Raw genomic sequence first — 53,651 nt, 5'->3', positions numbered from 1 at the left:
ACGACGCCGAGAATCTTCACTGATTTTTCAGTCTCACTCGAGTTTTCCAAAGGGAGTTTTTGAAATGGACGCAGAAGCTGCAAAGCTGCTTGGTGCTGGTTTCGCCGCAATCGGTTGCGGCCTCGCCTCGATCGGCGTGGGTAGCGTTTTCGCGAAGTTCCTCGAAGGCGCGCTGCGCAATCCGGGCGCCGCTGATGCCCAGCAGGGCCGTCTCTTCATCGGCTTCGCCGGTGCCGAACTTCTCGGTCTGCTGTCGTTCGTCGTTGCCGCGCTGCTGATCTTCGCCTGATCGCGCGCCACTGATCCGGTCCGGCTGCCCGAACCCTTTGGTGAGGCGGCCGGATCACCGGATGCAAGAATTCTATCGGCCACTTCGAGACAGGGCGGACCCATGCCTCAGATCGCACAGCTAGCCGCGACTTATTCCAGCCAGATCTTCTGGATGCTGATCTTCTTCGGCTTCACGTTCTTCGTCGTTGGACGGGGAATGGTTCCCAAGGTCATGGATACGGTCGCGCAGCGCGACAAGCAGATTGCCGACGACCTCGCCGCCGCCGAGCGCTTCCGCGCATCGGCCGATGCGGAAGAGGAAGCTTGGCGCACGCGTGAGAACGCTAACCGCGCCGAGGCGCAGGCCCTTATCGCGGAAGCCCGCGCCAAGGCCGCTGCCGTCACGACCGAGCGCCTCGCGACCGCGCAGGTGGCAATCGACGCCACGCTCGCCGAAGCCGAAACCCGTATCTCGCAGGCACGCCGTTCGGCCGCCGCCGAGATCGAGGACGTCGCCGCCGACGCCGCACGCGAGATCGTCAGCCGCATTGCCGGCCTGACTCTTGACGACGGTGCGGTTCGTTCCGCCGTTAAGGAGAACCTGGTCCATGGCTGAGAACACTGAGCTGTCCACCACGGACACCGTCGTCGCCGAGGGTACGTCCCACGAAGGCGCCGAGATGGCAGGAACCCAGGCCGGCGTGGAGCATCATGCTGAACCGCTGCTGCTGGGTGTCGCCCCGCCGGTTGCGGTCGTCAGCGCCTCGATGCTGGTGCTCATCGCGATCATGCTCTGGAAAGGGCTGCCGAAGATGATCTCCGGCGGTCTCGACAGCAAGATTGCCGAGATCAAGGCGCAGCTTGCCGAAGCCACGACTCTGCGCGCCGAAGCGGAAGCGCTGCGCAAGGAATATGCCGACAAGATCGCGAGCGCCGAAAAGGACGCCGCGGCCATGCTCGACCATGCCCGTCACGAAGCGGAAACCATCGTCGCCAAGGCTCAGGCCGATACGACCGATGTCATCGCCCGCCGCGAGAAGATGGCCCAGGACAAGATCGGCGCCGTCGAACGTGCCGCCGTCACCGAACTGCGCCAGCAAGCCGCTGCCGCCGCTGCCGCGGCAGCGCGGGGCCTTATCAAGACCAACCATTCGGCGGATGCCGACAAGGCGCTGGTCGATCAGGCAATCGCCGGAATCTGATCTTTTCCGGATCGGCTGCGAAGCAAAAGGCCTCCGTGCGCTGCACGGGGGCTTTTTTGTGTCCCGCGTCCGGTCATGTCCGGCGGGAGCGTGATCGGGAGTTGACGGGCGCTGCGTTTGGGATCAGAGCGACGCCCGCGCAGCCCATGTTGCTGCGGTGTTTCAGGAAGCGAGGACATGTCAAGCGACAGTTCCAGTAGGACCGCACGCCCGGAGGTCGTCCGCTAGTTCTCGCTGGCCGTCGTCCGCCCGGGTCGTGCGGACGAAAGGTGTGATGATGGTGAACGACCTCTTCGCCGGCGTGACGGCCGGTGCCCGTCCCGCCAAGAGCGGGCTCTATATTGCCGATATCGTCGAGATGCTTCAGGCGCTGGCGCCGCAGGCCGCTGCCGCCAAGCTCGGCCGCATGGCGACGTGCGCGCCGTGGCCGTGCTTGACCGGCCCGAATTCTCGGCGGCTCCCGATGTCTTGGCCTTGCTGCCGCAGCCGCGCGCCGTCCAGCTTCTTGCGCAGATGGCGGAAGACCGGGCCGCCGACGTGCTTGCCGAAATGGACGAAGCCGTGGCTGGCCAGCTCCTCGGTGCCCTTGCTCCCGAAGTGCGCACTTCGCTGCGCAGCCTGCTGGCATGGCCGGAAGACAGCGCCGGCGGCATGATGACGACGGAGTTCGTCGCCGCACGGATTTCCGCCAGCGTGGCTGAAGTTCTCGATCTCATCCGTACGGTGGAGCGCAGCCGCGAGACGGTCTATTCGGTGTTCCTTCTCGACGAGCGGGGCCGCCTCGATGCCACGATCTCGCTGCGCCGCCTGATCGCCGCACAGCCCGATTCGCCGGCGATCGACCTTGCCCGGGACCGGGAGCCGGTAACGGTGACGCCCGGCACCGACCGCGAGGAGGTGGCTCACCTCATCCGGCGTCACGATCTTCTTGCACTGCCGGTGGTGGACGACGAGGGGCGGCCCCTCGGGATCGTCACCGTGGATGACGTGCTTGACGCGCTGGTGGCCGAGCATACCGAGGACGTCCAGAAGTTCGGCGGACTGGAGGCGTTCGACCGTCCCTATCTCGAAACCGGCTTCTTCGAGATGATCCGCAAACGCGCGGGCTGGCTCAGCGTGCTGTTCGTTTCGGAAATGCTCACCGCCAGTGCCATGCAGCATTTCGAGAACGAACTGGCCCGTGCAGTGGTGCTGACGCTGTTCATCCCGCTGATCATGAGTTCGGGCGGCAACAGCGGCAGCCAGGCGACCTCGCTCATCATCCGGGCGCTTGCGGTCGGCCAGGTGCGCCTGCGCGACTGGTGGCGCGTGGCGCTGCGCGAACTGCCGGCGGGCATGGTGCTGGGCGCCATCCTCGGTACGGTGGGCTTCGTGCGCATCGCCGCGTGGCAGGCGCTGGGCTTCTATGATTACGGCAGCCACTGGATCCTGATCGCGACCACTGTTTCGGCAGGTCTTGTAGGGATCGTGACGTTCGGTTCGCTGGCGGGCTCGATGCTGCCGTTCCTGCTCCAGAAGCTGGGCTTCGATCCGGCCAGTGCATCGGCCCCGTTCGTCGCGACGCTCGTGGATGTCACGGGGCTGGTGATCTATTTCACCATCGCGCTTGCCATTCTATCCGGTACGCTGCTCTAGGCCCGGATGATCGAATTGGCGACCCATCCCTTGTCGCCGGACACCAGACGAAAGGACGGCCCCCATGGCATTCACCGCGAAGATCCTGTTGCTCGGCTCGGGCGAACTGGGCCGCGAATTCGTGATCTCGGCCAAGCGGCTCGGCTGTCAGGTCGTGGCCTGCGACGCTTATGAGGGCGCGCCTGCCATGCAGGTGGCGGACCAGTTCGAGGTGTTCTCCATGCTCGATGGCGAGCGCTGCGTGCCGCCATCGAGAAGCACCGGCCCGATTTCATCGTCCCCGAGGTTGAGGCGATCCGCACCGAGGTGCTGGCGGAAGTGGAGGCCGAGGGTTTCTGCGTCGTGCCGTCCGCGCGCGCGACCCAGATGACGATGAACCGCGACCGTATCCGCGAAGTGGCGGCGACGGAACTCGGCCTGCGGACTTCGCGCTATCGCTATGCCGAGAACCTGGATGAGGTCATGGCCGGCGCCGCGCACACGGGTCTTCCTTGCGTCATCAAGCCGGTCATGTCGTCATCGGGCAAGGGCCAGAGCACGGTGCGCGAGGCCGCCGATCTGGAGAAGGCGTGGGACTACGCCGTGTCCAACATGCGCGGTGACCGTGCGCGCGTGATCGTGGAGGAGTTCGTCGATTTCGATTACGAGATCACCCTCCTGACCGTGCGCAGCCGCGAGGGCGTCACGTTCTGCCCGCCGATCGGCCACCGACAGGAGCGCGGCGATTACCAGGAATCCTGGCAGCCGACGCCGATGGCGCCTTCCGCCATCGCCGATGCACAGGACATGGCGCGCAAGGTCGTGGACGATCTTGGCGGTTACGGCATCTTCGGCGTGGAGTTCTTCGTGAAGGGCGAGGATGTGATCTTCTCCGAGCTCTCGCCGCGCCCGCACGATACCGGGATGGTCACGCTCATCTCGCAGAACCTTTCCGAGTTCGACCTCCACGCGCGCGCGATTCTCGGCCTGCCGATCCCGGAAATCACCCTGCATGGGCCCAGCGCCTCGGCGGTGATCCTGGCTGACCGGGTGTCCGATTCCTTCGCTTACGAAGGCCAGGCAGATGCGCTGGCGACGCCGGGCGGCCAAGTGGACCTGCGCCTTTTCGCCAAGCCCACGACGCGGCCCTATCGCCGGATGGGCGCGACGCTGGCGCTCGCCGGAGATACGGACAGCGCACGCCGGATCGCGGCGGAAGCCGCCGCGAAAGTGCGCATCGTTTACGAATAAGGGGAGGGCAGGGGAGCCGCTCCCCTGCCGCCTCAGAAGCTGTTCTTGGCTTCCCGCAGGGCCGCGAATGTAGCCACCGCGTCTCCATGTGACCCTTCCGGCGCCCAGCGCGCCTGCAGCGCCGGATCGTCCGCGCGCAGGAACGGGTTGGTGAGCAGTTCGCGGCCCAGCTTGGCCGGAACAGTGGGCAGCCCGGCCGCCCGGGCGCGGGCGATATCGTCGGCATAGGCTGCCAGCTCGGCATTGTCGGGGTCGGCGTGAAGCGCGAACCTGGCGTTCGATGCGGTATATTCGTGCGCGCAGTAGAGCATCGTGCCCGCAGGAAGCGCCTTGATCCGCTGGAGGCTCGCCCAGAACTGGGCCGGATCGCCTTCGAACATGCGCCCGCAGCCCAGCGCAAAGACCGAATCACCGACGAAAGCCATTTGCGCGCCGGGAATGTAGTAGGCGCAGTGGCCCAGCGTATGGCCGCCCACGTCGATAACCTGGGCTTTCCAGTCACCCAGCGAAACCACGTCGCCTTGCATCACCGTGCGGTCCACGCCGTCGATCCTTGCGGCATCGCCCTGCGGCGCGGTGATCGTGCAGTTGGTGACGGCCTTGATGGCCGCATTCCCGCCAGCGTGATCGGGGTGCCAGTGGGTGTTCCAGATCTGGGTGATCTGCCAGCCCCTGTGTGCGGCCTCGCGCAGATATTCGTCGGCATCCGGGGTATCGATGCAAGCGGTTTCGCCGCTCGCCGGATCGTGCAGCAGGTAGCCGTAATTGTCGCTGAGACAGGGAAACTGGTGGACTTCGAGCATGGGGTCTCTCCTCAGGGAGAGATTTAGGAGCTCAATCGGCGATCGGGAAGCCGCCTTCGCATTGCGAAGTATCGCATGTGCCGGCTGAGCCGGCGAAATCCAGGATCGAGGTGGCCGCCAACAGAAAGGCCTAGGCGATCGGTACGCCCCAACGTTCGAGGACTGTTTTCAGCAGGTCTCGTATCGCCATGCGCGGAGCCTATCACGTTCCCGCAAAAGCAAAAGCCCGCCCGGATTTCTCCGGACGGGCCTTTACTGATTCACCTCGCGGTGAAACCCGGAACGTTCTTACGAACGGTTCTTGAGGGCTTCGCCGAGGATGTCGCCGAGCGAAGCGCCCGAGTCCGACGAACCGTACTGTTCCACGGCTTCCTTCTCTTCGGCCAGCTGGCGGGCCTTGACCGAGAAGTTGGGCTTCTTGGAACGGTCGAAACCGGTGACCATGGCGTCGAGCTTCTGACCGACCTGGAAGCGGTCGGGGCGCTGCTCGTCGCGATCGCGGCCGAGGTCCGAACGCTTGATGAAGCCGGTGGCGCCATCGTCGCCAGCCTGGACTTCCAGACCGCCGTCGCGAACTTCGAGGACGGTCACGGTGGTGACCTGGCCACGACGCAGGCCGCCTTCGCCGCCGGCTGCGGCAACGCCGCCAGCTGCCGGAGCACCGCGCTCAAGCTGCTTCATGCCGAGGCTGATGCGTTCCTTCTCACGTCGACGTCGAGAACCACGGCCGAAACCTGCTCGCCCTTGCGGTGCAGAGCCAGCGCGTCTTCGCCGGAGATGCCCCAGGCGATGTCCGACATGTGAACCATGCCGTCGACGTCGCCGTCGAGACCGATGAACAGGCCGAATTCAGTGGCGTTCTTGACTTCGCCTTCAACCTGCGAACCGACGGGGTGCTTCTCGGCGAAGGCTTCCCAGGGGTTCTGCTGAGCCTGCTTGAGGCCGAGCGAGATGCGGCGCTTGTCCGAATCGACTTCGAGAACGACCACTTCGACTTCCTGCGAGGTCGAGACGATCTTGCCGGGGTGGACGTTCTTCTTGGTCCAGGACATTTCCGAAACGTGGACGAGGCCCTCGATGCCGGCTTCCAGTTCCACGAAGGCACCGTATTCGGTGATGTTCGTGACAGTGCCCGACAGCTTGGCGCCGACCGGGTACTTGACGGCTGCGCCTTCCCACGGATCGCTTTCCAGCTGCTTCATGCCGAGGCTGATGCGCTGGGTGTCCTGGTTGATGCGGATGATCTGGACCTTCACGGTGTCGCCGATGGCGATCACTTCGCTCGGGTGGTTGACGCGCTTGTAGCTCATGTCTGTGACATGGAGCAGGCCGTCGATGCCGCCGAGGTCAACGAACGCACCGTAGTCAGTGATGTTCTTGACGACGCCTTCGATGACCTGGCCTTCGCTCAGCTTGTCGATCAGCTCGCTGCGCTGTTCGGCGCGCGTTTCTTCGAGGACGGCGCGGCGCGACACGACGATGTTGCCGCGGCGACGGTCCATCTTGAGGATCTGGAAGGGCTGCGGCACGTCCATGAGCGGGGTGACGTCGCGCACCGGGCGGATGTCGACCTGCGAGCCGGGAAGGAAGGCAACGGCGCCGTCGAGGTCGACGGTGAAGCCGCCCTTGACGCGGCCGAAGATCACGCCTTCGACGCGCTTGCCTTCACCGAATTCGTTTTCGAGCTTGTCCCAGGCGGCTTCGCGGCGTGCGCGGTCGCGCGACAGCATCGCTTCACCGTCGGCGTTTTCGACGCGGTCGACGTAAACTTCGACTTCGTCACCGACCTTGAGGCCGTGGTCGTCTTCACCGCGGGCGAATTCGCGCAGGGCAACGCGGCCCTCGCTCTTCAGGCCCACGTCGATGACGGCCTTGTCGTTTTCGATGGCGGTGACGGTACCCTTGACGACGCGGCCTTCGAAGCCGTCATCGGCGACGCCGCCGAGCTGATCGTCAAGCATCTTCGCGAAATCATCGCGAGTGGGATTGGCAGAAGTAGCCATTAAAGGTCTTTCCTGTTCAACATTTTCCCGGCCAGGCGGTTGTTTCCGCCGGTCTTTCCTCCGCTTTGCCGCACCATGCAGGCGAAACGGGCCAAAAGGGCCGAACTGCCACGGTGGCCGGATGCCGGCCGTGGCGTCCTTCGAGCCGCATGGCTCTCCAGACCGGCGCCACTACGCCGTTGGCGCCGAAATGCAAGGAGAATGGGGCCGTTCAGGGAAGGACCGCAGCGGCCTTCCCGGCGATGGCCACGGCAGCGGCGATCGCCTCGTCACGGCCCAGTTCCGAGGTGTCGAGAACGACGGCGTCGTCGGCGGCGACAAGCGGTGCGTCCTTACGGTTGCGGTCGCGTTCGTCGCGGGCGGCGAGATCGGCCTCGATCTCTTCAAGGGAGACCGTGCGGCCCTGCGCCTGCATCTCCAGGAAGCGGCGCTGGGCACGGGCGGCGACGGACGCGACGACGAAGAGCTTCACCCCCGCTTCCGGCGCGATCACGGTGCCGATGTCGCGGCCGTCAAGCACGGCGCCGCCGGCCTGCGTGGCGAAGCTGCGCTGGCGTTCGAAAAGGGCCTGGCGCACGGCGGGGTGCACCGAGACGCGGCTTGCCAGCCCGCCGGTGGCTTCGGAGCGCAGTTCGGGGTCTTCGAGCAGCCTGTCGGCGAATGTGCAGGCGGCAAGCGCGGCGGCCGGGTCGTCAGGATTGCCGCCATCGAGGAAGCACTGCCGCCCCACCGCCCGATAAAGCAGCCCGGTATCGAGGTGAGGCAGCCCGAAGTGGCGGGAAAGGGCCTTGGCGATAGTGCCTTTGCCCGAGGCGGTGGGTCCGTCTACGGCGATGATCATGGCTGGCTTCATGGCCGCTGGCAGGGATCAGTGCAAGGTCGTGTCGTCCGACGGGCGCAACCGCTTGCGGCGTGACAGCAGAGCCTTCAGGAGGCCGCATCCGGCGATCACCGCCCAGAGCGATTCCATCGCGATCGAGGGCAGGTTCACGTTCACCATCAGCGAGATCAGCAGCAGCACCGCGCCGGCAAGGTTGAGCCCGTGCTGGAGGTAGCGGTTCGGCCTGTCCTCATAAGTGACGTAGGCATAGGCGAGAATGCAGCAGGCCGTTCCCAGGAAGCCGAGGACGTTGCTGAGCGTTTCCGGCAGTTCGAGGATCATGCAGGCTCCCGGCCGAATGGCGGAAGGCGGCGTCGCGCCGCCTCCTTTAGCCAAATGCGCTTATCCGGCGAGCGTTGCCAGAAGTTCCTCGAAATTGGGGAAGCTGGTGGCGATCGGGCGGGTGTCGTCGACTTCGACGCCGTCCCGGCTGCCGAGGCCCGCGATCGCCATGGACATGGCGATGCGATGGTCGAGATGCGTCGTGACCCGGGCATCGCCCGTGGTGCCGGGCAGGGGCGCGCCGCCGGTGCCGGTGATGACGAGGCCGTCCTCGCGCTCCTCGATCCCGGCGCCAGCCAGCGTGAGCGCGGCGGCCATGGCGGAGAGCCGGTCCGATTCCTTCACGCGCAGTTCGTCGAGTCCGCTCGTCACGGTAACACCCTCGGCCAGCGCGGCCGCTACGAAGAGGACCGGGAACTCGTCGATCATGGCGGGGGCGACGGCGGGATCCACTTCGATACCCTTGAGGGCCGAGTGCTTCACCAGCAGGTCCGCGACCGGTTCGCCGCCCACTTCGCGCTCGTCCAGGAATTCGATCTGGCCACCCATCTGGCGCAGCACTTCGACAAGGCCGGCGCGGGTGGGGTTGAGGCCGACGTTCTCGATCACGATCTCGCTGCCCGGCGTCACCAGTGCGGCGACGATGAAGAACGCCGCGGACGAAGGGTCGCCCGGAACGTCGATGACCTGCGGCTTGAGTTCGGCCTCGCCCTTGAGCGTGATGATGCGGGTGCCGTCGGCCTCCACCGTCACGGTGAGGTCGGCGCCGAAGCCCTTGAGCATGCGTTCGGAGTGGTCGCGCGTGGGGACCGGCTCGATCACGGTGGTGATTCCCGGCGTGTTGAGGCCGGCCAGCAGCACGGCGCTCTTTACCTGGGCGGAGGCGACCGGCAGGCGGTAGGTGATCGGCACGGCGGGCGAGGCGCCGCGCACGATCAGCGGCAGGCGGCCGCCTTCGCTCGCCTCGAAGCTCGCGCCCATTTCCGAGAGCGGATCGATCACGCGGCCCATGGGGCGCTTGGAGAGCGAGGCATCGCCGGTGAAGCTGACATGGATCGGGTGGCTGGCCACGAGGCCCATCAGCAGGCGGGTGGAGGTGCCGGAATTGCCCATGTCGAGCGGACCTTCAGGCTGGAGCAGGGCGCCGACGCCCACGCCGTTCACCCGCCACTCGCCTTCGCCGATGCGCTCCACGCTGGCGCCCATCGCGCGCATGGCTGCGGCGGTCGCCAGCACGTCCTCGCCTTCGAGCAGGCCGGTCACGCGGGTTTCGCCCACCGCCAGTGCGCCCAGCATGATCGAGCGGTGGCTGATCGACTTTGTCGCCCGGCACGCGGATGCGTCCTTTCAGCGGTCCTGCGGGCAGGAAACGGCGGGGGCGCATGGCGGTGGTGGTGTCGTGGCTCACGGCAAGGCTTCTTTCGAGGCTGGAAGGGGCGCAAAATCGCGGGGCTTTTGACAGCGGGTGCGGCCTATGGCAAGGCGCGCGCCCTGATGCGACCCGCGCGCTTGATCCCGCATGCTTGATTTGCGCCGGCCCTCCCATCAAGACACGGAATTCACGCCTGCGCCTTTCGGACGGGCCATTATTGAGGACATTTCATGGCAAAGCCTGAATGGGGCGCCAAGCACGGCTGCCCGAAATGCGGCACCCGCTTCTACGACCTGGGCAAGGATGACCCGGTTACCTGCATCGAGTGCGGTAATTCCTGGCAGCCGGAACCGGTTCTGAAGTCGAAGCAGCCGATTCCCTATGAGGAAATCCAGAAGAAGGAAGTCGTCGAGACCGAGGATTCGGATCTCGCCGAAGACGATCTGGACATCGACGACGACGGCGATTCGCCGGACAACGACGTCGATCTCGGCGGCGATGACGATCTCGGCATCGGCGCGGGCGACGACGACGGCGACCGGGACGAGTAAGTCTCGAACGCATCGGTTCAGGAAAGGGCGCGCAGCTTCGGCTGTCGCGCCCTTTCTCTTTATCGGGTCCGATCCGAAAAATGACAGGTCGGTGAAAATTTCCTCTTGTCAGCCCGGCGAACCCAATCTAGAGGGCGCCTCCCAAGCGGAGGCGCAAGCCGATGCAGGGGAACGGACCGAACCTCCCGGGCTGGTCCGCTGAAATGATTGGGGCCTTAGCTCAGCTGGGAGAGCGCCTGCATGGCATGCAGGAGGTCAGCGGTTCGATCCCGCTAGGCTCCACCATTTCATCATTGCAGTTTCGCGGGAACGCGACACGCTGGCTGACGAGGTTTCGTCCGCCGGCGTTTTTCGCATAACGTCCCGTCACGCCGGTCAGCGAGGTTTCGCCCACCGGCGTTTTTGGCGTTCTGGCTGGCCCGTTGGCCGGCCAACAGTGGAGTTAGGCATGTTCGACAGCCTTTCGGATCGTCTCGGTGGCGTTTTCGACAAGCTGCGCGGTCGCGGCGCGCTCAAGGAGCAGGACGTTCGCGATGCCATGCGCGAAGTGCGCATCGCGCTGCTCGAAGCCGATGTCGCGCTCCCCGTCGTGCGCCGCTTCATCGACCAGGTTACCGAAAAGGCCGTTGGCCAGTCGGTGCTGCGCTCGGTCACGCCGGGCCAGCAGGTCGTCAAGATCGTCAACGATGCCCTGATCGAGATGCTCGGCGGCGAAGAGACCGCTGAACTCGATCTCAATGCCGCGCCCCCCGTCGTCATCATGATGGTCGGCCTTCAGGGCTCGGGCAAGACCACCAGCACCGCCAAGATCGCCCGCCTCCTCCGCGAGAAGCAGGGCAAGAAGGTTCTGATGGCCTCGCTGGACGTCAACCGTCCGGCCGCGCAGGAACAGCTTCGCGTCCTTGGCGAGCAGGTCGGCGTCGCCACCCTGCCGATCATCGCCGGCCAGCAGCCGACCGAGATCGCCACCCGTGCGATGCAGTCCGCCAAGCTGCAGGCTGTCGACGTGCTGATGCTCGATACCGCGGGCCGCCTGCATGTCGACACGCAGCTCATGGACGAGATGAAGGCGGTTGCCGCCATCTCGAACCCCCGTGAAACGCTGCTCGTGGTCGACTCGCTGACGGGTCAGGACGCGGTCAACGTCGCGCAGTCGTTCTCCGGCGAAGTCGATCTTACCGGCGTCGTGCTCACCCGCATGGATGGTGATGCGCGCGGTGGTGCGGCGCTGTCGATGCGGGCCGTCACCGGCAAGCCGATCAAGTTCGCGGGCACCGGCGAGAAGATGGAGGCCCTCGAGGTCTTCCACCCGAGCCGCGTCGCCAACCGCATCCTCGGCATGGGCGACATCGTCTCCATCGTCGAGAAGGCCGCCGAAGCGGTCAAGATCGAGGACGCCGAAGCGCTGGCGAAGCGCATGGAGCAGGGGAAGTTCGACATGAACGACCTGCGCATGCAGCTTGGCCAGATGCAGAAGATGGGCGGCCTCGGCGCGCTGGCAGGCATGATGCCGGGCATGAAGAAGGCCAAGGCGGTGATGCAGGCCTCGGGCATGGACGACCGCGTGTTGCTGCGCATGGACGCGATCATCGGTTCGATGACGCAGAAGGAGCGCGCCAACCCCGCGCTGCTCAATGCCAAGCGCAAGATCCGCGTCGCCAACGGTTCGGGCACCCAGGTGCAGGATGTGAACAAGATCCTGAAGATGCACCAGGAAATGTCCAAGGCCATGAAGCAGATCAAGAAGATGGGCGGCCTCAAGGGGCTGGCCGCGATGTTCGGAAAGGGCGGCCTCGATGCCGCCATGCCGGGCCTTGGCGGCCAGGGCCTCGGTCCCGGCGCGGCGGGCCTTCCCGGCCTCGGCGCCGGTGGTCCCGATCTCGGCAAGTTTCTGAAAAAGTAATTTTTGAAGATTTGAAGGAAAGGTAGAGCAATGTCCGTTTCGATCCGTCTGTCGCGCGGTGGCGCGAAGAAGCGTCCTTACTACAAGATCGTCGTCTCCAACTCGCGCGCTCCGCGCGACGGCAAGTATCTTGAGCAGGTCGGCACCTACAACCCGGTCCTCGCCAAGGAAGACGAGAACCGCGTGCGTCTGGTCGAAGACCGCGTTCGCTACTGGCTCGGCGTTGGCGCACAGCCGACCGACCGCGTTGCCCGCCTGCTCGACAAGGCCGGCATCAAGGAACGCGCCGCCACCGTGAACCCGAACAAGGCTGAGCCGGGCAAGAAGGCCAAGGACCGCGCCGAGGAAAAGGCCGAGAAGCTGCGCGAAGCTGAAGAAGCCGCTGCTGCCGCAGCTGCTGCTCCGGCCGAGGAAGCTCCGGCTGAAGCAGCTGCTGAGGAATCGACCGAAGCCTAAGCTTCAGGTTCGAATCCACAATGGCTGGTCAAGACCGCCCCGTCACGCTTGCTGCCGTTACCGGCGCGCACGGCGTGACGGGCGAGGTTCGCCTCAAGCTGTTCGGTGAAGGCGTGGCCGCGCTCAAGCGCTACCGCGCCTTCAACGATTCCACCCTGACGCTCGCCAAGCTGCGCGACGACGGCAAGGGCGGCGCGATCGCTCGCTTCGAGGAAGTGACCGACCGCAACGCCGCCGAAAAGCTGCGCGGTACCGCGCTCACCGTTCCGCGCTCGCAAATGCCGGAACTGGGCGAGGGCGAGTATTACCACGCCGACCTGCTCGGCCTGCGCGCCGTTTCGAACGCGGGCGAGGAGCTTGGCATCTGCATCGCGATCGACAACTTCGGTGCCGGCGATGTGATCGAGATCGAGCGTCCGGTGGGCGAGGGCGAAGATGGTGCCAAAAGCGCCAGAAGCCGCCGCTTCATGGTGCCGATGAACGAAACCGCCGTTCCCGAATGGGATCATGAGCGGATCGTGATTGCCGCCGCCTTCGCGGATGAGTGATATCCTCGTGGGGCTGGCGGCGATAACGATCATCGCCAATCTGCCCTGCGTTGTGCTCCTGCTGCTTCTACGCCGGATAGCCCCGCGCATGCATGGCCTGCTGCGCGGGGCTGTTGCCGTTCTGGCGGGTGCGGTCGTGGTAGCCGGGGCCATGGCTCTTCTGGGCGAACCGGAGGCTTTCCAGGCCGGCGTGCTTCATGCTTTCGCGTCGCTGCTTCCGGCACTTTTCATCGGAAGCGGCGTCTGCTTGCCCGCCACCCTCTATCTGGCGCGTCGCTGGCGTCATGAGGGCGCGGCGCATCTTCCCGCCATTTTCGACTAGCGGTCAGGGCGCGGGCTGTTCGGCCTGACCGGCTTGTGTCGTCGGCGCGGCGCTGCCGAGCGCGAAACTGCCCGCGACAGTGGCGCCCAGCATGCCGATAAGCACAAAGGCGATAAGCCCGGCTTTTGGCATGGGCCGTCCGCTCATCCCCACTGCCACTCTTGCAAGGCCATCGTTCACATCGTTCGAAAAGCGGGTGTGACACTGGTTCCACTGCCGCATGAAGTGTTCGTCCTGCATGGCATGCATCCTTGTTGCGAAGGCCGTGAGATGAACCTGCCGGAGCAGGAGCGCCAACAAGACGATTGGCATGGAGTATAAGGCAGGCTTATGATCTACGCATGGACCGCCTTCCGCCCCTGACCGCTATCCGTGCCTTCGAAGCGGCGGGCCGGCACGAGAACTTCTCGCGCGCGGCCGAAGAACTGGGCATGACCCAGGCCGCCATCAGCTATCAGATCCGCCAGCTGGAGGACCGGGTCGGCCGCGCGCTTTTCGTGCGCGGCAAGGGCCGGGTCCGGCTTTCGGAGGCGGGGCTTCGCCTGCTTCCCGCGATAAGTGCGGCCTTTGGCGGCATGGCGGAAGCCTTCGCGGCCATCCGCGAGGAAGATCACGAAGTCCTGTCCATAACCTCGCTCACCTCGATCGGCGGGGCCTGGCTGGGCGCGCGGATCGGGCGGTTCCAGTTGCGCCATCCCGATATCGCGGTGCGATTGTCGCTGTCGAACGATGTGATCGACCTTTCCGCGTCCTCGTTCGATGTCGCGATTCGGGCAGGGAAGGGCAACTGGCCGGGAATGCGCTCGGAATTCCTGTTCCGGCAGCACCTGGCGCCGATGTGTTCGCCCGCCTTCCTCGAAATGCACGCCATCCGCAGGCCTGAAGACCTGCTCAGGGTCGAGCGCCTGACCCCTGACGATCCCTGGTGGTCTGCCTGGTTCGAAGCGGCCGGGGTGGATGCGCCGCCGCTCCAGCGCGGCGGGATGTACATGGACAACCAACTGCCCGAGGCCAGCGTGGTGATGAGCGGGTTCGGTGTGGCGCTGATGTCGCCCTTGTTCTGGCGTGCGGAAATGGCGAGCGGTCGCCTCGTCCAGCCTTTCGGGACGCTCTACATGCCGGGCAATTCGCACTGGCTGGTCCATCCGGACGGTCGTGTGGGCCTGCGCAAGATCGAGCGGCTGCGCGAATGGCTGCGGGAAGAGGTCGCCGCGGACAAGGGAAGCCTCCCGGCGGAAGTATGGGAGCCGTTCTGAGCCACTTTTCGGCCGCAGCCCCTTGTCGCGGGGGCCGATTTGGGCTTTGCCGCGCGCATGACTTTCAACGCCACCGTTCTCACCCTCTATCCCGAGATGTTCCCCGGCTCGCTCGGCCTGTCGCTGGCCGGGCGCGGGCTGGCCGAGGGCAAGTGGTCGATCGATGCGGTGCATATCCGCGATTTCGCGAAGGACAAGCACCGCACGGTTGACGATACGCCCGCCGGGGGCGGGGCGGGAATGGTGCTCAAGGTGGATATCCTGGCCGCCGCCATCGACCATGCACGTTCGATCAATCCCGATGCGCCGATCATCGCGATGACCCCGCGCGGCAAGCCGATCTCGCAGGCCCGCGTGCGCGCGCTCGCGGACGGTCCCGGTGTCATCGTCCTGTGCGGAAGGTTCGAGGGTTTCGACGAGCGGATCTTCGAAGGTCGGCAGGTCGAGGAGATGTCCGTCGGCGACGCGGTGCTTTCCGGCGGTGAACCCGCGGCAATCCTGCTGCTTGACGCTTGCATTCGCCTGCTTCCCGGCGTAATGGGCGCGGCTTCCAGCGGGACCGAGGAATCGTTCGAGGACGGTCTTCTCGAATACCCGCAATATACCCGACCCACCGAGTGGGAAGGGCGCACGATCCCTGAAGTGCTGCGATCGGGGGATCATGCGAAAATCGCTGCCTGGCGGAAACAACAGGCGGCGGAGGATACACGGTCACGCAGGCCGGACCTTTGGGAACGTCACAGGGACGTTCGGGGCCAGTCTGCCTCTGGTGCGCGGCGCAAAAACGAGGATTTGGGTTCATGAACCTGATTCAGCAGATCGAGGCCGAGGAAATTGCCAAGGCCGCCAAGGATATCCCGACCTTCCGTCCGGGCGATACCGTCCGCGTCGGCGTGAAGGTTGTCGAAGGCACCCGTACCCGCGTCCAGGCTTACGAGGGCGTGTGCATCGCGCGCTCGAACCGTGGCATGGGTTCGAACTTCACCGTTCGCAAGATGAGCTTCGGTGAAGGCGTCGAGCGCGTATTCCCGCTCTACTCGCCGAACATCGATTCGATCACCGTGGTTCGCCACGGCGTCGTGCGTCGTGCGAAGCTGTACTACCTGCGTGGTCGTACCGGCAAGCGCGCCCGCATCGCCGAGCGCCGCGTCAACGACACCAAGGCGTAAGCCCTGGTCGATTGCCCGGCCCGAAAGGGGCGGGCAGCCTGAGAGGCGGTTCGATTTCGGACCGCCTTTTTTGCGCCTTGCGGCAGGTGGGCGCAGTTGCTTTTATTGCGCCATCTACTGAGCTGATTCCATTCGACGAATCGCTCGATATCGGCTCAGGAACGGCGCGTGGCATACGCGCAGTACCGTATCGGCTCGCTCGAAAGGGGGAGCAGATGCGCTGCATTCCATAATGCTGCATTGCACAATTCAGGAATCGTCATCTGAACGGCGGAAAAACGCGATAAACTGCCACTTTTGGCTCTGTTTAGGCTTTGACACCGCGCGCAAAACCCGCTCAATTCCGTCCCCGTCCAGAGGCGAATCCGAATATTCCCGTCACATCCGATTCAACTGAAAGGTTAGGGGGTACCCATAATGAACAAGAACGATCTCATCAGCGCCGTTGCCGACTCGAGCGGTCTTACCCGTAGCGATGCCACCAAGGCTGTCGAAAGCGTGTTCGACGCCATCACCGGCGCGCTGAAGGCCGGCGACGAAGTTCGCCTGGTCGGCTTCGGCACCTTCTCGGTCGCCAAGCGCAAGGCTTCGACCGGCCGCAACCCGCGCACCGGCGAACCGATGGAAATCAAGGCTTCGGCTCAGCCGAAGTTCAAGGCCGGCAAGGGCCTCAAGGACGCTGTCAACTAAGCATCCTTGCAGCCTGCTTCGCCTCGCAGGCTGATAAGATTACGCCGCGCCAACCTTCGGGTTGCGAGCGTTTTTCGTTTGAGGTCATGTCCTTGAAGTCATGACTTTTCGTAAAGCCGGAAGGCGACCTGCCAGGCAGGCGGGCCATGGCCGGACCTTTCGGGCCCGGCCAAGCCGCGTCAGGGCTTCAGCCTGACCAGCGCTGTCGGCGCTGCCGGTGTGCGGGGATCGACCTTCCAGAACAGCGATTTGCCGCCAGGAGCGGTCACGGCCCCCTCGTCGGTATTGTTGGCGAGGATTTCGCCGTCCGTGGTCAGCGTGAAGGTGCCATCGGCCTGGGTATTGCCGTCGGCCATGTCACCGGCCTTGTCGTTGAGCGCACCGCTCATCATTGCGCCCATGGCCGACGAACCGCCTTGCGGGCCGAACGAAGGGGCATCCATGCGGACCGTGCCATCGCGGCGCAGCGAAAGCTGCACGAAATGGTTGCTCATCGCGAAGCCTTCGATGGTCGGGAAGGCGAAGTCATGGTCGAGCCGTCCGGCGATGGCGAAGTCCACGTCGAACCTGCCGTCGCCCATGTAGGTAACCTTGTTCCATCCGGTCTGCCGGCGCAGCTTCTCGGCGATTTGCTCCCCTGCCTTGGGATCGCTCGGATCGAGCCCGCCCAGCAGCATCTGGGCGGCCTGGGCGTCGCTCTTCTTCTTTTCCTTGCTGGAGCTTTCCCAGTCGGTCTTTTGCTGGGCGAGTTCTTCGTCCGTGCACGCGCGATCGTTATAGTCGTCGTCGTGGCAGGTCTCTGGCTCGAACACGGCCGGTTTGGATGACTGGAGCGGCACCATCACTATCTCGCCGGTGTAGCGGAAGGCGAAGCTGCGATCCTTGCGCAAGTCCAGGGTGGAGGTGAACTTGCCGGGCGCGAAGATGCAGGCCGCCGCAAGCAGGGCGAGGGCGGTAACGCCCAGCCCGGCGAGAAGGCGCGTCCCGGAGGACGCCGTTCGATTCGGTTCATGATGAGTGCCCTCTCGATTTCGGATTATTCGGACCGCGTGGCGACGGCATAGAGGGCGATGGCTGCCGCATTGCTGACGTTGAGGCTTTCCATGGCCTCGCTGATGGGCAGCTTGGCGATCGAATCGCAGTGCTGGACGATGTTGTGGCGCATGCCGTCCCCCTCGGCGCCGAGCACGAGCGCGACGGGGCCGGTCGGCAGGGCCTGGCCGAGTGTGGATTCTGCGGCGCCGTCAAGGCCGATGCGCCAGTACCCGGCTTCGGCGATCTCTTCGAGCGCGCGCGCAAGGTTCACCACGCGGACCCAGGGCAGGGTTTCGAGCGCACCCGAGGCGCTCTTGGCCAAGGTACCCGATTCCGGGGGCGCATGGCGGTCCTGGGTAACGATTGCGCAGGCATTGAAGGCTGCCGCGGAGCGCATGATGGCGCCGACGTTGTGCGGGTCGGTCACCTGGTCGAGCACGATCACGGGCCGCGACGGATCGCCGTCGAGCACGTCGTCGATGAAGATGTCGTCGAGCGGCGTGCATTCGAGCACGAGGCCCTGATGCGGGGCGTCCCGGGCGACGAGGCGGGCGAGGTCGGCGGGCTGTGCCCATTCCACCGGGAAGTCGGCAGGCAGTTCGCCGTCGAGCGCTTCCACGCCCTCGCGAGTCGCCCAGAGCTTGCGGTGGTTGCGATTCGGGTTCTTCAGCGCGGCTTCTACCGCGTGCCGGCCCCAGAGCCGGATCATGCCCGTGCTCGCTCGCCCGCTGCCACGGCCGTTCTTCATCCGGCCCGCGCGGCCGCGCAGCGCCTTTCCGGAGCGTCCGCCTTCGCGGTCGCCTTCTTGCCGGTCGCTACGATTGGTCATGAAAATTGTCCTTATTCGAAAAAACTATGCCGCTCCTGCCATTCCCCCCATTGACAGGCAAGGCCGGGTTCTACATAGGCGCGCTCCTCGGCAGCGAGGCTCTGACTTCAGGGCTTCAACACAACGGGTCTTTCGAGAGTTTGACCCCCGCCATAACTGGTGTGGACAGGTGGCCGAGTGGTTAAAGGCAGCAGACTGTAAATCTGCCCGTGCAAGCGTACGCTGGTTCGAATCCAGCCCTGTCCACCACCGGTTTCCTCAACAGGACATTCCCTTCGGGGTCCGGCTGACCAGGTTTTGCCTTTGCTGGCAACGCCGCTTCAAGCGTCCTGTCGCGCTTTTCGCCGAAAACTATCCCCCGCCGTCTTTCCGACAATCCCGTTGAATGGGAACATGGCTCGCTTCCCGGCATTGCGGGAGCGGTGGACACTGACTAGAGGATGGTGATGCCCGGAGAAATTCTTGATAATCAGGGACGCGGCGAAGCGTCCTGGAACTGGCCCTCCATCCACGGCGAGGGTCGCAAGTTCGGCGCCATCGCCGCAGCTATCGCGCTGTTCGGATGGATCGTTTTCGGTCCGTGGGTGGGATGGCCGCTGGCGGTCCTGACGCTGTGCGTGCTGGCCTTCTTCCGCGATCCCGTCCGCGTTACGCCGCAGGATGATCGCTACATCGTCGCTCCGGCCGACGGCTTGGTCACGCTCATCGGCAAGGTATCGCCGCCCCGTGAGCTGACGGTGGAGGATGGCAGCGGTTCTGAGCCGATGTCGACCGAACCGGTCACCCGCATCTCGATCTTCATGAGCGTGTTCGACGTTCACATCAATCGCACGCCCATTGGCGGCACGGTGCGCCGGGTGATCTACATTCCCGGCCGGTTCGTGAACGCCGATCTCGACAAGGCGAGTGAAGAGAACGAGCGCCAGCACATCCTGGTGGAGCGCGGCGACGGGCTTCGCATCTGCTTCACGCAGATTGCCGGTCTGGTTGCGCGCCGCATCGTTCCCTTCGTGAAGCCGGGCGACATGCTTGCCGCCGGTCAGCGCATGGGCCTGATCCGTTTCGGTAGCCGTGTGGATGTCTATCTTCCCGCTGGAACCGAGCCCAAGGTGCTCATGGGGCAGAAGATCGTGGCCGGCGAAACGATTCTCGCCGAACTCGGCTCCGCGCCCGTGATCGAGGGTATCGCCCAGTGAACGATGGGCCTGCGATCGATGAAGCCGGGATCGACGAGACCGGCGATCTCGACGCCGCAGGCCCGCGTGCGCGCGGCCGGATGGCGGCCGCCGGGCTTCCGATGCGCGTCTTCGTGCCCAACGCCATCACCGCTGCCGCGCTTTGCTCGGGATTGACCGGCATTCGCTTTGCCATCGGCGGCGACTACGAGCGAGCGGTTCAGGCCATCATCCTTGCCGGCCTGCTTGACGGCATAGACGGCCGCGCGGCGCGCCTGCTCAAGGCCCAGACCCGCTTCGGTGCCGAACTGGACAGTCTGGCGGATTCGATCTCGTTCGGCGTTGCGCCGGCGCTGATCGTCTATCTCTGGACCCTGCACCAGCTTCCCAGCCTTGGCTGGATCGCGGCGCTGGCGTTTGCGATCTGCTGCGTGTTGCGGCTCGCACGTTTCAATTCCCGGCTTGACGAGCAGGACCAGCCTCACAAGCAGGCAGGTTTCCTGACCGGTGTTCCCGCGCCGCTGGGCGCCGGGCTCGCGTTCCTGCCGATGTACTTGTGGATCGCCAGCGGAATTTCCGAATTCGCCAATCCCGTCGCGGTGAGCGTGTGGATGGTGCTGGTCGCTTTCCTGATGATTTCCAGCCTGCCTACGCTCAGTTGGGCAAAGATGCGGCCTCCGCCCAGTCTGCGTCTTGGCGTTCTCGCGCTGGTCGGCCTGACAGTGGCCGCGCTGCTGACCGAGCCCTGGTTCACGCTGGCCGTGATCACCATCGCCTATATCCTGCTGATTCCCGTAGGAATCGCCAGCTACTCGAAGGTCAGGCGGCGAGTTCCCCGGTAGTCCATTCGCCTTCCGCGCGCTCCGTGGAGGGCCATTCCAAACCCGGCGTCCACTGGGTACGGCGGATGCGGGTCATGCGGTCCTTCCTGAGGATTGCGAGCGTGGGCAGGGGCACCCGCTCCACCATCTTCCATTCCAGCATCACCGTTTCGGGGCATTGGCGCAGTGCCGTGCGCAGCCCGCGAACCGTATCGGCATGGCGAAGCCAGTTCGACCAGATGACGTGGGCGGAAACCAGCGCGGCTACAACGAAGAGACAGGCGGCAAATGCAGTCATGATCGTTCCTTTCGAACCATCGTCCACATTCTCTGCCCAGCCTGTGGAGAGCTTGTGGAAAACCGAGAATCGTTCTATCAATGTTCCTGTGATGACGTTGTTCTCAATTTGTTCTCATGCTGTCAAGCGTAAAGGCATGACCTGCGAGGAGGCTTCTGCCCAGTGCTTGGCTCGGTTCCCGAAAGTCGCCGCATGAGCGAGGAAACCCGCGTCAGCCTTGGCGAACTCGAAGGATTGCGCGAATGGTGCGCGGCCAACCAGTTCGAGATCGAGATCATCGACGACAGCGAACTGGTGCTTAACGATCAGGAAGCGGGAAGCGTCTGGTCGGTGTTCTGCGTGGATGGCTGGATCCAGGTGAAGGGGCTGGTGCTGGACGATGTCGAACCGGGGCCCGCGCTATGCCTGACTCTGGCTAGGCTGCACGACCGCCTGCTGGGGTGCCGGTTCTCGGTGGATTCGCAGCATGGGCTTGTCATCATCGTTGACCTGATGCCGTCCTGCCGTTCTTCGGCGGCGATTGCGGAGGCGGTGATGCAGATGCAGGCGATCATCGATCATACGAGCCCGCTGCTGGATGAGGTTATCGAGACCGAAGTGGCTGCGGATGATCGCACGATCGATCAGGCATTCGGGCTGGAAGGTTCGCGGCGACTGCACTGAGCCGCAGTTCGCACTCTGTCCGTTTTTGAGGCGACGAGTTATGCTGCGGTGCGTTCTCGCACCGGGCGCTGCGGATGGTGCGGTGCCGGTTTTGAGCGGATAGGGCGCCGGTTGCGGCGAACAGCGCGGGCGGTGCTGTCATGCGTGGTGGAGCGGCGCTCGAACGTGGACCATTCGATGTCGCCGGATGCGGCTGCGATGTGGGAAGCCCGATGAAGGGCACGGATCGCAGGGAGGGCGCTGCGATAGGTGCCCCAGATCGCCCTGATCGCAACGCAAGCGCCGATCGCGAATAGGATGGGTGGAAGGAGGCTCATTGCATGTGTCCTGCTTCGCGCCCTGCCCCCCCCTGGGCGCATTGAACGAAAGTCCCCGGCTCTTCTCCTGCGAAAGCGGAAGCCTCTGCCTTTCCGCGTCAGTGGATATAACAGGGATTACCCTGTGGAAAAACGGTGGAAGGCGTTTGGTTTCCGCCAGTTGCATCGGAAGCGGAGGTGTCTGCGACGAGATGCCTTTGCGGAACGGCGGAACGCGATCGAATTGAGGCTGGATTTTCTCCGGCAACGGCGCTAAGGGCGGCCCCGCTCGAGGGACGATACCGAATTCGCGGTATCTGGCGAATCGGGCAATCCACATGGAAAGCGCACATACCGGTGCCTTGGTGTCATGGGTTCGTCCCACGCCTGGTTCCTGCTTTCCAGAGGCCTAACCGGAAAGGAATTACCTATGGCGGCTCCTGTCGTCTCCATGCAGCAGCTCATCGAAGCCGGCGCTCACTTCGGCCACCAGACCCACCGCTGGAACCCGCGGATGAAGCCGTACATCTTCGGCGCCCGCAACGGCATCCACATCATCGACCTTTCGCAGACCGTGCCGCTGTTCGCGCGCGCTCTCGAGTTCGTGCAGGCCACTGTCCAGGCCGGCGGCAAGGTGCTCTTCGTCGGCACCAAGCGCCAGGCTCAGGAGCCCATCGCACAGGCCGCCCGCGCTTGCGGTCAGCACTACGTCAACCACCGCTGGCTGGGCGGCATGCTCACCAACTGGAAGACGATCTCGGGTTCGATCAAGCGCTTCAAGGCTCTTGAAGAGCAGCTTTCGGGCGACACCACCGGCCTGACCAAGAAGGAAGTCCTTCAGCTCACCCGCGAGCGTGACAAGCTTGAGCTTTCGCTCGGCGGCATCCGCGACATGGGCGGCATTCCGGACGTGATGTTCGTGATCGACGCCAACAAGGAAGACCTGGCCATCAAGGAAGCCAACGTCCTTGGTATTCCGGTCGTTGCCGTGCTCGACACCAACGTGAACCCGCAGGGCATCTCGTTCCCGATCCCGGGTAACGACGACGCCAGCCGCGCCGTGCGCCTGTACTGCGACGCCGTCGCCCAGGCCGCGACCAAGGGTGGCCGTGACGCGCTGGTCAACAGCGGTGCCGATCTCGGCGCCATGGAAGTGCCGGTTGCCGAGGAAGCAGTCGAGGCCTGATAGGTCCGGCGACGACTTTTCGTCATGGAATTGTCGCGCGCCGGGTCCAATGGGCCTGGCGCGCGTTCCATTTCCGGGTCGCAGGGCGACCTGGGCATTTTAAAGGTCGTGAAATGCGGCCCCACCAAGCAAGAGGATTTGAGCGATGGCTTACACCGCCGCTGACGTGAAGAACCTGCGCGAGCGCACCGGCGCCGGCATGATGGACTGCAAGAAGGCCCTCGACGAGACCGGTGGCGATCTCGAAGCCGCCGTTGACGCGCTGCGCGCTCGCGGTCTGGCCGCTGCCGCCAAGAAGTCGAGCCGCACGGCTGCCGAAGGTCTGGTCGGCGTTGCCGTCACCGGCACCAAGGGCGTTGCCGTCGAAGTGAACTCGGAAACGGACTTCGTTGCGAAGAACGACCAGTTCCAGGACTTCGTCCGCAAGACCACCGAAGTCGCCCTCGGCGTTGCCGGTGACGACGTGGAAGCGCTCAAGGCCGCTGCCTACCCGAATGGCGGCACCGTTGGCGACGCGCTGACCAACAACGTTGCGACCATCGGCGAGAACCAGCAGGTTCGCCGCCTGAAGACCGTCGAAGTCGCTCAGGGCCTCGTCGTTCCCTACATGCACAACGCTGCTGCGCCGAACCTCGGCAAGATCGGCGTGCTCGTCGCTCTCGAATCGGAAGCTTCGGCTGACGTTCTCGAAGCGCTCGGCAAGCAGATCGCGATGCACATCGCCGCTGCCTTCCCGCTGGCCCTCAACGCCGACGACCTCGACGCCGAGCTGATCGCGCGCGAGCGCAAGATCGCCGAAGAAAAGGCCGCGGAATCGGGCAAGCCCGAAGCCGTGCAGGCCAAGATGGTCGACGGAGCGATCGCCAAGTACGCCAAGGAAAACGCTCTGCTCTCGCAGGTCTTCGTCATGGACAACAAGACCCCGATCCAGCAGGTCGTCGACCAGGCCGGCAAGGAAGCCGGCGCCAAGATCGTGCTGAAGGACTATGTCCGCTTCCAGCTCGGCGAAGGCATCGAGAAGGAAGTCACCGACTTCGCAGCCGAAGTGGCTGCCGCTGTCGCCGGCTGATCCTTCGCGGATACCGAGATAAGAAAAGGGCCGGGGAGCGTTGGCTTCCCGGCCCTTTTTCTATGCTTGCCGTAGCGCCGGATCAGTACGCAGCGGTGAAGCGCGCGCGGCTGTGGTTGTGGGCTTCCAGTTCGTCCACCATGGCGATGGCGTAATCGGCGAAGCTGATCTTGCTCTCGCCCGCTTCGTCCGTGACGAGCTGGTCGGTGCCGGGGCGGTAGGAGCCGGTGCGCGGGCCTTCGAAGATCAGCGCTGCGGGCGAGAAGAACGTCCAGTCCACGTCGTCCGTCTTTCTCAGGGCGTCGAGGAAGGTAATGCCGCCCATGGCGAAGGGCTTCCATTCCTCGGGGAAGTCGGGCGAATCGATGAGGCGCTTGCCGGGCGCCACTTCGAGACTGGCCGCGCCGCCGGTGACCAGCAGGCGCGAAACTCCGGCCTTGCGGATTGCGGAAAGCAGGGTTTCGGCCGGAACGTCGAAGTGAAGGGCGCTGATCACGGCGTCGCTACCGGCGATGAGCGCCGCGAGGGCTTCGGGGTCTGCGGCGTCGCCGGCTTCGGCGGTTACGCCCGGAGCAGCGGCGATCTTTTCGGGATTGCGCGCGATGGCGAGCACTTCATGGCCGCGTGCGGCGGCTTCCTTGACGATTTCCGATCCGGCGCGGCCGCTGGCGCCGAGGACTGCGATCTTCATTACGATTACTCCACTGGTTTCCAATAGTGACCAAGTGTGGCATGGGGTGCGCCTATGCAAGAAGGCACTTTCATCGCACCGGGTTACTCGGAGGAAACCGGCGGCAGGCAGCCGGACGTCTATGCCGCGAATTGTCCGACCCGGCAGCTGCTCGACCGTATTGCCGATAAGTGGAGCGTGCTGATTTTGACGACGCTTGGCGGGGGCGAGATGCGCTTCAATGCGCTCAAGCGCCGGATCGACGGAATCTCGCAGAAGATGCTGAGCCAGACCTTACGTTCGCTGGAGCGGGACGGGCTGGTCGCGCGTCATGTCGTGCCGACTGTGCCTGTCACCGTCATTTATGCGATCACGCCGCTTGGCAGCGAACTTATCGAGGCGCTTCAGGCAATGATCGACTGGGCCGAGCGACGCATGGCGATGGTGGGAGAAGCGCAGTGTGCCTATGATACACGAGAGCGGGAACGACTGATCGGAGCGTGAGGCTTCAGTAAATTTTCCTGAACTTCCAGCCCGTCAAGCGCAGCATTAATTCGCCTGTGCGGCGTGCCCTGTTCTTTTCCGGGGCCCAGTAATTGCCAAAGTGATAGCCATTGGCGTCACGTTTTTCGAAAAGCCATTCGGATCCGTCGATTCCGACCTTGCCGCATTCGACGCTGCGGAATTCGAATAGCATTGTCTCGGCCGATGCCTGCCTGATTTTAACCAGTTCATCAGGCTGCAAGGGGCGATGGATCTGTCGGCCGATCTTGCCGGGCTCATAGCCCCCTGAGCCTGAAAGTTCTACGGCGTCCAGTCGGCCGCCCTCCGCGTCGAAAGTTACACGCACGACCACCGGATGATGGAAAGTGGGCAGCCACGTAAATCGAAACTGTTCTTGTTCAGTCCGATCGGACAATGAGGCCGAAGCCAAGGATGGCTCCCCCGCTGCGGCGAGGGCATCGGAATACCATTCTCTTTCAAAAGGCGAGAATAGCGGTAAGCAGTGACGATTGCATTGCAGGCCCAGCGATGTCCATTCTTTAGGAAAATAGCCACGCGTTTCGCGCGTGAGAAGGGCCGGATCGTCAGGCCGCAGTTCGGGCTTGCAGGTAGCCGGTTGTTCGCTGCCTGATAATGGCAATGATTCATATTGCGTTGGCGGAGCATCGCCCCTCAAACTGACGAATATCGTCATCGCCGCAAGACAGGAAAGGTGATGCCGAGCAATATACGATGTCCCCATGGTGTTTTTCTTGCCTTTCATCTTAGGCAAGTCAAACTGCGGCCTTTTCTGCGGGTCGCCCGCGCTCATCCACAAGCTCGCCCCTTGGCAATCCGCGCGCGCGCTCCTAAAGCCGGGCGGTCCTGCCCAGAGGAGATTGTGCGGCCATGAGTTCTTCCCCCTACAAGCGCGTCCTTCTCAAACTGTCGGGCGAGGTCTTGATGGGGAGCCAGCAGTTCGGGATCGACCCCGATTTCGTCGCTGAACTCGCCAGGGAAGTGAAGGCGGCCAAGGAGACCGGGCTGGAGATCTGCCTTGTCATCGGCGGCGGCAATATCTTCCGCGGCATGGCCGGTGCCGCGCGCGGCATGGACCGTGCGCAGGCCGACTACATGGGCATGCTGGCCACTGTCATGAATGCGCTCGCGATGCAGAACGCGCTTGAGCAGCTGGGCGTGGAAACCCGCGTGCAGTCCGCCGTCCAGATGGATCAGGTCTGCGAGCCGGTGATCCGCCGCCGCGCCGAGCGTCACCTCGAAAAGGGCCGCGTGGTGATCTTCGCCGCCGGCGTGGGCGCACCCTATTTCACGACCGATTCGGGCGCTGCCCTGCGCGCCGCCGAAATGCGCTGCGACGCCCTGCTCAAGGGCACCAGCGTGGACGGCGTCTACGACAGCGATCCCAAGACCAATCCCGACGCGAAGCGTTATGATTCGGTCGACTACGACACTGTCCTTGCCGACAACCTGAAGGTGATGGACGCCTCCGCCGTGGCCCTGTGCCGCGACAACTCAATCCCGATCGTCGTGTTCTCGATCCGCGAGAAGGGCAATCTTGCCACTGTTCTCGCGGGTGGCGGCATCAAGACGGTCGTCCAGAAAGGAGCCTGATTCATGGCCAAGTACGACAAGGCGGACCTCGAGCGCCGCATGATGGGCGCCATCGACGCGCTCAAGCACGATCTTTCGGGCCTGCGCACCGGCCGCGCCAATACGGCGCTGCTCGAACCGATCATGGTCACCGTCTACGGCGCCAACACGCCGATCACCCAGGTCGCCACGATTTCGGCGCCCGAGCCGCGCATGCTTTCGGTGCAGGTGTGGGACAAGTCGAACATCGGCCCCGTCGAAAAGGCGATCCGCTCGGCCGGTCTCGGCCTCAACCCGATCAGTGACGGCAATACCCTGCGCCTGCCCATTCCCGACCTGACCGAGGAACGCCGCAAGGAACTGGCCAAGCTCGCCAGCTCCTATGCCGAAAAAGGCGCGCGTCGCCGTGCGCAAACGTGCGCGTGACGGTATCGAGAACCTGAAGGCGGACGAGAAGAAGAAGGAAATCTCGGAAGACGAGCGCAAGCGCGGCGAAACCGAAGTCCAGAAGCTGACCGACGATATCATCAAGCAGCTCGACGAGGAATTCGGCCGCAAGGAGAAGGAAATCCTCGGCAAGTGAGGCCTTGCGGTCCGCTTAGAGGAATGTCTGATGGCGAAGAGTGAACCCGTCTCGGCGCGCCATGTTGCCATCATCATGGATGGTAACGGGCGCTGGGCCAAGAAGCGCCACCTGCCGCGCGCGCTGGGCCACCAGCGCGGCGTCGAATCGGTTCGGCGCGTGGTGCGCGGCGCGCGCGAGATGGGGCTGGAGGCGCTGACGCTCTACGCCTTTTCGACCGAGAACTGGCGCCGGCCGGAGGAGGAAGTCTCCGACCTCATGAGCCTGATGAAGCGCTTCATCCTCTCCGACCTCGACGAGTTCGCAGCGGCAGGGGTGCGGCTCAAGATCATCGGCGATTACAAGGCCTTCAACGCCCGACGTCGTGGAACTGGTCAAGGTGCGGTCGCCCGCACCGCCGGCAACACCGGGACCACGCTGGCGGTCGCGCTCAACTACGGTTCGCAGGACGAGATCGCCCGCGCCGCCACCAAGGCGGCCGCCAAGGGACCGATCACGCCCGAGAGCATCGCGGCCGAACTCGATACCGCGGACCTGCCGCCGCTAGACCTGCTGATCCGCACTTCGGGCGAAGTGCGGCTGTCGAACTTCCTGCTCTGGCAGGCCGCCTATGCCGAGATGATGTTCACCGAAGTGCTCTGGCCGGATTTCACCGCCGAACACTTGCGGCAGGCTCTCGAAGATTTCTCCACGCGGGACCGACGTTATGGCGGACGCTGATCCGGTGAAGAAGAACGCCGACCTCAAGGTGCGGAGCATCTCGGCGGCAGTCATGCTGCTGGTCGCGGGCAGCACGCTGTGGCTCGGAGGCGTGGTCTGGACCGCCTTCGTCTGCGCGGTGGCGCTCGGCGTGCTGTGGGAATGGGTCAAGCTCGCGCGGGGCGGCACGCAGAACCCGGCGGAGCGCGCAGCCTTCAACTTCGGCGGCATGGTCTACGTCGGCATCGGCGCCGCCATGCTGCTGTTCCTCCGCAACCCCGCATTCAGCCTGGCGCCGCTGCTGACGGTGCTGCTCGCGGTGATCGGAGTCGACGTGGGCGCCTACTTTACCGGACGTGCACTGGGGGGTCCGAAAATCGCGCCTGCCATCAGTCCTTCGAAAACGTGGTCCGGCCTCCTTGGCGGCGTTCTAGGTGCCACTCTGGTGCTGTTCGGTGCCGCCAGGTTCTGGCAGGAGGGGCTGATCTCGGTCCATCCGCAGGGCAATGCCGCCGACGGTCCGGCTTGCTTCGGGATGCAGCCCTGCTGGTACCTGACGGCAAACCCGGTGCCGCTATTCGCAACCTGCCTGATGACCGGCATCCTCCTCGCCGTCTGCGCGCAGGCCGGAGATTTCTTCGAGAGCTGGATGAAGCGGCGGGCAGGGGTCAAGGATTCGGGCCACTTCATCCCGGGCCACGGCGGTTTCTTCGACCGGCTAGACGGCTTGCTTGCGGTGCTTTTCGTGTTAGGCCTCATGATCCTGTTCCAGCCGCGATGACGACCATGCGCACCATTTCCGTTCTCGGAGCCACCGGCTCGATCGGCGCCTCGACGCTGGACCTCGTGCGGCGCAGCCCCGCCGACTGGCGGGTCGTGGCGCTGACCGCCAACGCCAACGTGCCTGAACTGGCGCGGCTCGCGGTGGAGTTTTCCGCCCAAATCGCCGTCGTCGCCGACGAGGCCAGTCTCGCGGACTTGCGCGAAGCGCTGGCCGGCACGGGAATCGAGGTGGCAGGTGGTCAAGCCGCGCTGGTCGAGGCCGCGGCGCGCGGCGCCGACGTCACGGTTGCCGCCATCGTCGGCTGCGCGGGCCTCGCGCCCACCATGGCCGCGATCGAGCAGGGCCGCGTCATTGCGCTCGCGAACAAGGAAGCCCTGGTTTCGGCCGGTGAGGTCATGACGGCCGCCGTCGCCCGTCACGGCGCCACGCTGCTGCCGATCGATTCCGAGCACAATGCGATCTTCCAGTGCCTTCAGGGCAACGATCTCGACGATGTTCGCTGGATCACGCTTACCGCCAGTGGCGGGCCGTTCCGGGACTGGTCGCTCGACAAGCTGACGCTGGCCACTCCGGCGCAGGCGGTCAAGCATCCGAACTGGGACATGGGCGCGAAGATCAGCGTCGATTCGGCGACGATGTTCAACAAGGGCCTCGAACTGATCGAGGCGCACTATCTCTTCCCGGTGGGCCTCGATCGTCTCCGCATCATCGTCCACCCGCAATCGGTCGTCCATTCGATGGTCGAATACCGCGACGGCTCGACACTGGCGCAGCTCGGACCTTCCGACATGCGGGTGCCGATAGCCTCGGCATTGGCGTGGCCGGGGCGGATGGACACGCCCTGCGCGCCGCTCGACCTTGCGGAAATCGGTGAGCTCACCTTCCGCCGTCCCGACGAAGTGCGTTTTCCCGCAACGCGTCTTGCCAGAGAAGCTGCGGAGGCCGGAGGCGGCATCCCCGCCGTGCTCAATGCCGCTAACGAGGTGGCGGTGGCCGCTTTTCTCGGTGGCCGGATACCTTTCACCCGCATCGCCGCCCAGGTCGAGGACGTGCTCGGCGCCTATTCGCCGGCCCCGCCCGCGAGCCTGTCGGACGTACTGGCTGTTGACGGCGAGGCGCGGGCAAGGGCAAGCATGCTCGCAGGGGCCGCGTGACGATACGCGGTCCGATGGAGATTCTCTGATTTGACCGGATCGCCTAATCTGCTGACGACGATCTTCGCGTTCCTGCTGGTTCTCGGGCCGCTCGTGCTGATCCACGAACTCGGCCACTATCTGGTCGGAAGGCTGTTCGGCGTGAAGGCGGATGCCTTCTCGATCGGCTTCGGCAAGGAGATCGCCGGCTGGACCGACAGGCGGGGTACTCGCTGGAAGCTCTCGGCGCTGCCGCTGGGCGGCTATGTCCAGTTCGCCGGCGACATGAACCCGGCTTCGGCGCCGAGCGCGGCGGAAGACGGCCTGACTCCGCAGGAGCGGGCGCGCACCTTCCACGTCAAGCCGCTCTGGCAGCGGGCGCTGATCGTTCTCGCCGGCCCCCTGACCAATTTCCTGCTCTGCGTGCTGATCCTGGCCGGTTTCGTCTATGCGAACGGACGCCTGATCGCCGATGCCGAAGTGGCGGGTTTCTCCGAATCATCGGCCGCGAAGGAGGCGGGGCTGCGGGTCGGGGATCGCATCGTCGCCATTGACGGCAACCGCATCGGCAGCATCACCGATATCCCCGAACATACCGTCTACTTCCCGAACAAGACCGTGAACGTGGTGGTCGATCGCGACGGGCGCAATGTCACGCTGCCCGTCAAGCTTTCCGGCGAGGAAGTTAGCGACAGGTTCGGCAACAAGGCCCGGATTGGCGATATCGGTATCGATTTCGCGGTTCCCGTGGTCAGCGGTTTCTTCGGCGATTCGCCTGCCGAAGCGGCGGGCATGGAGATCGGCGACCGTATCGTCGCGGTCGATGGCGTCGGCGTGACGAGCTTCCTTCAGGTGCCGCCGCTCATCATGTCGCGGGCGGGGCAGAAGGTCACGATCACGGTAATGCGCAAGGGCGAAGCCCATGTGCTGCCGATGACGATCGGCAGTGCGACGCAGACCGGCAGCAATGGCCGCACAGAGACCATCGGTCGCATCGGTGTCCAGTCGGGCTTCGGCCGCCGGGAGGCCGTCGGTCCGGTTCAGGCGCTGGGCATCGGCGTGGAGCGGAGCTTCGCGACCATGGGCACCATGATCACGGGAATCCGCCAGATCATCGTCGGGGACCGTTCGGTCCGGGAACTGGGCGGCCCGATCAAGATCGCCAAGTATTCCGGTGAGCAGTTCACCCTTGGTTGGGAGCCTTTCGTGGGCTTCGTGGCCATGATCTCGATTAACTTGGCATTCATCAATCTCCTGCCAATTCCTGGGCTCGACGGCGGGCACCTGGCTTTCTACGCGGCTGAACTGGTCCGTCGGAAGCCCTTGGGCCTGCGCAGTCAGGAATGGGCGATCCGCACCGGGGTGGCACTCGTGCTGGCCTTGATGCTGTTCGTCACTGTCAACGATCTGGCTTCTCTCCCTATTTTCGGGGGATAGGCTGAAGGAATTCATCAGCGATCACATTTCCGCCGGGATTGGCTGCTTGATTGGACGTCGTCCATCGGGCAGATGGGCGCGATTGTCTGTCATTTTGACAGGCAGCCTGGCGGATCGATCGGGGTCCTCGCGAAAGCGAATACGGGAATTTGCGTAGAATGATGGGATTGGTAATGGGTCGCAGCACTGACGCCCGCCGTGCGCCGCAGCTTGCAGCAGTGCTCCTGGGAACCACGATCCTCGCAGGCGTGCCAGATGCGGCATTTGCGCAGGACGCAGCAGCGTCTTCGGCTCCCGCAGCCGCGCCGGCCGCTGCGGCAGAGCCTGCCGAGACGATCCTGACTATCCAGGTTACCGGGGCCGAGCGCCTCGAGGCGCAGACGGTTATGTCCTACATCAAGCTGCGCGTGGGCCAGCCCTACACCAAGGCTGCCGGTGACGCCGCGCTGAAGGATCTTTACGGCACCGAACTGTTCTCGGAAGTGCAGGTAACCAACGACAAGGGCGTCGTGACCATCCAGGTCAAGGAAAACCCCGTCGTCAACCGCATCATCCTCGAGGGCAACAAGCGCATCAAGGACGACAAGATCCTGCCGGAGATCAAGGTCTCTCCGCGCCAGATCTTCACCCGCTCGAAGATCCGCGCCGACGTTGCGCGCATCATCGAACTCTACAAGCGTCAGGGCCGCTACGCCGCGACCGTCGAGCCGAAGATGGTCATGCTCGACCAGAACCGCGTCGACATCGTCTTCGAGATCACCGAGGGCGACAAGTCCAAGGTTCGCCAGATCAACATCCTTGGCAACGAGCACTTCTCCGACGGCGAACTGCGCGGCCAGATGGTGACGAAGCAGTCGCGCATCACGCGCATCTTCAGCTCGGGCACCAGCTACGATCCCGATCGCATGGCCTTCGACCAGCAGAAGCTGCGCCAGTTCTACTTGACGCAGGGTTATGCCGATTTCCGCGTGGTTTCGGCGGTCGCCGAACTGACGCCGGACAAGAAGGACTTCATCATCACTTATGTGGTGGAGGAAGGTAAGCGCTACAAGTTCGGCGACGTGAAGGTCGAGAGCCAGCTGCGCGACTTCGACGGCGAGAAGCTGGCGAAGAACCTGTCGATGAAGAAGGGCGACTGGTACAACGCCAAGCTCGTCGAGGACACCATCGAAGGCCTGAACGACACCGCCGGTGCCTTCGGCTATGCTTTCGCCGACGTGCGTCCGCAGTACGATCGCGACAAGGAAAACCTCACCATGGGGCTGACCTTCGTGATCCAGGAGGCGCCGCGCGTCTATGTCGAGCGGATCGACATCAACGGCAACACCCTGACCCAGGACAAGGTCGTCCGCCGCGAGTTCCGTCTCGCCGAAGGTGACGCTTTCAACTCGCTGCAGGTCAAGCGTTCGACCAACCGCATCAAGTCTCTCGGTTACTTCCAGGAGAAGTTCGAGGTCGAACAGAAGCCCGGTTCCGCCGAAGACCGCATTATCCTCGAAGCCAACCTCGAGGAGAAGCCGACCGGCGAACTCCAGCTCTCGGCCGGTTTCTCGAGCCTTGAGCGTTTCATCTTCCAGGCCTCGATCCGCCAGCGCAACTTCCGCGGCCGCGGTCAGACGATCGGTCTTTCGGGCAGCTATTCGTCCTACTCGAAGTCGGTCGAAGCGAGCTTCGTGGAGCCGTACCTGTTCGACAAGAACGTCTCGCTGGGCGTGGACATCTATCGCCGCGACTACAACAGCTTCCAGTACTACAACTCGGACCGCAACACGACCTACCAGCAGTCGACCACCGGCTTCCAGGTTCGTGCCGGCGTTCCGCTGACCGAGTACCTCACCGCGGTTGGCCGCTACACGCTCAACTACGACGACGTGACCTTGTCCAAGAGCACGTATTATTCCGTCAATTCCAACGGCGAATACGTTTGCGATCCGCTTCGCGCAGGACGCTATCTCTGCGACGCGATCGGCCAGCGGCTGAGCTCGATCCTCGGCTTCTCGCTGATCTACGACAACCTCGACAATCGCATGCGCCCGACCCGCGGCGAAACCATCTCGACCAACATCGACGTGGCCGGTCTTGGCGGCGACGTGAAGTATGTGCGCCTGCGCGCGAATGCGGCGAAGTACTGGCCGCTGGGCAGTGGCTTCATCTTCTCGCTCCAGGGCGAGGGCGGTGCGATCAAGGGCTGGGGCGGCGACGATATTCGCCTGACCGATCGCTTCTATCTGGGCGAGCCCCAGATTCGCGGCTTCGGCATTCGCGGCATCGGTCCGCGCGTGGTGCGTAGCTATTACGCCGACGCGACGGCTGCCTCCAACAACGAAGTAAGTTCGGATTCGGATGACGCGCTGGGTGGCCGCTACTACTACATGAGCCGTGCCGAGCTTGAAATTCCGCTCGGTTCCGGCGCTCGTGAAATGGGCCTTCGTCCCTCGATCTTCGTGGATGCCGGCGCGGTATGGGCGATCAAGTCGCCCGAGCTGAGCCACTGCAAGGCAGGCTGCTTCATCGGCAATCGCGATTCCGACGGCAATCAGCTTTACCAGCAGACTGCGTCGGACGGGACGATCTCGTACGTTACCAGCCCGACAAATACGGTTACCGGCGAGGCGAACACGCTTTACGGTACCACTACCTATTTCGACGAAACCTTCGTCGGCAACACCTGGAAGCCCCGCGTCGCGATCGGCTTCGGCGTCAACTGGAACTCGCCTTTCGGCCCGTTCCGTATCGACATCTCCAAGGCGCTGCTGAAGTACGACGGCGACAACACCAAGACCTTCACTTTCAACGTGGGAACTCAATTCTGATGAACATGCTTCTCAAGTCCGCCGCTCTGGCCTCGGGCCTGGCGCTTGTCGCTCTGGCCCAGCCCGCGCTGGCGCAGGCCGTACCCGCCTCGAAGGTTGCCGTGGTCGACCTTGATCGCGTTGCGCGCGAATGCAACGCCTGCAAGACCGCCAACCAGGCGCTGCAGCAGCAGATCCAGACCTTCGAAGCACGTCGCAACCAGCTTCAGGCTTCGCTTCAGCCCGAAGCACAGGGTCTCGAAACCGCTGTGAAGGCACTGGGCGGCAAGCAGCCCGACGCCGCGCTGCAGACCCGCATCCAGGCTTACCAGCAGAAGGAACAGCAGGCCGGCCAGGAACTGCAGGGCCAGCAGCAGCAGATCCAGCGCAACCAGGCCTATGTCGGCCAGCAGATCCAGGCGCAGCTGCAGAACCTCTACAAGCCGGCGATGCAGAAGCGCGGCGCCAACATGCTGGTCGAGATGGGCCAGACCCTGGCCTATGATCCGTCGCTGGACATCACCACCGACGTTCTGACCGCGCTGAACGGCGCGCTGACCACGATCAACACCACCGCTCCGGCGCAGCAGCAGCCTGCTCCGGCGGCCTCGGGCCGCTAAGAGCGACGGCGGGTAGAGCGATGAGCGATTCGACCGAGTTCGTCTACGACACCGCGAAGATCCTGGCGGCGCTGCCGCATCGCTACCCGATGCTGCTTGTCGACCGTGTGGTCTCGTTCGATGAGAACGAGATCCACGCGGTCAAGGCCGTGAGCTTCAACGAGGACTTCTTCCAGGGGCACTTCCCCGGCCGTCCGATCATGCCCGGCGTGCTTCAGATCGAGGCGCTCGCGCAGGCGGCGGGAATTCTCGCGATTGAAGCGCTTGGCCTCGCAGGGACCGGCAAGCTGGTCTACTTCATGGCGATCGAGGAAGCGAAGTTCCGTAACCCCGTGACGCCGGGCAACCTGCTCGACCTGCGGGCCGGCTTCGTCCAGAAGCGTTCGCGTGTCTGCAAGTTCTGGGGCAAGGCCTCGATCGGCGAGAAGGTGACCTGCGAGGTCAACTTCACCGCCATGATCGCCGACGCCTGACGGATGGGGGGAGGGCTTGCCTTCCCCTTATTCCTTGCAATTTCGGGGCTGCCCCTGTAAGGGCGCCGCTTTCCCAAGCAGGCCGGTCGGAACCGGCCATATGCGAAGAGAGATACGACATGAAGGCCGATACCCATCCCGACTACCACCTGATCACCGTCCAGATGACCGACGGTAGCACGTTCCAGACCCGCTCGACCTGGGGCTCGGAAGGTGACACGCTGGTTCTCGACATCGATCCGACGTCGCACCCGGCCTGGACCGGCGGCAAGGCTCAGCTGCAGGACGGCGGCCGCGTTGCCCAGTTCAACAAGCGTTTCGGTGGCCTTTCGCTCAAGAAGAACTGAGCGCGAAGTCAGTTTCACGAACACGAAGAAGGCGGCCTTTCGAGGCCGCCTTTTTTGTTGCCTGCTGCAGATGCGGCATCCTGACGGTCAGGCTTCGAACCCGAAATCCATCAGGTCGTGCCAGTCGAATCGGTCGGCCGGGACCGGATGCAGGAACTCCATGCCTGCCGCGTCGCCGCGCACCCAGCGGACGATGGCGTCCAGTTTCGCGCTCGTGCCGAGGCGAATCGAAACAAAGGCGCCTTGCCGCAGCCATGTCGCTTCACCGCGCACGCTACATCCGTGGGCGGAAACGTCGGCGAGTTGCACGCCCATGCAGCCGCCACGAAGCGATTCGAGTGTTGCCTCGTGGCACGTTATGTGGCGGTCTTCCCTCCGCCGTTCGTCCCGCGCCTGCGGAGAGCAGGCCTTGAGCCTTGCGAGCGGTGCGTTCACTGTGCGATGTCCTTGGCTTCCCGAGGGATTTTCTGGCCGCTTGATTTTCGGCCATTGAGTTCTCGGAGCCAATTTCGGCCAATATCGTTAACGGTCAGTCACCGCGCGCCTTTGCCCTGCGGAAAATCCGTAAGGGCAGGGCGGCGGAAGTTCGCAGATGCCGGTGAACCGGCTCGCAAATGGAGAAGCGCAATGATCCGTACCCTGAAAATCCTGGCGGCATGTGGTGCCGCTGTCGTGGCCGGCCAGGCACTTGCCCAGGATACCGCGCCTGCCGCCGCGAGCGGTCCGATGGTTCATGCAGACGTGATCGGCCTCGACGGCAAGTCGCTTGGAATGGTGATGCTGCAGGACACGCCTGCTGGCGTCCTCGTGACGACCGACCTGAAGGGACTGCCCGCCGGCGATCACGGTTTCCATTTCCATGAGAAGGGCCTGTGTGATCCTGCCCAGAAATTCACGACGGCGGGCGGTCACTTCACCGGCGGCGAGCACAAGCACGGCCTCATGGTCATGGGCGGTCCGCATGGCGGAGACATGCCGAACCAGCATGTCGGGACTGACGGTCTGCTCAAGGCACAGGTTCTGAACACGGGCGTGACCCTTGCGGCGGGCGCCAAGTCTCTTGCGGATGCCGATGGTTCGGCCCTGGTGATCCATGCCGACCCTGACGACTATACCAGCCAGCCCGCGGGCAACGCCGGCGGCCGCATCGCCTGCGCCGTGATCAGCGCGCCGAAGTAAATGCCCAAGCGGCTGGGGACCGGCGGGGTGCCACTCCTCGGCCGCTCATCCTCGAACCGTCATCCCCAGGGCTTTTCACGATACCACTGGGTGATGACGTACTTGAGTCCCTTGCGCACTTTCATGGCGTGATGAAGCGTTGCGGGATTGAGTGTGCCGTCCGGGCGGCGATTGTTCCAGGCGATGAGCTTGCCGCGTTCCGGCTGGACCAGTTTGTCGATCACCTTGAACCGCGTCGCGCCGCCGGCTTCTACCGTGTTGAGGTAGATCATGAAGGTCCAGGTGCGCTGGCCGGATACGGTGCAGTACTTCTTGTAGTCGTCATTGTTGGGCTCGAAATAGTCGGTGTGGGCCTTGAACTCCTGCCCTACCTCGTAGCGCTGCCCTTGCAGCGGCTCGGCGTGGGCAGGGTCGATCCCCGACAGTTTCGACAGCTTCTCAGCCAGTGCCGCAACCGCGGGAAAATCGGGCGAGAGGTCGCAGGTGGAACTGGTGCGAAAGGCATTGTCGCCATTGAAGTTGGCGATCGTGGACGGGCGATGCCGCGCCTCGATCAGGGCGACGAGCTCTTCGCATTCCGCCTCCTTGAGGAAATCGCGCAGAACGAACAGGTCGAGCCTCGAGGATGGGAAGCGTTGCACGCCGGAACGTGCGAGCAGGATCTGGCCAGATGATTCGCCGGGAGCATTCATGAGCCCTGCTTTAGCGGGGGGATCATGCCGGTAAAATTGCATTGGATCGGCCTCGTTCCGATTTTTTGCGTTCGACCTCGACTTTTTGCTTTTCAAGTCGGCAAACCTTGTGCAAAGGGCGCGCTCCCGCAACGGTCGCTTCGCAGCGAAACGGAAGCGGGGCTTTGGAAAGACACGGCGATGCCTGTGTTTTCTCGTGTGGCGATCGTAGCTCAGTTGGTTAGAGCGCCGGTTTGTGGTACCGGAGGTCGTGGTTCGAACCCCATCGATCGCCCCATTTTATCTTTTATCCATCGTGCCATGGGGCATTTGCTGGGTGAAAAGCGCAGCGCTTTCACTTAGGCCACTTGCTCCTTTCACCGCGAACGATAGAAGCCTCCTGACATGCACGGCTTTGCCAATCCCGCCCGCTTCCTGCGCATCGCCCGTTGGCTGATGCCGCTTTGCATGGGGGCGGGAATCCTCGTTGCCCTGGCTGCTTTGGGATGGGGGCTGTTCTTCGGTCCGGCTGAACGCCTTCAGGGCGAAACGGTGCGAATCGTCTACCTTCATGTTCCCGCAGCCTGGCTCGGCATGGCCGGTTGGATGGGTATCGCCGCAGCCAGCTTCACCGAACTCGTCTGGCGCCACCCGCTCGCGGCGATTGCAGCGCGGGCCTGTGCCGTACCCGGTTCGGTCTTCACCGCGGTCTGCCTCGTTACCGGCTCCCTCTGGGGGCGGCCGGCCTGGGGCACCTGGTGGGTGTGGGACGGGCGCCTTACCAGCATGCTGGTGCTCTTGTTCCTCTATTTCGGCTGGATGGCGCTTTCGCAAGCGAGCGAGGCTTCCGACGGCGGACAGAACCGCGCCCCGGCGATCTTCGGCCTGGTTGGCGCGGTGAACATTCCCATCATCCATTATTCGGTGATCTGGTGGAACAGCCAGCATCAGGCGCCATCGATCACGGTCGGCAAGTCGGCCATGTCGGGGGAGTTCCTCTGGCCGCTGCTTTTCGCGATGCTTGGCTTCACCTTGCTCTTCGCAGGTTGCGTACTGGCCCGGATGAGGGCGATTCTGGCCAACCAGCAGGCGGAGGCCCGCTTACGGCGCAAGGCGCTGAGCGAGGCATACTGAGACGATGGAGTGGGGGACGAACTGATGCGCGAGACGATGGACCCCTGGGTTTTCGTGATGGCCGCTTATGCAATCGGCGTGGGTGCGACCGCGGCGATGGTCGCCTGGTCGCTGCTGTCGATGAAGCGCGCGGAAAAGCGCCGCGACGAAGCGAGGAAGCGCTGACGGTGGCCGCGATTTCGGGAATTCCAAAGACGTCGGGGATCAAGGCGAAACATCAGAGGCTGATCCTGCTGGTGATCGCGCTGGTGGTGCTGATCGGTGCGGGCCTGCTTGCAGCCTGGGCGCTGCGTAACCAGGCGAGCTATTTCTATGTGCCGAGCGAAATCGTGGCCAATCCGCCGGAGCCGGGCCGGGCATGCGCCTTGGCGGCATGGTGGAGAAGGGGTCGCTGAGGACGGAGGCCGATGGGGTGACGATCGCCTTTGCCGTGCAGGACGGCAAGGCGCATGTTCCCGTGCGGTTCAAGGGCATCGTTCCTTCGCTTTTCGTGGAAGGCTCGGGCGTCGTGGCGGAGGGCCATCTGGACGCGGGCGGAACCTTCCAGGCTGACAATCTCCTGGCCAAGCATGACGAGAACTACGTGCCGCGTGAAATGCAGGACATGAGCAGGGAACAGGCCGAGCAGGTCATGCGCGAGACGAAATGAACCAGTCGAAATGATCGCGGAACTCGGACTTGCAGCGCTTTGGCTGGCCGCTGCACTCGCTGGCCTGCAACTGATCGCGGGTGCTCTTTCGCTGACGGCGCGCGGGGCATCGCTGGCGGGCATCGTGCGTCCCGTCGCCGTCGTGCAGGGCCTTCTGGCTCTCGTTGCCTTCATGGCCCTCGTCGACCTGTTCGCTTCCACCGACCTTTCGGTGAAGCTGGTGGCGATGAACTCGCATTCGATGAAGCCGCTGATCTTCAAGATCGCCGGAACCTGGGGTAACCACGAGGGCTCGATGCTGCTCTGGGTCACCGTCATGGGTGTGGCTGGCGGGTTCGTGGCGCTCGTGGAGAAGCGGCTGCCGGAGCCGACCATGCTGGCGACGCTCGCGGGGCAGGCTTTCGTCAGCCTCGGCTTCTATGCCTTCCTGCTGATCGCCTCGAATCCGTTCGAACGGCTGCTGCCGGTTCCGCAGGAGGGCAATGGACTCAACCCGCTGCTTCAGGATCTCGGCCTCGCGTTCCATCCGCCCACGCTCTATCTCGGCTATGTCGGCCTGTCCGTAGCCTTCAGTTTCGCGATCGGCGCGCTCGTCACGCGGGAAGTCGGCCCTGCCTTTGCAAGGGCCATGCGCCCGTGGGTGCTGGGCGCATGGATTTTCCTGACGGTCGGCATTACGGCCGGCTCCTACTGGGCCTATTACGAACTTGGCTGGGGCGGCTGGTGGTTCTGGGATCCGGTCGAGAACGCCTCGTTGATGCCATGGCTGGCGGCAACAGCCTTGCTCCATTCGGTCAGCGTGCTGGCGGCGCGCAATGCGCTGCGCGCCTGGACGATGATGCTCGGGGTGGTGGCGTTCTCGATGTCGATGATCGGCACTTTCCTCGTGCGTTCGGGCATTCTGACCAGCGTCCATGCTTTCGCGGTCGACCCCGAGCGCGGATCTTTCATCCTTGCGCTGCTGGCGATCAATATCGGCGGAGCGCTCATCTTGTTTGCCCTGCGCGCGGCGACCGTGACCGAAGGCGAGCGCTTTGCCGTCGTCAGCCGCGAGGGCGCTCTCGTGTTCAACAACGTCATGCTTTCGGCGATTCTCGGCATCGTCCTGTTCGGCACGCTCTATCCGCTGGTGGCCGAGGCGATGGGTGCGAAAGTCTCCGTCGGGCCGCCCTATTTCAATCCGATGGGCGCGCTTTTCGCGGTTCCGATGCTGATCGTGCTGATGGTGGGGCCGCTGCTGCGCTGGAGGCGCGATTCGTTCCCGCGCATCGGCAAGGCTCTGGTGATCCCGGCCATGCTGATCGTTGCGGGAATGATTGCCATGGTGGCGATCGGCGGTGTCTCGCTGTTGTCGACGCTGGGCTTCGCGCTGGCGCTAGGCCTGGGATGGGCCAGCGTCCTGCCGCTCAAGGGGCGGAACCTGCGCCGCACGCCGTTGCCGATCTGGGGCATGGTGGTGGCGCATCTCGGTATTGCCGTGTCGCTACTGGGGATGAGCTGCGAAAGCGCGTTCTCGATCGAGAAGCTTGTCGCGGTGAAGGCCGGCGACGTTACCGAAGTCGGGCCGTGGCAGGTGAAACTCGATACCGTGGAACCGGTGGCAGGGCCGAACTGGACGGCGCTCGAAGCGCGGCTGCTCGTGCGTTATGGCGATACCGGGCGGGTGATTCAGATCGATCCGCAATCGCGCAGTTTCTGGGCGCCGCCGCAGCAGACCAGCGAATCGGCATTGCTGACGCGCTGGAACGGGCAGCTTTATGCGGTTCTGGGCGGAGAAGCCGAGGATGGGCGCTGGCAGCTTCGCTTGTGGTGGAAACCTTTCGTGACGATGATCTGGCTTGGCGGTCTGATGATTGCACTGGGCGGCTTCCTGGCCCTGCTTGGCCGCGTGGCGAGCGACCTTCGCCGTATCTTCGCCCGTGACAAGATCGCGTACCGCCGCGAACGTCAGGCCCAGCTGGGAGAGCGCTCATGAGCGAACCGTCCGCCAAGGCGCCTCGCTGGGCGATCTGGCTGCCTCTGGCGCTGTTCGTGGCGTTCGTGGCGCTTGTCATGCTCGGGCTCTATCGCCCGGCCGACAAGACCGTGGCCAGCACGCTTGTCGGCAAGCCGATGCCGGCGTTCTCCCTGCCCGCGGCATTGCCGGATCGGCCTGGACTGAACAGTGCGGATATGGCTGACGGCAAGCCCCATCTCGTCAACATCTTCGCCTCCTGGTGCATTCCCTGCCGTGTCGAGGCGCCGCAACTGGGAGCCCTGGCCCGGGCCGGAGTCCCGATCGAGGGCATATCGGTGAGGGACAGCACCGAGGCGTTGCAAGGGTTCCTCGAGGAAAACGGCGATCCCTACAAGCGGGTCGGTGCGGATGACGACGGCAAGGTGCAGTTGTCGCTCGGTTCGTCAGGCGTGCCTGAGACTTACGTGATCGATGGCAAGGGCGTGATCCGCTACCAGCACATCGGCGAAATCAGGCCGGACCAGATCCCGCTGATTCTCGAAAAGCTCAAGGAAGCGAGCCAGTGACCCGTTTCTTCGCGGCATTGCTGCTGACACTGATCATGTGGACCGCCTTGCCCGCGGCGGCGCAGGAGGAGCAGTCCACCGCGCCTTATGCCTATCGCCAGCTTGACGATCCCGCAAAGGAACAACAGGCCCAGACGTTGATGGAAACGCTGCGTTGCCTGCAGTGCCAGGGACAGTCGATCGCCGATTCGGACGCACCCATCGCCGGTTCCATGCGCTCGCTCGTGCGGGAGCGGATCGCTGCCGGGGAGGACCCCGAAGCGATTCGTGGCTGGCTGATCGAACGCTACGGAGACTATGTCAGTTATGCCCCGCAACTGACGGCGCTGACCTGGCCGTTGTTTGCGGTGCCGCTGTTCCTGCTGGCGCTGGCGGCATTGCTGCTACGCAAACGGTTCCGACGGGGCGGCCCGGTGCCGGGAGATTCGCTGTGACCTGGGTCTTCGTCGCGCTGCTCGCGATCGTTTCCTTCGTGCTGATCGTGTTCGTGTTCAAGGCGCCGAGGGGCGGGCGTGAGGCCATTGCTGCCGCACTGATGCTGGGGATTGCGGGCTATGCCGCGCAGGGGCGCCCCAGCGAGCCCGGCGCGCCCAAGGAGGCGGCCGAGGCGCAGGACACCGAGGCCGGCGAATTCTTCGTGGAGGCGCGCGGCAAGCTGAGCCGCGAGGGCATTCCGACCAGCAATCGCTGGGTGGTGATCTCCGACGGCCTTGCCCGCAACGGTCACTACATCGACGCCGCCGGCCTGCTGCGCGGCGCGATCGAGGACGATCCCAGGAATTCTGAGGGCTGGCTGGCGCTCGGTAACGTGCTCGTCGCCCACTCGGAAGGCGTACTGACACCGGCCTCGCTCTATGCCTATCGCCAGGCGGGAGCGGCCGATCCGAAGGCGCCGGGGCCTCCCTACTTCCTCGGCCTTGCCATGGCGCAGTCCGGAAAGCTGCCGGAAGCGCGGGCGCTCTGGGCCGATCTTCTCGAACACGCTCCGGCCGATGCCGGTTGGCGCGGCCCGCTGGCGCAGCAATTGCAGCGGCTGGACGCCTTCATTGCCAGCCAGTCCTCCGGGCAGAATCCCGAGGACATGTCGGCCCGCCCATGAACGCAGCGCTAACGGTCGTTGCTAGGCTCTTATCATGCTGCTAACGGCGGGCGCTTGTCGGGGCGGTGAAATGCTGACGCGACAAGTCCATTACGGGGCGCTGGAATGAGTGATGCAAGTTCGGACACGGCTGTCGTTCCGACGGTGATCGATCCGGCGACGGGGCGCAAAGCCCCCGCCGCCGGGGGACATGGTTCCGGCAATATAACCAAGCTCGCACTTGGCGCCGTTGGCGTCGTGTTCGGCGACATCGGCACCAGCCCGCTCTATGCGTTCCGCGAAACGTTCGTCGGCCCGCATCCGCTGGCGATCGATGAACTCCATATTCTCGGCGTGGTCAGCCTGATCTTCTGGTCGATGACGCTGGTGGTTTCGGTCCAGTACGTCGGTATCCTCATGCGGGCGGACAACAAGGGGCAGGGCGGAAGCCTCGCGCTTGTTGCGCTGATTTCCGGCGCGATCCGCAAGTCCCGCTATGGCCCGCTGGTCGTCCTGCTCGGCGTCTTCGCGACTTCGCTGTTCTACGGCGATTCGATGATTACGCCTGCGGTTTCCGTGCTTTCGGCGGTCGAGGGCCTTACCGTGGTCGAATCGCGGCTGGCACCGCTGGTACTTCCCATCGCGCTGGTGCTGCTGATCGCGCTCTTCGTGATCCAGAAGAGCGGCACCGCCAAGGTCGGCGCGCTCTTCGCGCCGGTCATGGTGGTCTACTTCGCCGTGCTTGCCGTGCTCGGCATCTATCATCTCGTGCAGATGCCTTCGGTGCTGGTGGCGCTGAACCCGTGGTACGCGATCCAGTTCTTCATGACCGACAAGGTGCTGGGTTTCCTGGCGCTCGGCTCGGTCGTGCTGGCCGTTACCGGGGCCGAGGCGCTCTATTCCGACATGGGCCACTTCGGGCGCGGCCCACTGCGGCTGTCGTGGTTCGGCGTGGTCATGCCCTGCCTGCTGATAAACTACTTCGGCCAGGCGGCGATGATCCTCGGACTGGACGATTCTGCGGCGGCAGAGGCGATGAAGAACCCGTTCTTCAATCTCGCTCCCGAAAACCTGCGCCTGCCGCTGGTGATTCTCGCGACCTGCGCTACCTTCATCGCCAGCCAGGCGGTGATTTCGGGTGCGTTCTCGATCACCCACCAGGCCATGCAACTCGGCTTCATCCCGCGCCTCTCGACTCGCCATACCAGCGAGCACGAGGTCGGGCAGATCTATATCCCGTTCGTGAACTGGGCCCTGATGACCGGCGTGATCGTGCTGGTACTGGTGTTCCAGAATTCGTCGAACCTTGCGTCCGCTTACGGTATCGCCGTTACGGGTGCGATGCTGATCGACACGTGCCTCATGGCCGTGCTGCTGATCGTGCTGTGGCGCTGGAAGCTGTGGCTGGCGGTGCCCGTCATCGTCACTTTCTTCGTGGTCGACGGGGCTTACTTCGCCGCCAACGCCACCAAGGTGCCGGACGGCGGCTGGTTCCCGCTGCTGATCGGCGGCGTCGCCTTCACCTTGCTGACGACGTGGAACAAGGGCCGCCGCCTCATGCGCGACCGCATGACCGAGGCAGCGCTGCCGCTCAACGTCTTTGCCAAGAGCGCCCACGGTTCTGCCGCGCGGGTACCGGGGACGGCGATCTTCATGGCCTCCAGCAACGCCGGTGTGCCTTCGGCGCTGCTTCACAACATCAAGCACAACAAGGTGCTGCATGAACGCGTGGTGGTTCTGACGGTCGAAGTGCAGGACGTGCCTTATGTCGAGCCTGCCGAGCGCTACTCGGTGACCGACCTTGGGCAGGGCTTCTATCGCATGACGCTGCGCTACGGCTTCATGGAAGAGACGGACATTCCGGCTGCGCTCGCCCATTCCGAACTGTGCGGCGGCCCGTTCGAGATGATGAAGACCAGCTTCTTCCTCTCCCGTCAGACGCTGGTGCCTTCGGCCAAGCCCGGCATGGCGATCTGGCGGGAGAAGCTCTTCGCCTGGATGATGCGCAACGCCGCCAGTGCTATGGAATTCTTCCGCCTGCCCACCAATCGTGTGGTCGAACTGGGCAGTCAGCTCGAAATCTGACGGGAATTTTGTCATTATCCCGTGTTCTGATCGTGTTAGCTTTCGCGCAAACGATCTGGAGCCGGGACGATGAACTTCTTGTTTGGCTTGCTGCTCGCACCCTCATCGGCGGGATTCGTTCCGCCTCCGCTACCCGTGATCGACACGATCGGCGCGCGGGATTCTGGAGGGCCGAGCCTTGCAGGCTGGGCGCCGGGACCGGTGACCTGCAAAGACGGCACGCCGGTTGACACGGCCGGGCTGGTCCATCCTTTGAAGGGTCTGTGGCGCGATTCCATGGCGCGCGGGGACGTCACCCTGCGGTTCGATATCGACGCCTCGGGCCGGGCGATTTCCATCGAGGACCGTTATTCTCCCGGCGCCGACCTCGGCCCGGCATTGGCGGCGAGCCATTTCCCGGCGGCGGCGCGTGAAGGATGCTCGATCACCTTCACGCCGAAAGAGATACCGATAGCAGCAGCCACGATCGCCGATCTCGCGGCTTATACGATGGACCCGATTTCAGGTCGATTGCCGGCACAGGGTTGGAGCCGTTTGTGGGGAGAGGGGGACTGCATGGAGCGTCCGCGGCCCCAGGTTCTCACACGCGCCTACCCGGACTTTCGCAAAGTACCTGCGAAGCCCGGTGTGCGGGAGTGGGCACTGGTCTCCTATGACCTCGATGCAAATGGCAAGCCGGTCCATGCCCGCATCATGACGGGCAGCGGCAACCAGGCGCTCGAAAAAGAATCCGTCAAAGCCGTCGCCAGATCGCGGTTTACCGGGGGAGCGCGGCAGGCCTGTCGTTTTCCCTACTGGCTGAAACCCGACACGGTCCCGGCGCCGCCGATGCCCGGCCCCGGCGATCAGCCGGAGAACGCGAGCTGTCCCGCGGAAAAGCAGTGGGCCGTTCCGCCTTCACTGCGTTTTCCGCCGGCTTATGGCCGCCGCCGTATCGAGGGGTGGGCGATCATCGCCTACGATGTGGCCCCATGGGGCGCTATCGGTAATGCCAGGGTGGTGCAGGCGCAGCCTTCCGACGCTTTCGGGCGGCAGGCGCTCCAGATGCTGCAGCAGGCGGAGCTGGCAAGTTCGCCGCAAGGCGCGACGGGTTGCGTCGCGCGGGTCAGGTTCGCGATGGAACCGCAGGCCGGCTCCCGGACAGATGCAGATGCCGTGGAGCCGGAAACGGAATTCTGAATCGCGGCCCGCTCAGTCGTGCGGCGGATTCTCGATCACTTCTTCCTTGGCGGCCTCGCCCATGCCGTGCTTGAGCACCATGGGAAGCTGGGAGAAGGTGAAGACGAATGAAAGCACCGTGAAGCCCCAGAGCTTTGCCTGAAGCCAGGTTTCGAAGCTCACGGTGAAGACCAGTGCCGTGTTCAGCGCTGCGAGCAGCAGGAAGAACCAGGCCCAGTTGCGTGAAAGCTTCAGCCATCCTTCCTCGGTCAGCCCTTCGAAGGCGGACTGGAGGAGATACTTCAGCATGGCCTTGCCGCGCATCAGGCCGAAGAACAGCACGCCCGCAAACATCAGGTAGACGGCGGTGGGCTTGATCTGGATCCAGAACGCGTCGTGAAACACCACGGTCAGCGCGCCAAATCCGACGATCAGCACTGTCGTCAGCCAGAGCATCGGCGAGATATGGCCGAGCCGCCATTTCGAGATGCCCAGCGCGATCACGGTGGCGACCATGAAGGCGATAGTGCCCTTGATGACGGCGGAAACGGTGCCGATCGTACTGCCTTCGCCGGCTGGAGAAAAGTGCCGGTAGGCAAGGAAGAAGACCAGCAGCGGTCCAAAATCGACGACGAGGTTGACCCAGCTCGACTTAGGCTTTTCCGCGGAGGTGGTGTGGGCGTTCATCAGGCGATTCCGGCGATGACCCGTGCCAGCAGGTCCGGGTTGAAGGGGCGCAGGTCGTCGATCTTCTCGCCGACGCCGATGGCGTGGATGGGCAGGCCGTATTGCTCCGCCGCCGCGACGAGGACGCCGCCGCGTGCGGTGCCGTCCAGCTTGGTCATGATGAGGCCGGAGACGCCCGCCACTTCCTTGAAAATCTCGATCTGCGAGAGCGCGTTCTGGCCGTTGGTGGCGTCGAGCACGAGCACCACGTCATGCGGTGCCTCGGGATTGAGGCGGCCGAGCACGCGGCGGATCTTGGACAGTTCGTCCATCAGCTCGCGCTTGTTCTGGAGGCGGCCGGCGGTATCGACGATGAGAGCGTCGATACCCTGGTCGGTCGCGGCCTTGACCGCATCGAACACGATCGACGCAGGGTCGCCGCCCTCGGGCCCCTTGATCAGCGGAATGCCGAGACGGTCGGCCCAGACGCCGAGCTGGCCGATTGCAGCGGCGCGGAAAGTGTCGCCCGCCGCCAGCATGACCGAATAATCCTGCTCCTGGAACAAGTGCGCCAGCTTGGCGATCGTGGTGGTCTTGCCCGAGCCGTTTACGCCGATCACGAGGATCACTTGCGGACGCGGGAAGGCGACGACATCGAGCGGCTTGGCAACCGGACGCAGAATCTCGGCGATCTCGCGGGCGACCACTTCCATGATCGCGCGCTCATCGGCGTCACGCTCGAAGCGCTCTTCGGCAAGGCGGGTGCGTATGCGGGCGGCAGCGCGGGGGCCGAGGTCCGACATGATCAGCGCGTCTTCGAGCGCATCGAGCTGTGCGTCGTCGAGCTTCGATTTACCGACGATGCCGGAGAGATTCTCGCTCAGGCGTTCGGAGGTCTTGCGAAAGCCCCCGAACAGGCGGTCGGACCAGTCGCGTTCAGCCTGCTGGCCTTCGGTACTCATGATTCCAGTATTCCTTCGACTACCCTTGCGGGCGTAACGCGGATCAGCGCGCCGGGCTGCGCATGGGCAGGCAAGCGCACGGGCGCGAAGTTTTCCGCATGGCCTTTCCCACCTCTTTCGGCAAGCACGGATAGCGGGTGGCCGATGAGGCCGGCCAGCCAGCTCGCCCTGATTTCGGCGATCCTGTCGCGCAGCTGCGCGGCGCGCGCCTTGATCGCGGCGGGATGACTTGCGGCATGCGCGCCGCCGGGGTGCCGGGGCGCTGCGAATAGGGAAAGACATGACCGTGGACGACCTGCAGTTCGCCCAGGATCGAGAGATTGGCCGCGTGGGCCTCCTCGTCCTCTGTCGGGAACCCGGCGATGAGGTCGGCGCCGATGGCGATCTCGGGGCGGCGCGCGCGCAGGCTGGAGACGAGGCCGATGGCATCGGCGCGGGAATGGCGGCGCTTCATGCGCTTGAGGATCAGATCGTGGCCATGTTGAAGCGATAGGTGGACATGCGGCATAATCCGCGCTTCGCCGGCCAGCAGCTCGAACAGGGTCTCGTCCACTTCGGCGCCATCGATGGAGGAAAGGCGCAGGCGGGGCAGAGCGGGAAAGCGCGCGAGGATCGCTTCGCAGAGCGCGCCGAGGCGAGGGGCGCCGGCGTGATCAAGGCCCAGATCACTTCCCTGATCACTGGCCCAAGACGTGAGGTCCACGCCGGTCAGCACGATCTCGTTCACGCCGCTGTCGAGGTGGACCGCCACGTCGTGCAGCACCTCGGAGACGCTGCGCGAGCGGCTGGGGCCGCGGCCCTGCGGGATCACGCAGAACGTGCAGGCATGGTCGCAGCCGTTCTGCACTTGCACGAAACCGCGCGTATAGGCGCGGCGTTCGGCGGGGGCAGTCACGGCGGGCACGTTCCAGGCGCGTGGGTCGAGCTTGGCGGTGTTCGGAACCAGGCCATCGACCTCGGGCATGGCTGCCAGCATCTCGCGCTCTACTTCGGCGGCGCAGCCGGTGACGATCAGGCGCGCGTCCGGCCGTTCCTTGCGAGCGCGGCGGATGGTCTGACGGGTCTGACGGACCGCTTCGGCCGTCACCGCGCAGGAATTGACGACCACGAGATCCCCATCGGCTTCCGACACGCCGCGCAAGAGCCCGCGCAGCGATTCGCTTTCCGAAATGTTGAGGCGGCAGCCGAGCGAATGGACTTCGACGGTCAATCTGGAATCCCGTAGTCCGCCGCTTCGAACGAGCCCCGGAACGATTCGCTCGCGGGGCCGGTCATGACGATCTCGTCGTCTTCCCGCCATTCGATCGCGAGCGGGCCGCCGGGCAGGGTGACGGTGACCTTGCGGTCCACGAGGCCGCGCTTCATCGCGCCGATGGCAGTCGCACAGGCACCGGTGCCGCAGGCGCGGGTAAGCCCGGCGCCGCGCTCCCACACGCGCAGGCTGATGGCATCGCGCGCGGTAACGGCCGCGACATTGACGTTGATGCGTTCGGGAAACAGCGGATCGGTCTCGATCAGGGGGCCGAGGCGCGCCATGTCGATCCGGTATGGATCTTCAACGAAGAAGATCACGTGCGGATTGCCGACATTGACCGCAATCGGATTGACGAGTTCCTCCCAGGCCACCGGCATCCGGTGCGTATCCATCGGATAGCCGAGCGGGATTGCATCCCAGTCGAAACGGGGCTTGCCCATTTCCACGCTGATGCCGCCATCGGTAGGCGTGGTGGCAAGCATTCCGCCCAGCGTCTCGATCGTGGCGGGGCGCCCGTGGAGCAGGCCGATGGCGCGGGTGGCGTTGCCACAGGCCTCCACTTCGCTACCGTCGCCATTGAAGATGCGCATGCGGAAATCGCCGAGATCCGATGGCGCCAGCACGATCAGCTGGTCGCAGCCGATGCCGGTGTGGCGGTCGGCGAGCGCGGCGGCCAGCGCCGCATCCACGACCGGCAGCGCGCCGGTGCGTCCATCGAGCACGACGAAGTCGTTGCCGAGCCCATGCATCTTGGTGAAATCGATCCGCATGGCGCGCGATTTATGCGCTGCGGCGCGTCAGGTCCAGAGAAAGCCGCAAGACGGGCAGACAGGGCCCGGTCAGGCTTGGCGGGCTTGCGGGTCGTCAGTGCTTTCGGCGGCGCTGGAGAGTTCCGCTTCGCGCTTCGCCTCGATTTGGCTGCGCAGCGCTTCGAGATCGCTGATCGCTTCCGAGTCGGCCACGAGTTCCATCCCTTCGAGCCATTCGGCGAGCTGTGCGGCAGGGCGAGGGCGGCCGTAGAGATAGCCCTGGCCCTTGATCTGATCGTATTGCTGGAGGTGCGAGAGCACTTCGCTGGTCTCGATCCCTTCCGCGGTTACGGGCATGTCCAGTCCTTTGCCCAGCATGGCGATGGCATGGACGATCGCGGCGCTGTCCTTGTTGTCGGTCAGGCTGGAGACGAAGCTGCGATCGATCTTGATGCGATCAAACGGCAGGCTGCGCAGCAGCGCCAGCGAGCTGTAGCCGGTCCCGAAGTCGTCGAGGCTGACCTTGATGCCCTGATTCTTCAGGCTGGTGATCAGCGTGCGGACCTGGGCCAGGTTCTGGTGCAGGCAGGATTCGGTGATCTCGATCTCAAGCCGGTGCGGCGGGAAGCTCGCTTCCAGCAGGAGTTTGAGCAGCTTCTGGGCGAACCACGGATCGCGCAATTGCAGCGGGGAGATATTGACCGAAAGGGTAAGGCGCGAATCCCAGCCTTTGGCATCGTCGAGAGCCTGCGCGATCACGCATTCCGAGAGGTCGGCGATCGCGCCGATCTCTTCCGCGATGGGGATGAAGATATCGGGCGCGACGATGCCGAACTGCGGAGAATTCCAGCGCGCCAGCATTTCGAACCCGGTCAGTTCGCCGGTGTGCAGGTCGATCTGCTGTTCGTAGAACGGCACGAACTCGCCGCGCGGAATTCCCTGGCGAATCCCGAATTCCAGTTCATTGCGGAAGCGCATCTCGGCGGCCATCGGGGCCTCGAACCAGTAGTAGCTGTTCCGGCCCTGCCGCTTGGCATGGTACATGGCGACATCGGCCATTTCGAGCAGCGCGCGGGCATCGGGGCGATCGCCGTGCGCGGGAGGAAAGTCGGATCGGGCGAGCCCTATCGAAGCGGTCACTTCGATATTGATCGCATTGACCGAGGCGCTTTGCCCGATCGCCTCCACGAGCGACGCGGCGATGCGGTCGATCCGGTCCACGCGGGTAAGGTCGAAGGGGATGGCGACGGAAAACTCGTCACCGCCGATGCGGCTGATCAGCGCCTGGTGAGGGAGGCAACCGGAAATCCGCCGTGCGCACTCCTGCAGAAGCCGGTCGCCGGTGTTGTGGCCGTTGTAGTCGTTGACCTGCTTGAAGTTGTCGAGGTCGATCATGGCCAGAACGACGGCGCGCCCCTGCAACTCTGCCTTGCGGATCATCTCGTCCACCGCGCGGTGGAAGCTGCGGCGGTTGAGGAAGCCGGTGAGCGGGTCGGTTTCGGCCAAGTGGCGCGCGCGCTGTTCTGCCCGTTTGCGCTGGCGGATTTCCTCGCAAAGCTGGCGGTAGCGGCTCCACCCGAAGATGATGATCGCCACGTTGAGCAGGAAGGCGTTGAGCAGGAATCGGTCTGGCCCCGGACCTTGGCCGAGCAGCGATTTCACGACCGAAGGGCCGATGGCGCTGCCCGTCGCCACGAACAGCAGGATGGCCGCGGTGACGATGCCCAGCGCGACGATGTCGACCTGACGGTCGGCAATCTCGCCGTCGCCGCCGTCTGGCGCGGCCCCGATTGTGCTCACCTGATGTCCCCCTGCGCTTGAACCCCGGTGGATCGCTAGCGCAGGGGGACTGAAATATTGGTTAAGTTGGCCGAACCGCGCGCGGTCGTCTTACATCTTGAGGCCGATCTCGCGCAGGCGCTCCTGCAGATAGTCGTCTGCGGTGATGCTGACGGGATAACGGTCCGGGTTTTCCTCGCTCACGCATTGTTCCAGCGTCCTGAACGGGAAGTCGCTGCGAAGGTGGAGGAAGAACGGCATCGAGTAGCGGCTGTGCGCGGCGCGGTCGCCCTCGGGATTGCGGACGCGGTGCGTGGTCGAGGGCAGGAAGTGGTTGGTCAGGCGCTGGAGCATGTCGCCGATATTGATGACCACCGCGCCTTCGGGCGGCGCGACCGAAAGCCACTCGCCGTTCTTGCCAAGCAGTTCGAGACCGGCTTCCTGCGCGCCGAGCAGCAGGGTGATGAGGTTGATGTCCTCATGCGCGCCGGCGCGAATGGCACCGCCCGCACCTGATCCCACGGGCGGATAGTGCAGCAGGCGCAGGACCGAGTTTCCGTCTTCGATGGCCGGATCGAACCAGCGCGCATCGAGGCCGAGATAGACCGCGATGGCGGCAAGAATCTCGGCGCCGGCCTTGTCGAACTGGGCGTAGAGTTCCGTGAAGGTTTCCTCGAAGCCTTCGATCTCGGCGGGCCAGATGTTGGGCGGCATCGAGGCGGCGAGCGGCGAGCCGGCGGGCAGGTCGCGGCCGACGTGCCAGAACTCCTTGAGGTCCTTTTCGGTCGCGCCCTTGGCCACTTCGGTGCGGAACGGCGTATACCCGCGCGCGCCGCCCTGTCCGGTGATGAAGTACCGGCGCTTGACGTCGTCGGGGAGCGCGAAGAACTGCTCGGTAAGCGCCCAGGCGCGGGCGATCAGTGCCTGGTCTATGCCGTGGTCGCGGACCATCGCGAAGCCGAAGGTGCGAAAGCTCTCGCCGATGTGCTGCGAGAATTCGGCGCGGTCGCCTTCGAGGCTGAGAACGGGAATCTGGGCAAGGTTCATCATGGTCTTCCAAACAAGGATCGGCTGACAGTGACCGGCACGCGCGAATGACGGCGCCGAATCACCAGTGTTGTCTCCGCCGATTGAATCGCTATGCGGCCCCCATAGAAGTTTCTGGCCGTAAGGCGAAATCGAAAGGCGATTTATGGCAAAGCGCTACTGGCTGATGAAGTCGGAACCGGACGCCTACAGCTGGGACGACCTTGTCGCGGAAGGTGAGGGCACCTGGGACGGCGTGCGCAACCACCGTGCGGCCAACAACCTGCGCGCGATGCAGGTGGGGGACGAGGTGTTCTTCTACCATTCCAACATCGGCAAGGAGATCGTCGGCATCGCCACGATCAGCCAGTCCGGCCTCAGCGATCCTACCGATCCCGAGGGCAAGTGGGCGGCGGTGAAGCTCAAGCCCGTGCGCAAGGTGGCTCGTCCGGTCACTCTCCAGCAGGTCAAGGCCGATCCCAGGCTGGCCGAGATGGAACTGGTCAAGTTCTCGCGCCTGTCGGTCGCGGTGGTGACGCCTGAGGAATGGGACTACATCCTCACTCTTGCGGGCGGCTGATTTTCGTCTTGCCTTCGCCGCGGCACGGCTCGGCGCGAAGGCACGCAACTTGCGGCGGCATCTGCGGGTTTGTCTCTCGTGAACACGGCGGACTTTCGCCGGACAAGCAAGGAGATCGACCATGGGTAAGCTCAAGGACACCGTGAAGGGCCTCGGTAACGAAGTCGCCGGCAATGCCAAGCAGGTGATCGGCAAGGCCCGCAACGATCCGGCCCAGCAGGCCGAAGGCAAGGCGCAGGAAACCAAGGGCGAAGTCCAGCAGGGCATCGGCAAGGTCAAGGGCGCACTGGGCGACCGCATCTGACATAGTTCCCTCGGGAACACCGCGCCCCGCCGGTTCGGCGCAAGCGTTGAAAGGGTCGCCAGCTGGCGGCCCTTTTTCGTGGGAAACCAGCTGCTTGTTAAAAGTCCTTCATCTGTTCACGAGAACACTTTCGTCCCGAAACGAGATGATCCTTTCGGGTGACTGGAAAAGAGTAAACAAGTTCTTAAGGTGCGTCTCATGCAGAGAATGTCACGACGCGATCTTGTCCTCACCAGCGAGGGTGCGGGCCATCCCTTCCGGCGGTCCCTGCCGCGCA

At 64.3% G+C, this 53,651-nt stretch carries 58 protein-coding genes, 3 tRNA genes and 6 pseudogenes (2 of these 67 only partly in view); 47 read left to right on the top strand and 20 right to left on the bottom strand.

Annotated elements, in window-relative coordinates:
• From ADT71_RS20525 to purT, 6 genes and pseudogenes are all read left to right on the top strand, one after another.
• Positions 1-23, top strand: the end of a protein-coding gene (locus tag ADT71_RS20525) for a F0F1 ATP synthase subunit A (RefSeq protein WP_054439788.1). Its footprint begins 763 nt before the window's first position; 23 of the gene's 786 nt are visible here — the last part of the coding sequence; the start codon falls outside the window, past its left edge; the stop codon is at positions 21-23.
• 41 nt (positions 24-64) lie between these two features.
• Positions 65-289 (top strand): F0F1 ATP synthase subunit C, encoded by a 225-nt coding sequence (locus tag ADT71_RS20520; protein ID WP_054439786.1) that lies wholly within the window; start codon positions 65-67, stop codon positions 287-289.
• Between the two features lie 102 nt (positions 290-391).
• Positions 392-886, top strand: coding sequence for an ATPase (locus tag ADT71_RS20515; RefSeq protein ID WP_054439784.1), 495 nt, complete (start codon positions 392-394; stop codon positions 884-886).
• The gene (locus tag ADT71_RS20510; RefSeq protein ID WP_082370470.1) at positions 879-1,472 is read left to right on the top strand and encodes a hypothetical protein; all 594 of its coding nucleotides are present in this window, start codon (positions 879-881) and stop codon (positions 1,470-1,472) included. Before ADT71_RS20515 ends, ADT71_RS20510 begins: the two co-directional genes overlap by 8 nt.
• A gap of 414 nt (positions 1,473-1,886) precedes the next feature.
• Positions 1,887-3,107, top strand: a complete 1,221-nt coding sequence (mgtE, locus tag ADT71_RS20505) for a magnesium transporter (protein ID WP_156336712.1) — start codon at positions 1,887-1,889, stop codon at positions 3,105-3,107.
• Positions 3,108-3,171: 64 nt separating this feature from the next.
• Positions 3,172-4,337 (top strand): annotated as a pseudogene (gene purT, locus ADT71_RS20500) (formate-dependent phosphoribosylglycinamide formyltransferase).
• Between the two features lie 32 nt (positions 4,338-4,369).
• Here purT and gloB read toward each other — a convergent pair.
• The 5 genes and pseudogenes from gloB to aroA form a co-directional block, all read right to left on the bottom strand.
• Positions 4,370-5,140, bottom strand: coding sequence for a hydroxyacylglutathione hydrolase (gene gloB / locus ADT71_RS20495; protein WP_054439783.1), 771 nt, complete (start codon positions 5,138-5,140; stop codon positions 4,370-4,372).
• 288 nt (positions 5,141-5,428) lie between these two features.
• Positions 5,429-7,143: pseudogene (gene rpsA, locus ADT71_RS20490) on the bottom strand (30S ribosomal protein S1).
• Positions 7,144-7,354: 211 nt separating this feature from the next.
• Positions 7,355-7,984 (bottom strand): d(CMP) kinase, encoded by a 630-nt coding sequence (locus ADT71_RS20485; protein ID WP_054439782.1) that lies wholly within the window; start codon positions 7,982-7,984, stop codon positions 7,355-7,357.
• 27 nt (positions 7,985-8,011) lie between these two features.
• Positions 8,012-8,305 carry a hypothetical protein gene (locus ADT71_RS20480; RefSeq protein ID WP_054439780.1) on the bottom strand — a complete coding sequence of 98 codons (294 nt, stop codon included), beginning with the start codon at positions 8,303-8,305 and terminating at the stop codon, positions 8,012-8,014.
• A 60-nt stretch (positions 8,306-8,365) separates the two neighbouring features.
• A pseudogene (gene aroA / locus ADT71_RS20475) lies at positions 8,366-9,689 on the bottom strand (3-phosphoshikimate 1-carboxyvinyltransferase).
• Between the two features lie 218 nt (positions 9,690-9,907).
• On the opposite strand from aroA, the gene ADT71_RS20470 reads away from it, so the two are divergent.
• The 6 genes from ADT71_RS20470 to ADT71_RS20445 all read left to right on the top strand — a co-directional run bounded on the left by ADT71_RS20470 (position 9,908) and on the right by ADT71_RS20445 (position 13,457).
• Positions 9,908-10,228, top strand: coding sequence for a TIGR02300 family protein (locus ADT71_RS20470; RefSeq protein WP_054439779.1), 321 nt, complete (start codon positions 9,908-9,910; stop codon positions 10,226-10,228).
• A 209-nt stretch (positions 10,229-10,437) separates the two neighbouring features.
• Positions 10,438-10,513, top strand: a tRNA-Ala gene (locus tag ADT71_RS20465).
• A 163-nt stretch (positions 10,514-10,676) separates the two neighbouring features.
• A complete protein-coding gene (gene ffh / locus ADT71_RS20460; protein ID WP_054439777.1) occupies positions 10,677-12,131 on the top strand; it encodes a signal recognition particle protein in 1,455 nt (484 codons plus the stop codon).
• 30 nt (positions 12,132-12,161) lie between these two features.
• Positions 12,162-12,587 carry a 30S ribosomal protein S16 gene (gene rpsP, locus ADT71_RS20455; RefSeq protein ID WP_054439775.1) on the top strand — a complete coding sequence of 142 codons (426 nt, stop codon included), beginning with the start codon at positions 12,162-12,164 and terminating at the stop codon, positions 12,585-12,587.
• Between the two features lie 20 nt (positions 12,588-12,607).
• Positions 12,608-13,135 (top strand): ribosome maturation factor RimM, encoded by a 528-nt coding sequence (gene rimM / locus ADT71_RS20450; protein WP_054439774.1) that lies wholly within the window; start codon positions 12,608-12,610, stop codon positions 13,133-13,135.
• Entirely contained in the window at positions 13,128-13,457 is a 330-nt protein-coding gene (locus ADT71_RS20445) for a hypothetical protein (RefSeq protein ID WP_054439772.1), read from the top strand. Before rimM ends, ADT71_RS20445 begins: the two co-directional genes overlap by 8 nt.
• Before the next feature lie 3 nt (positions 13,458-13,460).
• On the opposite strand, the gene ADT71_RS20440 is transcribed toward ADT71_RS20445, so the two are convergent.
• On the bottom strand, positions 13,461-13,697 hold the full coding sequence (locus ADT71_RS20440) for a hypothetical protein (RefSeq protein ID WP_132469074.1): 237 nt from the start codon (positions 13,695-13,697) through the stop codon (positions 13,461-13,463).
• A gap of 101 nt (positions 13,698-13,798) precedes the next feature.
• Here ADT71_RS20440 and ADT71_RS20435 point away from each other — a divergent pair, with 101 nt between their 5' ends.
• From ADT71_RS20435 to ADT71_RS20420, 4 genes are all read left to right on the top strand, one after another.
• The gene (locus tag ADT71_RS20435; protein ID WP_054439767.1) at positions 13,799-14,713 is read left to right on the top strand and encodes a LysR substrate-binding domain-containing protein; all 915 of its coding nucleotides are present in this window, start codon (positions 13,799-13,801) and stop codon (positions 14,711-14,713) included.
• 57 nt (positions 14,714-14,770) lie between these two features.
• Positions 14,771-15,517, top strand: coding sequence for a tRNA (guanosine(37)-N1)-methyltransferase TrmD (gene trmD, locus ADT71_RS20430; protein WP_054439882.1), 747 nt, complete (start codon positions 14,771-14,773; stop codon positions 15,515-15,517).
• Entirely contained in the window at positions 15,514-15,882 is a 369-nt protein-coding gene (rplS, locus tag ADT71_RS20425) for a 50S ribosomal protein L19 (protein WP_054439766.1), read from the top strand. The genes trmD and rplS overlap by 4 nt, the downstream gene beginning before the upstream one ends.
• Positions 15,883-16,299: 417 nt before the next feature.
• A complete protein-coding gene (locus tag ADT71_RS20420) occupies positions 16,300-16,572 on the top strand; it encodes an HU family DNA-binding protein (protein ID WP_054439764.1) in 273 nt (90 codons plus the stop codon).
• A 179-nt stretch (positions 16,573-16,751) separates the two neighbouring features.
• Here ADT71_RS20420 and ADT71_RS20415 read toward each other — a convergent pair whose 3' ends face one another.
• Complete coding sequence (locus ADT71_RS20415; RefSeq protein ID WP_231636064.1) at positions 16,752-17,462, bottom strand: hypothetical protein; 711 nt, start codon at positions 17,460-17,462, stop codon at positions 16,752-16,754.
• A gap of 146 nt (positions 17,463-17,608) precedes the next feature.
• Complete coding sequence (rlmB, locus tag ADT71_RS20410; protein WP_054439760.1) at positions 17,609-18,436, bottom strand: 23S rRNA (guanosine(2251)-2'-O)-methyltransferase RlmB; 828 nt, start codon at positions 18,434-18,436, stop codon at positions 17,609-17,611.
• A 163-nt stretch (positions 18,437-18,599) separates the two neighbouring features.
• Here rlmB and ADT71_RS20405 point away from each other — a divergent pair.
• The 3 genes from ADT71_RS20405 (at position 18,600) to ADT71_RS20395 (ending at position 20,453) form a co-directional block, all read left to right on the top strand.
• Positions 18,600-18,685, top strand: a tRNA-Tyr gene (locus ADT71_RS20405).
• A gap of 197 nt (positions 18,686-18,882) precedes the next feature.
• Positions 18,883-19,632: a phosphatidylserine decarboxylase gene (locus tag ADT71_RS20400; protein WP_054439880.1), complete on the top strand. Its 750-nt coding sequence runs from the start codon at positions 18,883-18,885 to the stop codon at positions 19,630-19,632.
• 80 nt (positions 19,633-19,712) lie between these two features.
• Positions 19,713-20,453 carry a phosphatidylcholine/phosphatidylserine synthase gene (locus ADT71_RS20395; RefSeq protein ID WP_054439879.1) on the top strand — a complete coding sequence of 247 codons (741 nt, stop codon included), beginning with the start codon at positions 19,713-19,715 and terminating at the stop codon, positions 20,451-20,453.
• Here ADT71_RS20395 and ADT71_RS20390 read toward each other — a convergent pair.
• Positions 20,431-20,730, bottom strand: coding sequence for a hypothetical protein (locus tag ADT71_RS20390; RefSeq protein ID WP_132469076.1), 300 nt, complete (start codon positions 20,728-20,730; stop codon positions 20,431-20,433). The two genes, ADT71_RS20395 and ADT71_RS20390, sit on opposite strands and share 23 nt — an antisense overlap.
• A gap of 192 nt (positions 20,731-20,922) precedes the next feature.
• Here ADT71_RS20390 and ADT71_RS20385 point away from each other — a divergent pair, with 192 nt between their 5' ends.
• A complete protein-coding gene (locus tag ADT71_RS20385) occupies positions 20,923-21,393 on the top strand; it encodes a hypothetical protein (protein WP_132469077.1) in 471 nt (156 codons plus the stop codon).
• 38 nt (positions 21,394-21,431) lie between these two features.
• On the opposite strand, the gene ADT71_RS20380 is transcribed toward ADT71_RS20385, so the two are convergent.
• Positions 21,432-21,710 (bottom strand): hypothetical protein, encoded by a 279-nt coding sequence (locus ADT71_RS20380; protein ID WP_054439752.1) that lies wholly within the window; start codon positions 21,708-21,710, stop codon positions 21,432-21,434.
• Positions 21,711-22,119: 409 nt separating this feature from the next.
• Between ADT71_RS20380 and rpsB the strand changes: the two genes are divergently transcribed.
• Complete coding sequence (gene rpsB, locus ADT71_RS20375; RefSeq protein ID WP_054439750.1) at positions 22,120-22,875, top strand: 30S ribosomal protein S2; 756 nt, start codon at positions 22,120-22,122, stop codon at positions 22,873-22,875.
• Between the two features lie 145 nt (positions 22,876-23,020).
• Complete coding sequence (gene tsf / locus ADT71_RS20370; RefSeq protein ID WP_054439749.1) at positions 23,021-23,944, top strand: translation elongation factor Ts; 924 nt, start codon at positions 23,021-23,023, stop codon at positions 23,942-23,944.
• 82 nt (positions 23,945-24,026) lie between these two features.
• On the opposite strand, the gene ADT71_RS20365 is transcribed toward tsf, so the two are convergent.
• On the bottom strand, positions 24,027-24,635 hold the full coding sequence (locus tag ADT71_RS20365; RefSeq protein WP_197283093.1) for an NAD(P)-dependent oxidoreductase: 609 nt from the start codon (positions 24,633-24,635) through the stop codon (positions 24,027-24,029).
• A 54-nt stretch (positions 24,636-24,689) separates the two neighbouring features.
• On the opposite strand from ADT71_RS20365, the gene ADT71_RS20360 reads away from it, so the two are divergent.
• Entirely contained in the window at positions 24,690-25,118 is a 429-nt protein-coding gene (locus tag ADT71_RS20360) for a helix-turn-helix domain-containing protein (protein WP_054439747.1), read from the top strand.
• 4 nt (positions 25,119-25,122) lie between these two features.
• On the opposite strand, the gene ADT71_RS31575 is transcribed toward ADT71_RS20360, so the two are convergent.
• Entirely contained in the window at positions 25,123-25,929 is an 807-nt protein-coding gene (locus ADT71_RS31575; protein WP_132469078.1) for a hypothetical protein, read from the bottom strand.
• Between the two features lie 77 nt (positions 25,930-26,006).
• On the opposite strand from ADT71_RS31575, the gene pyrH reads away from it, so the two are divergent.
• From pyrH to rpmE, 10 genes and pseudogenes are all read left to right on the top strand, one after another.
• Complete coding sequence (pyrH, locus tag ADT71_RS20350; protein ID WP_054439743.1) at positions 26,007-26,729, top strand: UMP kinase; 723 nt, start codon at positions 26,007-26,009, stop codon at positions 26,727-26,729.
• Between the two features lie 3 nt (positions 26,730-26,732).
• Positions 26,733-27,291, top strand: a pseudogene (frr, locus tag ADT71_RS20345) (ribosome recycling factor).
• A gap of 30 nt (positions 27,292-27,321) precedes the next feature.
• Positions 27,322-28,011, top strand: a complete 690-nt coding sequence (gene uppS, locus ADT71_RS20340) for a polyprenyl diphosphate synthase (RefSeq protein WP_054439741.1) — start codon at positions 27,322-27,324, stop codon at positions 28,009-28,011.
• Positions 27,998-28,771 (top strand): phosphatidate cytidylyltransferase, encoded by a 774-nt coding sequence (locus ADT71_RS20335; RefSeq protein WP_054439739.1) that lies wholly within the window; start codon positions 27,998-28,000, stop codon positions 28,769-28,771. Before uppS ends, ADT71_RS20335 begins: the two co-directional genes overlap by 14 nt.
• Positions 28,772-28,776: 5 nt before the next feature.
• Positions 28,777-29,928, top strand: a complete 1,152-nt coding sequence (locus tag ADT71_RS20330) for a 1-deoxy-D-xylulose-5-phosphate reductoisomerase (RefSeq protein WP_054439875.1) — start codon at positions 28,777-28,779, stop codon at positions 29,926-29,928.
• Positions 29,929-29,958: 30 nt separating this feature from the next.
• Entirely contained in the window at positions 29,959-31,344 is a 1,386-nt protein-coding gene (gene rseP, locus ADT71_RS20325; protein WP_054439736.1) for an RIP metalloprotease RseP, read from the top strand.
• Between the two features lie 173 nt (positions 31,345-31,517).
• The gene (gene bamA / locus ADT71_RS20320; protein ID WP_231636063.1) at positions 31,518-34,157 is read left to right on the top strand and encodes an outer membrane protein assembly factor BamA; all 2,640 of its coding nucleotides are present in this window, start codon (positions 31,518-31,520) and stop codon (positions 34,155-34,157) included.
• Complete coding sequence (locus ADT71_RS20315; protein WP_054439732.1) at positions 34,157-34,756, top strand: OmpH family outer membrane protein; 600 nt, start codon at positions 34,157-34,159, stop codon at positions 34,754-34,756. Before bamA ends, ADT71_RS20315 begins: the two co-directional genes overlap by 1 nt.
• A 20-nt stretch (positions 34,757-34,776) precedes the next feature.
• Positions 34,777-35,229, top strand: coding sequence for a 3-hydroxyacyl-ACP dehydratase FabZ (gene fabZ, locus ADT71_RS20310; RefSeq protein ID WP_054439729.1), 453 nt, complete (start codon positions 34,777-34,779; stop codon positions 35,227-35,229).
• 119 nt (positions 35,230-35,348) lie between these two features.
• On the top strand, positions 35,349-35,576 hold the full coding sequence (gene rpmE / locus ADT71_RS20305; RefSeq protein ID WP_054439727.1) for a 50S ribosomal protein L31: 228 nt from the start codon (positions 35,349-35,351) through the stop codon (positions 35,574-35,576).
• A gap of 87 nt (positions 35,577-35,663) precedes the next feature.
• On the opposite strand, the gene ADT71_RS30580 is transcribed toward rpmE, so the two are convergent.
• Positions 35,664-36,011 (bottom strand): PilZ domain-containing protein, encoded by a 348-nt coding sequence (locus ADT71_RS30580; RefSeq protein ID WP_165913226.1) that lies wholly within the window; start codon positions 36,009-36,011, stop codon positions 35,664-35,666.
• Between the two features lie 192 nt (positions 36,012-36,203).
• Between ADT71_RS30580 and ADT71_RS20295 the strand changes: the two genes are divergently transcribed.
• Positions 36,204-36,755, top strand: a complete 552-nt coding sequence (locus ADT71_RS20295; protein WP_054439723.1) for a superoxide dismutase family protein — start codon at positions 36,204-36,206, stop codon at positions 36,753-36,755.
• A 59-nt stretch (positions 36,756-36,814) separates the two neighbouring features.
• Here ADT71_RS20295 and ADT71_RS20290 read toward each other — a convergent pair whose 3' ends face one another.
• A complete protein-coding gene (locus ADT71_RS20290; protein WP_054439721.1) occupies positions 36,815-37,447 on the bottom strand; it encodes a 2OG-Fe(II) oxygenase in 633 nt (210 codons plus the stop codon).
• Between the two features lie 201 nt (positions 37,448-37,648).
• On the opposite strand from ADT71_RS20290, the gene ADT71_RS20285 reads away from it, so the two are divergent.
• From ADT71_RS20285 to ADT71_RS20245, 10 genes and pseudogenes are all read left to right on the top strand, one after another.
• Positions 37,649-37,724, top strand: a tRNA-His gene (locus ADT71_RS20285).
• Between the two features lie 107 nt (positions 37,725-37,831).
• The gene (gene ccmC, locus ADT71_RS20280) at positions 37,832-38,560 is read left to right on the top strand and encodes a heme ABC transporter permease CcmC (RefSeq protein WP_054439719.1); all 729 of its coding nucleotides are present in this window, start codon (positions 37,832-37,834) and stop codon (positions 38,558-38,560) included.
• Between the two features lie 9 nt (positions 38,561-38,569).
• Complete coding sequence (locus tag ADT71_RS31570) at positions 38,570-38,725, top strand: hypothetical protein (RefSeq protein WP_156336709.1); 156 nt, start codon at positions 38,570-38,572, stop codon at positions 38,723-38,725.
• Between the two features lie 38 nt (positions 38,726-38,763).
• Positions 38,764-39,209, top strand: a pseudogene (gene ccmE / locus ADT71_RS20275) (cytochrome c maturation protein CcmE).
• A 10-nt stretch (positions 39,210-39,219) separates the two neighbouring features.
• Positions 39,220-41,184 (top strand): heme lyase CcmF/NrfE family subunit, encoded by a 1,965-nt coding sequence (locus ADT71_RS20270; RefSeq protein ID WP_054439717.1) that lies wholly within the window; start codon positions 39,220-39,222, stop codon positions 41,182-41,184.
• Positions 41,181-41,732: a DsbE family thiol:disulfide interchange protein gene (locus ADT71_RS20265; RefSeq protein WP_054439715.1), complete on the top strand. Its 552-nt coding sequence runs from the start codon at positions 41,181-41,183 to the stop codon at positions 41,730-41,732. The genes ADT71_RS20270 and ADT71_RS20265 overlap by 4 nt, the downstream gene beginning before the upstream one ends.
• Positions 41,733-41,767: 35 nt before the next feature.
• Positions 41,768-42,166, top strand: coding sequence for a cytochrome c-type biogenesis protein (locus ADT71_RS20260; protein ID WP_082370474.1), 399 nt, complete (start codon positions 41,768-41,770; stop codon positions 42,164-42,166).
• Complete coding sequence (locus ADT71_RS20255; protein ID WP_054439711.1) at positions 42,163-42,831, top strand: cytochrome c biosynthesis protein; 669 nt, start codon at positions 42,163-42,165, stop codon at positions 42,829-42,831. The genes ADT71_RS20260 and ADT71_RS20255 overlap by 4 nt, the downstream gene beginning before the upstream one ends.
• 105 nt (positions 42,832-42,936) lie before the next feature.
• Entirely contained in the window at positions 42,937-44,895 is a 1,959-nt protein-coding gene (locus tag ADT71_RS20250) for a potassium transporter Kup (RefSeq protein WP_054439709.1), read from the top strand.
• Between the two features lie 69 nt (positions 44,896-44,964).
• Complete coding sequence (locus ADT71_RS20245; protein WP_054439706.1) at positions 44,965-46,074, top strand: energy transducer TonB; 1,110 nt, start codon at positions 44,965-44,967, stop codon at positions 46,072-46,074.
• A gap of 12 nt (positions 46,075-46,086) precedes the next feature.
• Here ADT71_RS20245 and ADT71_RS20240 read toward each other — a convergent pair whose 3' ends face one another.
• The 6 genes and pseudogenes from ADT71_RS20240 to ADT71_RS20215 form a co-directional block, all read right to left on the bottom strand.
• Complete coding sequence (locus ADT71_RS20240; protein WP_054439704.1) at positions 46,087-46,740, bottom strand: inner membrane-spanning protein YciB; 654 nt, start codon at positions 46,738-46,740, stop codon at positions 46,087-46,089.
• Entirely contained in the window at positions 46,740-47,681 is a 942-nt protein-coding gene (gene ftsY / locus ADT71_RS20235; RefSeq protein WP_054439702.1) for a signal recognition particle-docking protein FtsY, read from the bottom strand. The genes ADT71_RS20240 and ftsY overlap by 1 nt, the downstream gene beginning before the upstream one ends.
• A pseudogene (locus ADT71_RS20230) lies at positions 47,678-48,891 on the bottom strand (MiaB/RimO family radical SAM methylthiotransferase). The gene ftsY and the pseudogene ADT71_RS20230 overlap by 4 nt, the downstream one beginning before the upstream one ends.
• Positions 48,888-49,706 carry a diaminopimelate epimerase gene (dapF, locus tag ADT71_RS20225; RefSeq protein ID WP_054439700.1) on the bottom strand — a complete coding sequence of 273 codons (819 nt, stop codon included), beginning with the start codon at positions 49,704-49,706 and terminating at the stop codon, positions 48,888-48,890. The pseudogene ADT71_RS20230 and the gene dapF overlap by 4 nt, the downstream one beginning before the upstream one ends.
• A gap of 69 nt (positions 49,707-49,775) precedes the next feature.
• Positions 49,776-51,485, bottom strand: a complete 1,710-nt coding sequence (locus tag ADT71_RS20220; RefSeq protein ID WP_231636062.1) for a bifunctional diguanylate cyclase/phosphodiesterase — start codon at positions 51,483-51,485, stop codon at positions 49,776-49,778.
• A gap of 90 nt (positions 51,486-51,575) precedes the next feature.
• A complete protein-coding gene (locus tag ADT71_RS20215; protein WP_054439872.1) occupies positions 51,576-52,511 on the bottom strand; it encodes an isopenicillin N synthase family oxygenase in 936 nt (311 codons plus the stop codon).
• Positions 52,512-52,656: 145 nt separating this feature from the next.
• Between ADT71_RS20215 and ADT71_RS20210 the strand changes: the two genes are divergently transcribed.
• The 3 genes from ADT71_RS20210 to ADT71_RS20200 form a co-directional block, all read left to right on the top strand.
• Positions 52,657-53,070 (top strand): EVE domain-containing protein, encoded by a 414-nt coding sequence (locus tag ADT71_RS20210; protein ID WP_054439698.1) that lies wholly within the window; start codon positions 52,657-52,659, stop codon positions 53,068-53,070.
• A gap of 121 nt (positions 53,071-53,191) precedes the next feature.
• On the top strand, positions 53,192-53,374 hold the full coding sequence (locus tag ADT71_RS20205; RefSeq protein WP_054439696.1) for a CsbD family protein: 183 nt from the start codon (positions 53,192-53,194) through the stop codon (positions 53,372-53,374).
• A gap of 198 nt (positions 53,375-53,572) precedes the next feature.
• Positions 53,573-53,651: the beginning of a hypothetical protein gene (locus tag ADT71_RS20200; RefSeq protein WP_054439694.1), read on the top strand. Its footprint extends 146 nt past the window's final position; only the first 79 of its 225 coding nucleotides appear in the window; the start codon lies at positions 53,573-53,575; its stop codon lies off the right edge, out of view.

The sequence above is a fragment of the Novosphingobium sp. ST904 genome, assembly GCF_001298105.1.
Lineage (GTDB): Bacteria > Pseudomonadota > Alphaproteobacteria > Sphingomonadales > Sphingomonadaceae > Novosphingobium.
The sequence above is the reverse complement of the archived record's forward strand: the minus strand, read 5'-3'. Positions and strand labels throughout refer to the sequence as shown.

What these genes read in the sequence shown, in the direction of transcription:
- ADT71_RS20520 (WP_054439786.1), top strand. Translation starts at nt 65, where the DNA reads ATGGACGCAGAAGCTGCAAAGCTGCTTGGTGCTGGTTTCGCCGCAATC.
- ADT71_RS20515 (WP_054439784.1), top strand. Translation starts at nt 392, where the DNA reads ATGCCTCAGATCGCACAGCTAGCCGCGACTTATTCCAGCCAGATCTTC.
- ADT71_RS20510 (WP_082370470.1), top strand. Translation starts at nt 879, where the DNA reads ATGGCTGAGAACACTGAGCTGTCCACCACGGACACCGTCGTCGCCGAG.
- gloB (WP_054439783.1), bottom strand. Translation starts at nt 5,140, where the DNA reads ATGCTCGAAGTCCACCAGTTTCCCTGTCTCAGCGACAATTACGGCTAC.
- ADT71_RS20485 (WP_054439782.1), bottom strand. Translation starts at nt 7,984, where the DNA reads ATGATCATCGCCGTAGACGGACCCACCGCCTCGGGCAAAGGCACTATC.
- ADT71_RS20480 (WP_054439780.1), bottom strand. Translation starts at nt 8,305, where the DNA reads ATGATCCTCGAACTGCCGGAAACGCTCAGCAACGTCCTCGGCTTCCTG.
- ADT71_RS20470 (WP_054439779.1), top strand. Translation starts at nt 9,908, where the DNA reads ATGGCAAAGCCTGAATGGGGCGCCAAGCACGGCTGCCCGAAATGCGGC.
- ffh (WP_054439777.1), top strand. Translation starts at nt 10,677, where the DNA reads ATGTTCGACAGCCTTTCGGATCGTCTCGGTGGCGTTTTCGACAAGCTG.
- rpsP (WP_054439775.1), top strand. Translation starts at nt 12,162, where the DNA reads ATGTCCGTTTCGATCCGTCTGTCGCGCGGTGGCGCGAAGAAGCGTCCT.
- rimM (WP_054439774.1), top strand. Translation starts at nt 12,608, where the DNA reads ATGGCTGGTCAAGACCGCCCCGTCACGCTTGCTGCCGTTACCGGCGCG.
- ADT71_RS20445 (WP_054439772.1), top strand. Translation starts at nt 13,128, where the DNA reads ATGAGTGATATCCTCGTGGGGCTGGCGGCGATAACGATCATCGCCAAT.
- ADT71_RS20440 (WP_132469074.1), bottom strand. Translation starts at nt 13,697, where the DNA reads ATGCAGGACGAACACTTCATGCGGCAGTGGAACCAGTGTCACACCCGC.
- ADT71_RS20435 (WP_054439767.1), top strand. Translation starts at nt 13,799, where the DNA reads ATGGACCGCCTTCCGCCCCTGACCGCTATCCGTGCCTTCGAAGCGGCG.
- trmD (WP_054439882.1), top strand. Translation starts at nt 14,771, where the DNA reads ATGACTTTCAACGCCACCGTTCTCACCCTCTATCCCGAGATGTTCCCC.
- rplS (WP_054439766.1), top strand. Translation starts at nt 15,514, where the DNA reads ATGAACCTGATTCAGCAGATCGAGGCCGAGGAAATTGCCAAGGCCGCC.
- ADT71_RS20420 (WP_054439764.1), top strand. Translation starts at nt 16,300, where the DNA reads ATGAACAAGAACGATCTCATCAGCGCCGTTGCCGACTCGAGCGGTCTT.
- rlmB (WP_054439760.1), bottom strand. Translation starts at nt 18,436, where the DNA reads ATGACCAATCGTAGCGACCGGCAAGAAGGCGACCGCGAAGGCGGACGC.
- ADT71_RS20400 (WP_054439880.1), top strand. Translation starts at nt 18,883, where the DNA reads ATGCCCGGAGAAATTCTTGATAATCAGGGACGCGGCGAAGCGTCCTGG.
- ADT71_RS20395 (WP_054439879.1), top strand. Translation starts at nt 19,713, where the DNA reads ATGGCGGCCGCCGGGCTTCCGATGCGCGTCTTCGTGCCCAACGCCATC.
- ADT71_RS20390 (WP_132469076.1), bottom strand. Translation starts at nt 20,730, where the DNA reads ATGACTGCATTTGCCGCCTGTCTCTTCGTTGTAGCCGCGCTGGTTTCC.
- ADT71_RS20385 (WP_132469077.1), top strand. Translation starts at nt 20,923, where the DNA reads ATGAGCGAGGAAACCCGCGTCAGCCTTGGCGAACTCGAAGGATTGCGC.
- ADT71_RS20380 (WP_054439752.1), bottom strand. Translation starts at nt 21,710, where the DNA reads ATGAGCCTCCTTCCACCCATCCTATTCGCGATCGGCGCTTGCGTTGCG.
- rpsB (WP_054439750.1), top strand. Translation starts at nt 22,120, where the DNA reads ATGGCGGCTCCTGTCGTCTCCATGCAGCAGCTCATCGAAGCCGGCGCT.
- tsf (WP_054439749.1), top strand. Translation starts at nt 23,021, where the DNA reads ATGGCTTACACCGCCGCTGACGTGAAGAACCTGCGCGAGCGCACCGGC.
- ADT71_RS20365 (WP_197283093.1), bottom strand. Translation starts at nt 24,635, where the DNA reads ATGAAGATCGCAGTCCTCGGCGCCAGCGGCCGCGCCGGATCGGAAATC.
- ADT71_RS20360 (WP_054439747.1), top strand. Translation starts at nt 24,690, where the DNA reads ATGCAAGAAGGCACTTTCATCGCACCGGGTTACTCGGAGGAAACCGGC.
- ADT71_RS31575 (WP_132469078.1), bottom strand. Translation starts at nt 25,929, where the DNA reads ATGAGCGCGGGCGACCCGCAGAAAAGGCCGCAGTTTGACTTGCCTAAG.
- pyrH (WP_054439743.1), top strand. Translation starts at nt 26,007, where the DNA reads ATGAGTTCTTCCCCCTACAAGCGCGTCCTTCTCAAACTGTCGGGCGAG.
- uppS (WP_054439741.1), top strand. Translation starts at nt 27,322, where the DNA reads ATGGCGAAGAGTGAACCCGTCTCGGCGCGCCATGTTGCCATCATCATG.
- ADT71_RS20335 (WP_054439739.1), top strand. Translation starts at nt 27,998, where the DNA reads ATGGCGGACGCTGATCCGGTGAAGAAGAACGCCGACCTCAAGGTGCGG.
- ADT71_RS20330 (WP_054439875.1), top strand. Translation starts at nt 28,777, where the DNA reads ATGCGCACCATTTCCGTTCTCGGAGCCACCGGCTCGATCGGCGCCTCG.
- bamA (WP_231636063.1), top strand. Translation starts at nt 31,518, where the DNA reads ATGGGTCGCAGCACTGACGCCCGCCGTGCGCCGCAGCTTGCAGCAGTG.
- ADT71_RS20315 (WP_054439732.1), top strand. Translation starts at nt 34,157, where the DNA reads ATGAACATGCTTCTCAAGTCCGCCGCTCTGGCCTCGGGCCTGGCGCTT.
- fabZ (WP_054439729.1), top strand. Translation starts at nt 34,777, where the DNA reads ATGAGCGATTCGACCGAGTTCGTCTACGACACCGCGAAGATCCTGGCG.
- rpmE (WP_054439727.1), top strand. Translation starts at nt 35,349, where the DNA reads ATGAAGGCCGATACCCATCCCGACTACCACCTGATCACCGTCCAGATG.
- ADT71_RS20295 (WP_054439723.1), top strand. Translation starts at nt 36,204, where the DNA reads ATGATCCGTACCCTGAAAATCCTGGCGGCATGTGGTGCCGCTGTCGTG.
- ADT71_RS20290 (WP_054439721.1), bottom strand. Translation starts at nt 37,447, where the DNA reads ATGAATGCTCCCGGCGAATCATCTGGCCAGATCCTGCTCGCACGTTCC.
- ccmC (WP_054439719.1), top strand. Translation starts at nt 37,832, where the DNA reads ATGCACGGCTTTGCCAATCCCGCCCGCTTCCTGCGCATCGCCCGTTGG.
- ADT71_RS20270 (WP_054439717.1), top strand. Translation starts at nt 39,220, where the DNA reads ATGATCGCGGAACTCGGACTTGCAGCGCTTTGGCTGGCCGCTGCACTC.
- ADT71_RS20265 (WP_054439715.1), top strand. Translation starts at nt 41,181, where the DNA reads ATGAGCGAACCGTCCGCCAAGGCGCCTCGCTGGGCGATCTGGCTGCCT.
- ADT71_RS20260 (WP_082370474.1), top strand. Translation starts at nt 41,768, where the DNA reads ATGTGGACCGCCTTGCCCGCGGCGGCGCAGGAGGAGCAGTCCACCGCG.
- ADT71_RS20250 (WP_054439709.1), top strand. Translation starts at nt 42,937, where the DNA reads ATGAGTGATGCAAGTTCGGACACGGCTGTCGTTCCGACGGTGATCGAT.
- ADT71_RS20245 (WP_054439706.1), top strand. Translation starts at nt 44,965, where the DNA reads ATGAACTTCTTGTTTGGCTTGCTGCTCGCACCCTCATCGGCGGGATTC.
- ADT71_RS20240 (WP_054439704.1), bottom strand. Translation starts at nt 46,740, where the DNA reads ATGAACGCCCACACCACCTCCGCGGAAAAGCCTAAGTCGAGCTGGGTC.
- ftsY (WP_054439702.1), bottom strand. Translation starts at nt 47,681, where the DNA reads ATGAGTACCGAAGGCCAGCAGGCTGAACGCGACTGGTCCGACCGCCTG.
- dapF (WP_054439700.1), bottom strand. Translation starts at nt 49,706, where the DNA reads ATGCGGATCGATTTCACCAAGATGCATGGGCTCGGCAACGACTTCGTC.
- ADT71_RS20215 (WP_054439872.1), bottom strand. Translation starts at nt 52,511, where the DNA reads ATGAACCTTGCCCAGATTCCCGTTCTCAGCCTCGAAGGCGACCGCGCC.
- ADT71_RS20210 (WP_054439698.1), top strand. Translation starts at nt 52,657, where the DNA reads ATGGCAAAGCGCTACTGGCTGATGAAGTCGGAACCGGACGCCTACAGC.
- ADT71_RS20205 (WP_054439696.1), top strand. Translation starts at nt 53,192, where the DNA reads ATGGGTAAGCTCAAGGACACCGTGAAGGGCCTCGGTAACGAAGTCGCC.